Consider the following 55812-nt stretch of genomic DNA (forward strand, 5'->3'; position numbering starts at 1 on the left):
CCGCCCTGCTGGGGCGCTCCCCCCTCGGCCGACGCGGTGACGTCGAGCGTGAGGGACGGCCCGGGGTCGTTGCCCGGGGTGCAGGTGGTCGTCGTACCCAGGGCCTTGATGGTGAGGGTCCCCGCCGTGAAGGTGACCTTGCCGGTCTTCTTCGGGGTGTAGGTGCCCGACAGGTCGCTGATCTTGATGGGGGTGTCGGCGGGGATCGCGGCCTGGTTGGCGGGGCCGGTCACGGTCAGCGTGCCGCTGTCGGCGCCGCCCAGCGCGACGGTGGCGCTCGGGTTCATCGCGCCCTTGCCGAGTTCGACCGGGCTGGAGGAGACGCCCTTCTGCCAGGACATGGTGATCCGGTAGCCGGATCCGCTCCTGACGCCCTTGATGTCGATGGGCGAGACCGCGCTCTTGTCGCCGATCGGCGTCTTGCACTGGTAGTTGACGTCGACGACCTCGGCGTGGGCCGCCGGGGCGGCGAGCAGCACCGCGGAGCCGGCCAGGGCGGCGGCGGACGCGAGCGCCGCGGTTCGTTTCCGGTACGACACAGTGGACATCGTCGCCCCCTCATTTCCTGACGGCGCATCAGATCGGGCCGTCAAGGTACGCCCGGGGAGATGAGGAGGGAAGACGTGATGCGTGTCGGAAGTGTGGGGATGCGAAACGCCTACGCGGGCGCTCCCAGCTCCGCCCACACTCTCTTGCCGGCGACACCGGGGGCCCGTACGACACCCCAGTCCAGACAGAGGCGCTGCACGATGAACATCCCGTGCCCGCCCGGTCGTCCGGCCCGGTGCGGCGTCCGCGGCGCGGGCTGCCCCGTCCCGCGGTCGGAGACCTCGATCCGGATCACCTTGTTGTCGCAGGTGATGAACATCTCGTCCGGCCCCTCCGCGTGCAGGCACGCGTTGGTGACCAGCTCGGAGACGACGAGCAACACGTCCTCCGCTGCCGCCCGCTGATCCGCGGTCGCGGCCGGCAGCCAGCCCCACGCGTACAGCGCCTGACGGGCGAAGTCACGGGCCAGCGGCACGACGCCGCTCTCGCCGTCGAACCTCAGCCTGCGTACCTGACCTGCCCCCGGCGACACGGTCGCGCCCCCTGCGGACGCCCCGGTCCCTGGCACGCCCCCCTCGGACGCCCCGGAAGCGCCGCTGGGCTCCGGGCCGCGGTCGCCCGGCGGGTAGGGCCGGGTGGTGCTCATCAGCGCTTCACCTCACCGATTCACCAGTTCACGATTCAAGAGTTCAGTTACGAATAGGTCGGTGCTCAGTACTCACTGTCCGCACGCTCGATCACGATTGCCGCCGACATGTTCAGGATGTCTCCTGCCCGACCGATCCGGGGGAACACCCCCTACTTCGGGACGACCCAGGACGCTCAGTCGGCATCGCCCTCGCCGGACAGGGCCGCCTCGACCGTGTCGTGCACGGTGAAGACCGCGTCCGCTCCCGTGATCTCGAACACACGAGCCACCACGGGCTGCATGCCCGCCAGGTGCACTCCGCCCCCGGCGTCCTCCGCCTTGAGGCGGGCGCCGAGCAGCACGTTCAACCCCGTGGAGTCGCAGAACTCCAGCCGCGAACAGTCGACGACCAGACGACTGAAACCCTTGGCGAGGCATGCGTCCAGTGGTTCGCGCAACAGATCGGCGGTGTGGTGATCGAGCTCACCCGCCGGCGTCACGACGGCACTGGAGCCCTCCTCCCGCACCTCCACCAGAAGCCGGCCCGACTGCGCACTGCCGACCGTCCCGTGGTCCATGCCGTCTCTCTCTCCCGAGGTCGTGGCTGCTGACTGTCGCCCTCGAACACTACGCCTTCCCTACGTGCTTCGACAGCCGAACATCCGCCCAGAAACGGACATATGCCCACAGAACGCACTTGCGAAGGGTTCGGGAAAGCGGGTAGGGCTAGTAGAGACACGTAAACCAACACGGCCGGCTTTGGAGGCGCCGCACACCGCAGTGCACGTAATGGCTTCGGCAGCCTTATGCCGAGAACGATGGAGGACATCATGTCACCCCGGCTCGACGCATCGCATACCCGGACGGCGACGTCGACACCCACTTCGGAACATCTGGATCCCATCGCGCAGGACAGCGAGACGTTCGCCGTCCATGAGGACGCCCCCGGCGTCCAGGACGACGTACTGGCCGGACTTCCGGAGATCCCCCCGTACGACGAGGTCGGTCCCGTCGATGCGCGGGCCCTGTCCAAGACCCTCTTCGAGCGGCTCGAATCGCTCGAGGAAGGCACGCACGAGTACTCCTACGTGCGCAACACGCTCGTCGAACTCAACCTCGCGCTGGTCAAGTTCGCCGCCTCCCGGTTCCGCTCCCGCAGCGAGCCGATGGAGGACATCATCCAGGTCGGCACCATCGGCCTGATCAAGGCGATCGACCGCTTCGAACTCAGCCGTGGCGTCGAGTTCCCCACCTTCGCCATGCCAACCATCATCGGTGAGATCAAGCGCTTCTTCCGTGACACCTCGTGGTCCGTGCGCGTTCCGCGCCGGCTGCAGGAGCTCCGGCTCGACCTGGCCAAGGCCGGCGACGAGCTGGCCCAGCAGCTCGACCGCGCGCCCACGGTGGCGGAACTGGCGGAGCGGCTCGGGCTGTCGCACGACGAGGTCGTCGAGGGCATGGCCGCCTCGAACGCCTACACCGCCTCCTCGCTGGACGCGCAGCCCGAGGAGGACGACAGCGAGGGCGCCCTCGCGGACCGCATCGGGTACGAGGACCACGGGATCGAGGGCATCGAGTACGTCGAGTCCCTCAGGCCGCTGATCGCGGAACTCCCGCACCGGGACCGGAAGATCCTGTCCCTCCGCTTCGTCGCCAACATGACCCAGTCCGAGATCGGCGAGGAACTGGGCATCTCGCAGATGCACGTGTCGCGGCTGCTGTCCCGGACGCTGGGACGGCTGCGCAAGGGGCTGACGGTCGAGGAGTGACGCCGGCCCACCCACAGGCTTCCCGTCCGGCGCCCTCAGGCGCCGGACGCGCCGTTTCGGCCCCGCCGGGCCGGCCGCTTCATTACCCTCGGTAACCCCTTTCCCCACAAGCCTCCCTCCACCACTATGGTCAACCTCCAAACTGGCCGGTACGTCAGCGACTTGGCCGGGCTCCGGCGGGGACGCGAGGAGGTGGGTGGATGGCTCGGCCCGAGGGGACCGACAACGACGCGGCGGACGGCGGGCATTCCGGCGCGTCCGACGCACGGCTGACCGAACTGCTGCGCGCCGACAGCGCCGACGCCTACCCGGCGCTCCAGGAACTGCGCGCCCGTCACCAGGCGTCGGTCCTCACCTATGCCCGGCTGTGCACGACCGGGGACTCGGCGGCCCGTCAGCTGGCGGCGCAGGCGTTCACGCTGGCGGCCCGCAAGACGGCACGCGGCACCGACCCGGCCGCCCCGTGGCGGCACCAGCTCCTGCTGCTGACCGGACGGGTGGCCGCGACCTGGGCCGAGGGCGACCGCTCGGCGGCGCTCGACGCGGGGCTGCTGCTGGTCCTCAACACGGCCGGACCGAACGGGCCCCTCCCGCCCATGCTCGCCGCCTACCGGACGTTGCCCGACCGCTCCCGCGGCCTGATCTGGTACGGCCTCGTGGAGCAGGAGAGCGCCGAGCGGACCGCCGTACTGCTGGGCATCAACCCCGAGGACGTGACGTACGGCATCGAGCCCGCGCTGGGCGCGCTCGGCCGGTCCCTGCTGCGATCGCGGCTGGCCGCCTCCGACGACCCGAACTGCCAGGACTTCCGGCGGCTGATCGAGGAGTCGGTGCGGCCGCAGTCGCCCCGGCACAGTCCCGACCTGGCCGCCCACATGGCGCACTGCGCGCACTGCACCACCGCCTACGAGGAGCTGACCGCCCTGCGCGACGCGCCGCGCACCGCGCTGGCGGAGGGGCTGATGCCGTGGGCCGGCGCGGCCTACGCGGCGCGGATCGGCGGCGAACCGGGCGCCGGGTACGCGGCGCGGCTCACCGGCGCGCCGGGCACGGGCGGCCGTGGCGCGCGGGAGCGGGCCTGGCCGCCGTCCCGCCGGGTGGCGCTCGCCTCGGCGGGGCTGGGTGTGGCCCTCGCGCCGCTGCTGTTCTTCCTGCTGTCCCCGGGCGACTCCCCCACCGGGAACGCCGCGAACCGGATCGGCGCCACGCCGCCGCCCGCGGTGACGGTGACCGCGACCGTGCCGGCGCCCCCCGCTTCCCCCTCGCCCTCGGCCTCGGCCTCGAAGTCCGCCAAGCCCCCCTCCCCGACGACGAGTCCGTCCCCGTCGCGCACGACCCACCCACCCAAGCCGTCCACACCCCCGCCACCGCCTCCGCCGACGTACCCGCCGGGCAGCGCCTACGCGCAGGTCGTGAACGTCGCCTCGGGGCTGTGCCTGGACATCCGGGACGGCGACCTGGACAAGGGCGTGGACGTGATCACGGCTCCCTGTACGCAGGCCGCCACCCAGCGCTGGCGGGTCGACAGCGGGCGCGGGGTGCTCCAGTCGGCCGCCGACCAGGACTTCTGCCTGGACAGCCGGGGCTCGACGGACCGGGGCGTGGGCATCTGGACCTGCTCCTCCGTGGAAGGCAGGAACGCGCGCAACCTCACGTTCGTCGTGGACGACGCCGGGCTGGTCCGGCCCGCCGTCGACGGGGGGACGGCGATGACGCCGGACGGCGAGGGCGGGCTGGAGTTCCGGTCGCTGGACGACGCGAACGGGGACCCGGACCAGCGGTGGCGGGCGGGGGCGGCCTGACCGGACGTCAGCCGACGCGCAGGCCGCGCCGCCACACCTCGGTCACCAGGGGGACCCCCGGCCGGTAGGCCAGGTGCACATGGCTCGGGGCGTCGAGGAACGCCAGGTCGGCGTAGGCGCCGGGGCTCAGCCGGCCGATGTCGTCGCGGCGCAGGGCGCGGGCCCCGCCCGCCGTGGCGGACCAGAGCGCCTCGTCCGGGGTCATACGCATGTCCCGTACGGCGAGCGCGATACAGAACGGCACGGACGAGGTGAACGACGAGCCCGGGTTGCAGTCCGTCGACAGCGCCACGGTGACGCCCGCGTCGAGGAGCCGGCGGGCGTCGGGCCACTCGGCGCGCGTGGAGAACTCGGCGCCGGGGAGCAGGGTGGCGACGGTGGAGCCGCCGGCGAGCGCGTCGACGTCCGCGTCGGTGAGGTGGGTGCAGTGGTCGGCGCTCGCGGCGTCCAGCTCGACGGCGAGCTGGACGCCGGGGCCATAGGTCAGCTGGTTGGCGTGGACGCGCGGGTGCAGGCCCTTGGCCTTGCCGGCGAGGAGGATCGCGCGGGCCTGGTCGCCGTCGAAGGCGCCTTTCTCGCAGAAGACGTCGATCCACCGGGCGTGCGGGGCGCAGGCGTCGAGCATCTCGCCGGTGACCAGGGCGACGTACGCCGCCGGGTCCTCGGCGTAGTCGGGGGAGACGATGTGGGCGCCGAGGTAGGTGACCTCGTCGGTGTGGGCGGCGGCGATGCGCAGGGCCCGGGACTCGTCCTCGACGGTCAGGCCGTAGCCCGACTTGGTCTCGAAGGTGGTGGTGCCCTGGCGGAGGGCCTCGGCCAGGTGACGGGTGAGGTTGGCCTCCAGCTGGGCGTCCGTGGCGGCGCGGGTGGCGGCGACCGTGGTCCGGATGCCGCCCGCGCTGTACGCACGGCCCGACATACGGGCGTTGAACTCCTCGGTGCGGTCGCCCGCGAAGACCAGGTGCGAGTGGGAGTCCACGAAGCCCGGGATCACCGCCCGGCCACCGGCGTCGACCCGGTTGTCGGTGGCGGGTGCTTTGCTTGATTCACCGGTCCACGCGACGCGGTCGCCGTCGATGACGACGGCCGCGTCCCGGATCAGGCCCAGGGGGGAACCGTCACCGAGAGAGGGGTCGTTGGTGACCAGTGCGGCGATGTCGGTGATGGCGGTGGTGGTGCTGCTCATGGCGTCCTCGTGGGGGCTCGGGTCGGCCTCGTTCGGGCTCGGGTCGGCGGTCGTCAGGCGCGCAGGGCGTCGACGGCTTGCGCGAGTGCCTGCGGCACATCGGGTACGAGGGTGTGCGCCCCGTCGCGTACGACGTGCCGCCCGCCCACGACCGTATGGCGCACATCCGCTGCCGTCGCGGCGAATACGGCCGTCTCGGCGCCGAGCCGGGGCAGCGGACCCGCGGTTCTGACCGAGTCGAGCGCGACCGTCGTGAAGTCGGCGAGCGCGCCGGGCTCCAGGGTGCCCGCGTCCGCCCAGCCGAGCGCGGCGTGCCCGTCCGCCGAGGCGGCCCGCAGCAGGGCGGCTGCCGTCCAGTGGCCGCGGGTGCGGGTGCGCAGCCGCTCGTTCAGCTCCATCGCGCGCGCCTCTTCGAGCAGGTCGACGACGGCGTGGCTGTCGGAGCCGAGGCTGAGGGGGGAGCCCGCCTTATGGAGGGCCGCGGCAGGGCCGATGCCGTCGGCGAGGTCGCGCTCGGTGGTGGGGCACATGCAGGTGCCGGTGCCGCTGCCACCGATCAGGGCGATGTCCCCGCCGGTGAGGTGCGTGTTGTGGACGCCGGTGGTGCGGGGGCCGAGCACGCCGTGGTCGGCGAGGAGCTGGGTGGGGGTGCGGCCGTGCGCGTTCAGGCAGGCGTCGTTCTCGGCGGTCTGCTCGGACAGGTGCACATGCAGCGGGGCCCGCCGCTCCTCGGCCCACCGGGCCACGGTCGCCAACTGGTCGGCGGGCACGGCCCGTACGGAGTGGATCGCCGCGCCGATCCGTGCGTGATCCCGTTCCTTGAGAACTGAACAGCGTTCGGCCCACTCCTGCGCCGTCCGGTCCGAGAAGCGGCGCTGGTGCGCGTCGGGCGGCTGCCCGAAGCCGGAGGAGAGGTAGCAGGTGTCGAGGAGGGTGATGCGGATCCCGGCCTCGGCGGCCGCCGCGACGAGCGCCTCGCCCATGGCGTTGGGGTCGGCGTAGGGGGTGCCGCCGTGGGCGTGGTGGACGTAGTGGAACTCGCCGACGGCCGTGATCCCGGCGAGGGCCATCTCGGCGTAGACCGCCCTGGCCAGCGCGTGGTACGTGTCCGGGGTGAGCCGGTCCGCGGTGGCGTACATGATCTCGCGCCAGGTCCAGAAGGTGCCCGAGCCGACCTGCACGGTGCCGCGCAGGGCGCGGTGGAAGGCGTGGCTGTGGGCGTTGGCGAGGCCGGGGAGGGTGAGGCCGCGCAGGACCTCGGCACCGGGGGGCGGCGCCCCGGTGTCCTGGTGGACGGCGGTGATCCGGCCGCCCTCGGTGTCGACGGCGACTCCCGGCTCGACATGGGTGCCGAGCCAGGCGTGCTCCAGCCAGTACGTCCGTGTCACGCGCGGGTCAGCCCTTCCAGTACGTCGGCGAGTGCCCCCACCGCGGCCACGCAGTCGTCCTCGGCGGCGAACTCGGCCGGGGAGTGCGAGACGCCGGTGGGGTTGCGCACGAACAGCATGGCGGTCGGGATCGTCCCGGACAGGATTCCGGCGTCGTGTCCGGCGCCGGTGCCCAGGACGGGGACCTTGAGGTCGGTGTCCTTGCCGAGGATGCGGGCGAGTTCGTCGCGCAGGGCGTGGTCGAACTCGACGACCGGTGTGAACGACTCGCGTACGACGTCCAGGTCGACGCCGTGCGCGTCGGCGTACTCGCGGGCCGCCCGCTGGATCCCGGTGACGACGGTGTCGAGGGCCTGCTGGTCGGCGGCGCGGGAGTCGAGCCAGCCACGCACCAGGGAGGGGATGGCGTTGACGCCGTTGGGCTCGACGGCGATCTTGCCGAAGGTGGCGACGGCCTGCGCGAGGTGCGCCTCGCGGCGGGCGGCGAGGACGGTCTCGGCGTACGGCAGCATCGGGTCGCGCCGGTCCACGAGCCGGGTGGTGCCGGCGTGGTTGGCCTCGCCCCGGAAGTCGAACCGCCAGCGGCCGTGCGGCCAGATGGCGCTGGCGATGCCCACCCGGTCGCCTGACAGGTCCAGGGCGCGACCCTGTTCGACGTGCAGTTCGACGAAGGCACCGATGCGGGTGAGTCGCTCCGGGTCGGGTCCGATGGCGTCGGGGTCGTACCCGGCGGCCTCCATGGCCTGCGGCAGCGTCGTCCCGTCGCCGTCGGTCAGGCGGTGCGCCTGTTCGACGGTGAGCTGCCCGGTGGCGAGCCGGGACCCGACGCAGGCCAGCCCGAAGCGGGCGCCCTCCTCGTCGCCGAAGTTGACGACGGCGAGGGGCTTGCCGAAGCGCACGCCGCGACCGCGGAGTTCGTCCAGCGCGGCGAACGCCGAGACCACCCCGAGGGGCCCGTCGAAGGCCCCGCCGTCGGGCACGGAGTCGAGATGCGACCCGGTGACGACGGCGTCGCCCTGGGCGGGGTCCCCGAGCCAGGCCCACTGGTTGCCGTTGCGGTCCAGCTCGTAGAGCAGTCCCCGCGCCTCGGCCTGCGCCCGGAACCAGTCCCGGCACTCGGCGTCGGCCCCGGTCCAGGCGAAGCGGCGGTAGCCACGGGTGCCGGGGTGCCGTCCGACGGGGAGCAGTTCGCGCCACATCTCCTGGAAGGAGGCGCCGTGGGGGAGGGCGGCTGCCGGGGCCGCGTCCGGCGCGGTCCCGCCCGTGGCCGTGCCGTCGGCCCGGCCGTCCTCGGTGCGCGTCACGCCTGGTCACCCTCACGCATCGGTACCCGCACGCCGCGGTCCGACGCCACCGACTCGGCGATGTCGTAGCCCGCGTCGACGTGCCGGATGACGCCCATCCCGGGGTCGTTGGTGAGGACCCGCCGGATCTTCTCGCCGGCCAGCGCCGTGCCGTCGGCCACCGTCACCTGGCCGGCGTGGATCGAGCGGCCCATGCCGACGCCGCCACCGTGGTGGAGGGAGACCCAGGACGCGCCCGACGCCACGTTCACCATCGCGTTCAGCAGCGGCCAGTCGGCGATCGCGTCGGAGCCGTCGAGCATGGCCTCGGTCTCGCGGTACGGGGAGGCCACGGAGCCGCAGTCGAGGTGGTCGCGCCCGATGACGATCGGCGCGGCCAGCTCCCCGCTCGCGACCATGTCGTTGAACCGCTCTCCGGCCTTGTCCCGCTCGCCGTACCCGAGCCAGCAGATCCGGGCGGGCAGGCCCTGGAAGTGGACACGCTCGCCGGCCATCTTGATCCAGCGGGCCAGGGACTCGTTCTCGGGGAAGAGGTCGAGGATCGCCTTGTCGGTCTTGGCGATGTCGGCCGGGTCGCCGGACAGGGCCGCCCAGCGGAAGGGGCCCTTGCCCTCGCAGAACAGCGGGCGGATGTAGGCGGGGACGAAGCCGGGGAAGGCGAAGGCCCGGTCGTACCCGGCCAGTCGGGCCTCGCCGCGGATGGAGTTGCCGTAGTCGAACACCTCGGCGCCGGCGTCCATGAAGCCCACCATCGCCTCGACGTGCCGGGCCATGGACTCGCGGGCCCGCGTCGTGAAGCCCGCCGGGTCCTTCGCCGCGTAGGCCGCCATCTCGTCGAAGCCGACGCCGAGCGGCAGGTACGCCAACGGGTCGTGCGCCGAGGTCTGGTCGGTGACGATGTCGATGGGGGCGCCCATGGCGAGAAGCTGCGGGACGAGCTCGGCGGCGTTGCCGAGGACGCCGATGGACAGCGGGCGCCGGGCGTCGCGGGCCTCGGTGGCGAGTTGGAGGGCGTGGTCGAGGGAGTCGGCCTTGACGTCGAGGTAGCGGTGCTCGATGCGCCGCTCGATGGCCCGCGGGTCGCAGTCGATGCAGATCGCGACGCCGTCGTTCATCGTCACGGCGAGCGGCTGGGCGCCACCCATGCCGCCGAGTCCGGCGGTGAGGGTGATCGTCCCGGCGAGCGTGCCGTCGAACTTCTTCGCGGCGACCGCGGCGAAGGTCTCGTAGGTGCCCTGGAGGATGCCCTGGGTGCCGATGTAGATCCAGGAACCGGCGGTCATCTGCCCGTACATGGTCAGGCCGAGGGCCTCCAGGCGGCGGAACTCCTCCCAGTTGGCCCAGTCGCCGACGAGGTTGGAGTTGGCGATCAGGACCCGCGGCGCCCACTCGTGGGTCTGCATGACGCCGACGGGGCGGCCGGACTGGACGAGCATCGTCTCGTCCTGCTTCAGCCCCTGGAGCGTGCGCACCATCGCGTCGAAGGACCGCCAGTCCCGCGCCGCCTTGCCCGTGCCGCCGTAGACGACGAGCTTGTCGGGGTGTTCGGCGACCTCGGGGTCGAGGTTGTTCTGCAGCATCCGCAGGGCGGCTTCCTGCTGCCAGCCCAGGGCGCTCGGCTGCGTACCGCGCGGCGCTCGTACGGGGCGGGGTCCTGACATGGTCTGCCTCCTGGTGGCTGCTCTCGCGGAGCTCCCTGCGGAATGTTGCTGGGGTTATTCACATCCTGGCTATATGAATAGAGCTAGTCAATAGGGGTGCGGCCCGACACGGCGTCGGCCCGGATGTTTGGCTGGACGTATGGACCATGCGCAGCGAAGCGGCAGAGCGACCTACACGACGGGGGACCACATGGACGACGTTCATGAAGGACGGGCGGGCGCGGCACGCGCGGCGCGACGCGACGAGGCCGTGCGGGCAGCCGTGGAACAGGGGCTGCTGGGGCCCGACGCCCCTCTCGCCGGGCTGCTCGACGTCACCGGCATCCGGGAGTCGGCGGCGGAGCTGCGCGCGGCGTTCGACGCGGTGGTGGCACCCGGCACGCCCGTGCTGCACGCCTTCGCGGTGAAGGCCTCCCCGCTGGTCCCGGTGCTGCGGCTGCTGCGTGACGAGGGCATCGGCGCGGAGGTGGCGAGCCCGGGTGAGCTGGCGCTGTCCCGGGCGGCCGGGGTGGCGCCGGAGCGGACGGTGCTGGACTCGCCCGCGAAGACCCCGGCGGAGCTGCGCGAGGCGCTGGCGCTGGGCATCGCCGTCAACGCGGACAACCCGCAGGAACTGGACCGCCTCGACGCCCTCATGCGCTCCGCCCCCAGCCGTTCCCCCCTCGGACTCCGGGTGAATCCGCAGGTCGGCGGCGGTTCCATCGAGGCTCTCTCCACCGCCACGGCGACCTCGAAGTTCGGCGTCGCGCTGCGGGACGAGGGGGCGCGCGAGTGGGTGATACGGGCGTACGCCGAGCGTCCCTGGCTGACCCGGCTGCACGCGCACACCGGGTCGCAGGGCATCCCGCTGTCCCGGATGACCGAGGGTGTGGCGGCGACGTACGCGCTGGCGGAGGAGATCAACCGGAGGATCGGGCGGCCACAGGTCGACACGCTCGACATCGGTGGCGGGCTGCCGGTGAACTTCGCCTCGGAGGCGACGACACCGACGTACGCGCAGTACGCGCGGATGCTCAAAGAGGCGGTGCCGGGGCTGTTCGACGGGCGGTACGGGCTGGTCACCGAGTTCGGGCGGTCGCTGCTGGCCAAGCACGGGACGGTGGTGGCGCGGGTGGAGTACGCCAAGAGCGCGGGCGGCCGGCCCGTGGCGGTGACGCACGCGGGCGTGCAGGTGGCGGCGCGGACGGTGTACGCGCCGGGGTCGTGGCCGCTGCGGATCGCCGCGTACGACGGCAAGGGGCGGGCGAAGGAGGGGCCGGCCGTGGTGCAGGACGTGGCGGGACCGGCGTGCTTCGCGGGCGACCTGCTGGCCGAGGGCCGCGAGCTGCCGCTGCTGGAGCAGGGGGACTACGCGGCGGCGCTGGACACGGGCGCGTACTACTTCGCCCACCACTACGCGTACAACTCCCTGGCCCGGCCGGGCGTCTACGGTTTCGTGCCGGACGGCGCGGGGGGCGTGGCCTTCGCGACCGTGCGCACCCCGCAGCCGATCGAGGAGATCGTGGCCGAGTCCGGCGGGGCGCACGCGGGCACGCTGAGCGCGCTTCCCGCGCCCGCGAAGGGGTGATCAACTTGCCGGGAAACGAAGCCAGTTGACCCACATTAGCCACTCGTCGCATGTTCCACCGGAAAATGCCAGAACGCTCACCTGCCGCACACACGTTGCGTAGTCTCTGGGTCACTCAGCCGAACCCAGGCAGGAGGGGAGTCCAGGGTGCCCGGAATCGACGAGTGCTTACTCGAAGCCATGCGGCTGCCCGGCGCCCGGGGGGCCGCGCTGGTCGACTGGACGAGCGGACTGGCACTGGGCACCGTCGGCGAGGCGCCGGGCGGTGACCACGAGACGGCGGCCGCCGAGGCCGCGGAGCTGGCCCGGCTGGCCGCCGAGCAGCGGGCGTTCGCGCCCGTCGGCGGCCCGGACGGCGAGGACGCGCCGGACGCCGCCGACCCACCGGTCGAGGACCTGATCCTCAGCAACCGGGACAGCTATCACGTGCTGCGGTTCGTGCGGACGTCGTTCGACAGCAGCGTCTTCCTGCATCTGTGGCTGGGCCGGGCGGACGGCAACCTCGCGCTGGCCCGGATCCGGCTGGGCGAGATGGCCGGACGGCTGGTGCTGGGATGACGATGGTCGACACGACACCGCCTCCCGGACTGCCGATACGGGACAAGGCGGCCCGGCACCGGACCGGGGGTGTCTCCCCGATGCTGACCCGCCTGGCCGCCGAGCGCGCCACCGGCGTCCTGGTCCGCGCGAGCGGCACCCTGTACCTCGCCGAGGGCCGGGTGGTGCACGCCGAGAGCCCGCTCGCGCCCGGCCTCGACATCCTTCTCACGGCGCACGGCACCCTCGACGCCCGGGACTGGCAGGACGCCCTCGAGCGGGCCGACGAGCCGGAGGGCGCCGACCGCGCCCTCCTGGACGGCGGCCGGCTCGCGCCAGGCGCACTGGAGTTGTGCCACCTGAGCGCGCTGTACGACGCCGCGTACTTCGCCCTCGCGCCCAGCAGCACCCCGGGGCGCTTCCGGTACGGCCCCACGCACTGGCTCGGTTCCGTGCACCCGGTGCCGGTCGGCTCCGTCGAACAGGAGACGCTGCGCCGCCGCGCCCTGCTGCACCGCATCTGGCCGGACCCGGCGACCGACAGCGCACCCCTGGAGCGCCTCGACACCGCCGCCGCCCCGGCGGTCCCGCCCCGGCAGAGCGCGGTGCTGGCGCGCGTGGACGGTCTGCGCACGGCCACGGACATCGCCCGCGACCTGGGCAGACCGGCCTTCCACACCCTGGTGTCCATACGCCGGCTGGCAGCGGCCGGCCTGGTGGCACCCCGCCCGGCACACCCGGGCACGGACGGCGATCCCTGGGCCGAGCACACGGCCCCGGGCGACCCCACCGCCCTCGGCGACCCCGCCGCATTGGGACACCCGGCCCCCGGCAATCCCGCCGCCTTCATAGACAGGCCCCCAGGCGACTCCGCCACCTTCGGACAACCGGCCCCCGTCGACTTCGCAGACAGGGCCCCAGGCGACTCCGCCGTCGTCGGGCACCCGGCCCCCGGCAACTCCGCCGTCGTCAGGCACCCGGCCCCCGGCGGCCCCACCACCTTCAGTCACCCGGCCCCCGGCAACCCCGCCACCTCCGGACACCCGGCCCCCGGCGGCCCCACCACCTTCAGTCACCCGGCCCCCGGCGGACCCGCCCCCCTCGGACACGCGGCCGCCGACGGCCTTGAGCACCCGCCGCCGACCGCCGCAGGCCACCCTCCCCCCGCCGGCCCCGCACCCGCCGACCCGCTCACGCCCCGCACCCCCGGCCGCACGCTGCCCGGCACCCCGCTCGGGCCGGGCTCCCTCGAACACCCCGACATCGCACTGCTGAAGAGGGTCAGGGATGCGCTGGAGGCCCTTTGAACGGCAGCAACCGCGACAGTCCGCGCAGGGACAGCCGGCGCCGGGACAGCTCGCGCCACGACAAGCGACGCCGCGGCAACCGCCTCGCCCGCCCGCCGAGAGGAGAGCCCTGATGGCGGTGGAACCCCCGATCCTCGACGAACTGCACCGGCTGAGAGCCCGTGTGCCCCAGCTGACCGGCGCCCTCGCCGCCAGCGTGGACGGCCTGGTCATCGCTCACGACACCCCCGGCGTCGAGCCGGAGGGGCTCGCCGCGCTGACCGCCGCCGCGCTCGGCGTCGCGGTGCGGGTCACGGACGCGACCGGCCGGGGCGAGCTGCGCGAACTGCTGGTGCGCGGCATGCGCGGCTATGTGGCGACGTACGCCGCGGGTGACACCGCCGTACTGACCCTGCTCGCCGAGGACCGCGTCAACGTCGGCCGGCTGCACCTGGAGGGCCGCCGCACCGGCGCCCGCATCGGCGAGCTGGTCGACGCCCTGCCGCCGACGCCGCCGCCCCTGCTCCCCGCGAAACCCGAGACGGCCCCCACGACGCGCCAGAAGCCCGTCCGCCGCACTCCCCGCACCCCCACGAACACATCCACCACCACGGAAAGTTGAGAGGAAACACCACCACCATGGCGAACACCGAGACCACCCTGAAGGAAGCCCTCGCCTCGATCGAGGGCGCCACCGGAGTCGCCCTCGTCGACTACACCACCGGCATGGCGCTGGGCACGATGGGCGGCAGCAAGACCTTCGACCTGAACGTCGCGGCGGCCGGCAACACCGACGTGGTCCGCGCCAAGATGCGCACGATGGAGCACCTCGGGCTCAAGGGCCAGATCGAGGACATCCTGATCACGCTGTCGGACCAGTACCACCTGATCCGTCTGCTCAGCGGCCGCAGCGGCAACGGGCTCTTCCTCTACCTCGTGCTGGACGCCAAGCGGTCCAACCTCGCGATGGCCCGTCACCAGCTGCGGCGGATCGAGGAGGACCTCGAAGTCTGAGGCCGCGGCTCAGACCGGTGCGGCGGTACGGCGACGCGCGCCACCAGGCGCCGCGTCGCCCGCCGCGACACCCGTAGCGCGGTACGCCCCGACCGCCTTGCCGGCCGGGCGGCCGCCGCGCAGCCAGTCGACGCGTACCCACAGCAGCGTCTCCTCGGCCCGCTCGCGCCGCCCGAGCCACCCCGCCTTCAGCCACAGCCCCGCACCGCATCCGGCGAGCAGCATGCCGCCGGCGGCGGGCGCGGCGAACGAGCCGCCCAGCGCGGCCAGGAAGGCCAGCAGCAGCCACCAGCGGTGCCCGCGCCGCCAGTTGCGCACGGTCACGGCGCGGTCCTGGAGCACGTCGTGCTTGGCGGCGCGGGCGGCGCCGCGGGCGAGGGCGGCGTACCGCTTGCGGCGCGTGCCGGCCACGAGGGCCGCCGCCAGGATGAACAGCACGGCCCCCGCCAGGACGCCGATCCGGCGCCCCGTCAGCCCCGGCACCAGCACACCGATGCCGGCCGCGACCACCCCGAGCCACCACAGGGGCGCTGCCCCCGCCCGCACGACGCAGGCCACCCGGGCCAGTCCTTGACCTCCGCGCACCATGTTCGGCCTCCTGTCCCACCTGTCCCACGCCGTCTCAGTTCTTGGAACAGGCAGGCTAGCGAGGGAAGGTGAGACGAGTCTGAGAAGCCGCGGGCCGCGGCGGACGCGGGCGCCCGCTCACTCCACGAACAGCCCTCGCGCCGCCGCCCGCGCGTCGAACTCCTCCAGCCGCGCCTGCGCGTCCGGGAGGTCGTCGCACATCGCCTCCAGCAGCACCCGCCCCAGCAGCATCGGCGCGCACGCCGTGTCGAAGGCGAGCCCGGTGCCGACGGCGGCGGGCAGCAGCAGGTCGGACACCTTGGCGACCGGTGCGAAGGCCGAGTCGGCGACGGTCACCACGGTCAGCCCGGCCTCCTTGGCGTACGCCAGCGTGTCCACGACCTCCCGTGGATGCCGGGGCAGCGCGAAGCAGAGCAGCGCCGAGGCGCCCGCCCGTACGGTCCCGTCGATCCGGTCGTGGATCATAGTGCCGCCCTCGTGGAGCAGCCGGACGTCCGGATGGACCTTGGCGGCGAAGTAGGCGAAGCCGTAGGCCTGGGAGGCCGCCGCGCGCAGTCCCAGCACCGGCAGCGGGCGGGAGGCGGCCAGCAGCCGCCCGGCCTCGTGCACGGGCCGGGGATCGGCGAGCAGTTCGGCGAGGTGCCGGAGGTTCTCGATCTCGGCCTCGACGGCCTGCTGGTACTCGTTGTACGACGCCGCGTCCGCCGGCTGCTCGGCGGGCGCGACCTCGCGCAGGTGCCGGCGCAGCGCGGGGTAGCCGTCGAAGCCGAGGGCGACCGCGAAGCGCGTCACGGACGGCTGGCTGACCCCGGCGAGTTCGGCCAGCTCGACGCTGGACAGGAACGGCACGTCGGCGGCGCGCCGGACCATGCTGTGCGCGATGCGCCGCTGGGTCGGCGTCAGCCGGTGCCCCTCGAACAGCGCCTGCAGCCGTGCGGCCGGGCTGTCCGGCACACCCGTGTTCATGTCCCCGGTCATGACGTGCTCCCCCTCCAGATGTCCGTGAACCGGTCGAGCAGTCCGGCCGCCGCCGTCACGTCGTGCGTGAGCGGCCGGTCGGCCGGGTCCGCGTCCAGCACCGACTCGGCGAGCTCCAGCGCCCGGCCGGCCGGCAGGTCCGGTTCGGGGCGCAGGCCGCGCTGGCGCAACGCCCGTACGGCGGCGACGAGTTCGCAGCCGACGACCAGACGGTACGCGTCGCACAGGCGCAGTGTCTGACGTGCGGCGAGCGAGGCGAAGCTGGCCTGTTCCTCGACGCCTCGGGAGAGTACAGCGTGGCCGAGCGACGCGGGCGCGGAGAAGGCCCGCAGATCGCCGAGGGCGGCCCCGGCGGCGTACTCCAGGATCATCACGCCGGAGGAGGCGGCCTCGTGGTCGGCGAGGAAGGGGCGCAGCCGGGTGTAGGCGGGCTCGTTCAGCGTCGACAGCCGGGACGTGGACAGGCGCGCCACCTGCGTTATGGCCAGCCGGAAGTGGTCCAGGGCAAGGGCGAGCTGGGCCTGGTAGAAGCCGCCGTGGTGGTAGGCGGCCATGTCCTCGGGGGAGATCAGCGGGTTCTCCGCGGCCGCGTTGATCTCGACGGTGAGGACGTCCTCCAGGGCGTCGGCGGCGTCCTGGGCGGGGCCGTGGATCTGGGGCAGGCAGCGGAAGCCGTACGGGTCCTGGAGCCGGCCGAGCGGCGGGTGCGGCCGGTCGGCGGCGCCGATCAGCTGCCGCATCCGGCGGGCGACGTCGGCCGTGCCGCGGTGCGGGCGGGCGGTGTGCACGGGGGCGGCGTACGCCTCGTGCGAGCCGTCGACGGCCAGCAGGGACAGCGCGGCGACGACCTGGGTGGCGGCGAGCAGTCCGCGCAGCTCGTGCAGGGCGAGCGCGGACTGGCCGAGGGTGAGGGCGTTGCTGCTGATCAGCGCCAGGGCGTCGTTGTTGTCCAGCGGCTGCGCCTCGGGGGCGCCCGCGCCCCGCCACGGATGTTCCCCGGCCAGCGCGAGCCCCATCTGGGCCAGCGCGGCGATGTCGCCGGTGCCGACCGAGCCGAACTCGTTGACCTGTGGGTAGGCCCCGGCGTCCAGCGCCTCGCACAGTGCGGTGACGACGGACGGCCGCAGGCCGGCGCCGCCCGCCAGCAGCTGGTTGGCCCGGACGGCGAGCATCGCCCGCACCTGCCGCGCGGGCAGCTCCTCGCCGATGGCTCCGGCGTGACTGCGCAGCAGCCGCAGCCCGTGCGCCGCGGCGGCCTCGGTGGGCACGTCCTCGTTCCGGTTGGCGCCGACTCCGGTGGAGCGGCCGTACACGCGCCCGGTCGCGGCGATCATGCGGGCGGCGTCCCAGGACTCCTCCGCGCGCTTCATCGCCTCGGTCCCCGGCACCGGCCGCGCGGCCCCGTCGGCGAGCCGGACGACGTCGGTGACGCCCATCCCGCGTCCGTCCAGCACCACGAGGGCGCTCACTGCCCCCTTTGGGGCGTCCACGATGCGAGACGACATCACGCGCAAACCCTCCTCGAACCGGACACCCGATCTTGCCTATCGGCCATCCATCACCGCGGATTACCGCTGGAGCATTGACAACCTATTCAGACACCAAGAACTCTGCATGACGTTATACAGGCCGGGCAAGGGACATCTCATGATCCAGTTCGACGCGGTCCACAAGCGCTTCCCCAACGGCACCACCGCAGTCCACGACCTCACCCTCCGGATGCCGGAAGGCGGCGTGACCGTCCTCGTCGGATCCTCCGGTTGCGGCAAGACGACCACCCTCCGGATGATCAACCGGATGGTCGAACCGACCTCCGGCACCATCCGGGTCGGCGGCAAGGACGTCCAGCAGCAGGACGCCGCCGAGCTGCGCCGCTCCATCGGCTACGTCATCCAGCAGTCGGGCCTCTTCCCGCACCGCACGGTGCTGGACAACATCGCCACCGTCCCGCTGCTGCTCGGCTGGGGCCGGCGCAAGGCCCGCGCGAGGGCGGCCGAGCTGCTGGAGACCGTCGGCCTGTCCGCCGACACCGGCCGCCGCTACCCCCACCAGCTCTCCGGCGGACAGCAGCAGCGCGTCGGCGTCGCCCGCGCGCTCGCCGCCGACCCGCCGGTGCTGCTGATGGACGAGCCGTTCGGCGCGGTCGACCCGGTGGTCCGCAACCAGCTCCAGCAGGAACTGCTGCGCCTTCAGAAGGAACTGAACAAGACCATCGTCTTCGTCACCCACGACGTCGACGAGGCCGTCCGCCTGGGCGACCGGATCGCGATCTTCCGCACCGGCGGCCATCTCGTCCAGTGCGCCCCGCCCGCCGAACTCCTCGCCCGCCCCGCCGACGACTTCGTGGCGGACTTCCTCGGCGCCGAGCGCGGCCTGAAGCTGCTCTCGCTCAGGACCCTCGCGGCCGTACCGCAGGGCCCGGCACCGGAGGGCGGCACCTGGACCCTCGCCCTCGACGGGGCGCGCAGGCCGCTGCACTGGGCCGCGGGCGACACCATGGTCCCCGTACGGCCGCTCCAGGACGGCGACTCGCTGCTGTCCGCGCTCAACGAGTCGGTCGCCTCCCCCACCGGCCTCGTCGCCCGCGTCGGCGCGGACGGCGTCCTCACCGGCGTCTCGTCCCGCGACGACATCCACGAGCACGCGAACCGGGCCCACGGGGAGGTACTGGCCGCATGACCATCGACTGGTCGTGGATATCCGACCACACCGACGACCTCACCGCCCTGACCGTCTCCCACCTCCAGGCGGCCCTCTCGGCGGTCCTGTTCGGCCTGCTGATCTCGCTTCCGCTGGCCGTCGTGGCCCACCGGATCCGGCCCCTGCGCGGCGTTCTGCTCGGCATGTCGAACGTCCTTTTCACCATCCCCTCGATCGCGGTCTTCGTGCTGCTGCTCCCGGTCAGCGGCCTCACCCGCACCACCACCGTCATCGGCCTGACGATCTACACCCTGGTCGTGCTGCTCCGGAACACGGTCGAGGGCCTGGACTCGGTCCCGACCAGGACCAAGGAGGCGGCGCAGGCGATGGGCACCCGCCCGCTGCGCACCCTCCTCACGGTCGAGCTCCCGCTGGCCCTGCCCGTGATCATGGCGGGCGTCCGCATCGCCACGGTCATGTCGATCTCCCTGGTCTCGGTCGCCACCTACATCGGCGACGGCGGCCTCGGCCAGCTCTTCACCGACGGCTTCCAGCGCAACTTCCCGACCCCCGTGATCGCGGGCGTGGTCCTCACGCTGCTGCTCGCGGTGGTCGCGGACGCGCTGCTGGTCGCCGTCCAGTACGTACTCACCCCGTGGACGAGGCGGCGAGCCTGAGATGTACGAACTCTTCACGAACCTCGGCTCCTGGCTGACCAGCGGCGAGCAGTGGTCCGGTCCGGACGGCATCGCCCACCGCCTGGCCGAGCACCTCCAGTACTCGCTCCTGGCCACCCTCGTCGCCGCCGCGATCGGCCTCCCGCTGGGCCTGCTCATCGGCCACACCGGCCGGGGCGCCTTCCTCGCCATCAACCTGGCGTCCTTCGGCCGCGCCCTGCCCACCGTCGGCCTGGTCGTGCTGGTCTTCCTGGCCAGCGGCCTGTCCATGTGGCCGGTCTACGTCGCGCTGGTCGCCCTCGCGGTCCCGGCGATCGTCACCAACACCCACGCCGGCATGACGGCGGTGGATCCGGACGTCCGCGACGCGGCCCGCGGCCAGGGCATGCGCGGTCACCAGGTGCTGCTCCAGGTCGAACTGCCGCTGGCCCTGCCCCTCATCATGACCGGCCTGCGCCTGGCCCTCATCCAGGTCGTGGCCACGGCGACGATCGCCGCGTACGTCTCCTTCGGCGGCCTCGGCCGGTACGTCTTCGACGGCCTCGCCCAGCGCGACCTCGTGCAGGTGCTCGGCGGCGCCGTGCTGGTCGCCGTGGTCGCCGTCGCCCTCGACCTCGCCCTGTCCGCCCTCCAGCGCGCCCTCTTCCGCCACCGCACCGCGTAGGGAACCCCTGACATGAACCGTCGTAAGCTCCTCGGCGGCCTGTTCGCCGCAGGCTCCGTCACCGCCCTCTCCGCCTGTTCCAGCGGCATCACCAGCCTCGACAGCCAAGGCACGACGACCTCGGGCGGCGGCTCCAGCAAGGGCGGCGTCACCATCGGCACGGCCAACTTCACCGAGAACCAGGTGCTCGGGTACCTGTACGCGGCGGTGCTCACCGCGGCCGGCGTCCCGGTCACCGTGCGCCCCAACCTGGGCACCCGCGAGATCCTCATCCCCGCCCTGCGCGGCGGGGACATCGACCTGCTGCCCGAGTACCAGGGCGCCCTCCTGCACTACGTCGACCCCAAGGCCACGGCGACGGAGGAGGGCGCGATGCAGAACGCCCTCACCATGGCCCTCCCGGCCGGCCTCCAAGTGCTGCCGTACGGCATGGCGGAGGACTCCGACGCCTTCGCGGTGACCCGGGAGACGGCCGAGAAGTACGGGCTGGCCTCGCTGGCCGACCTGAAGAAGCAGAACGGCGAGCTGGTCATCGGCGCGGCACCGGAGGTGAAGAAGCGACAGGTCGGGGCCGTCGGCCTCAAGGACGTGTACGGCGTCGAGTTCAAGGAGTTCAAGTCGCTCGACTCCTCCGGACCGCTCGTCAAGGGCGCCCTGAAGAAGGGCGACGTCGACGTGGCCAACCTCTTCACCACCGACACCGACATCCAGGAGAACGGCTGGGTGGTCCTGACCGACCCCAGGAACCTGATACCCGGCCAGCACGTCGTCCCCCTCATCGCCGACCGCAAGGCCGACGCCACGGTCCGCAAGGCGCTCGCCGAACTCGGCAACGTCCTCACCACGGCCGACCTCACCGAACTCAACCGCCTGGTCGACAAGGACAAGAAGGACCCCCAGGACGTGGCCGACGACTACGCCGCGCGCAAGGGCCTGGCGGCCACCGGCTGACCCCGCCGGCGACAGGGGGGCTAACCCCAGTGCGGCCGGCGTCCGCGCTCCCTACCGTGAAGCGCATGAGCGGAATGGACGCGCGGGACACCGAGCTGAAGAAGGAACTCGACGCCACCTTGCAGGCCCGCAGGGAACTGGGCGAGGAGTACGACTCCGCGCTGGTCGACTCGTTCCTGGAGAAGGTCGAGCAGCGCATCGACGGGGCCGTGGACCGCCGGGTGCGTCGCCACCTGGCCGAGCAGCAGATGGTGGTGGCCCGGGACTCGCGGTCACCGAGGCCGACGGACTCCTGGGGCGAGCGCTTCGGCTTCGGCATCGTCTCGCTGGTGCTGGCGGTGCCGCTGTCGGCGATCGGCGGGGGCGTGGCCAACCTGCCCGGTCTGCTGGTCGCCTGGGCCGGCATCGTCGGCGTCAACGTCTTCCAGGCGAGCCGGGTCAACCCGGGGCTGTTCGGCGGGCGGCGCCGCAGGTCCGGGCAGGACGGCGACTGGGAGGACTGACCTCCGGGCACGAGTGTGCGCGGGGACCGCCGCACCCCCGTTGCCGGGGGGCGGGACGACGGCGGTCCCCGCGAAGGACGCGGGCCGGTCAGGGCCGGGCTCGCGCGTCCGTGGCGTCCATGGAGGTCCGGGAGCCGCTCCGGAGGTTCCCTGGCGCCGTACGGGCCGGCCTGGGCGGGGAGCCGCTCCCGCCCTGCCGACACCCACCAATGTGCCGGATCCGTGTTAAGCCGGTGCTGCGCGCACGTGACGCGCTCGTACCACTTCCGAGAAGACCACAAACGCGCACGTCACCGCGAGTTCGCCGCCGACACGGCCCGTTCACCGCCGGTTGGCCGCTACTTCGCGCTCCTGGCGAGGAAGGCGAGCAGGTCCTGCCGGCTGATCACACCGGTCGGCTTGCCCTCGACGAGGACGATCGCCGCGTCCGCCGAACCGAGCACGGACATCAGGTCCGCGACCGGCTCGCCGGAGCCGACCTGCGGCAGCGGCGACGACATGTGCTTCTCCAGCGGGTCGTCGAGCGAGGCGCTCTTGGTGAACAGCGCGTCCAGCAGCTCCCGTTCCACGACGGAGCCCACGACCTCGGCGGCCATCACGTCCGGGTGCCCGGCGCCCGGCTTGACGATCGGCATCTGCGAGACGCCGTACTCGCGCAGCACGTCGATGGCCTGACCGACCGTCTCGTCCGGGTGCATGTGGACGAGGGTGGGGATGGCGTCGCCCTCCTTGTCGTTCAGCACGTCGCCGACGCGGGCGCTGGGGCCGGCGTCCTCCAGGAAGCCGTAGTCGGCCATCCACTCGTCGTTGAAGATCTTGCTGAGGTAGCCGCGGCCGCTGTCCGGGAGCAGCACGACCACCACGTCGTCCTCGCCGAGCCGCTCGGCCACCCGCAGCGCCGCGACGACGGCCATGCCGCAGGAGCCGCCCACCAGCAGGCCCTCCTCCTTGGCCAGGCGCCGGGTCATCTGGAAGGAGTCCTTGTCGGACACGGCGACGATCTCGTCGGCGACGGTCCGGTCGTACGCCGTCGGCCAGAAGTCCTCACCGACGCCCTCGACGAGGTACGGCCGCCCGGACCCGCCCGAGTACACGGAGCCCTCGGGGTCGGCGCCGACGACCTTGACCGCGCCGTCGCTGATCTCCTTGAGGTAGCGGCCGGTCCCGGAGATGGTGCCGCCGGTGCCGACGCCGGCCACGAAGTGGGTGATCCGCCCGTCGGTCTGCTCCCACAGCTCGGGGCCGGTCGAGTGGTAGTGGGAGAGCGGGTTGTTGGGGTTGGAGTACTGGTCCGGCTTCCAGGCGTTCGGCGTCTCACGCACCAGCCGGTCGGAGACGTTGTAGTACGAGTCGGGGTGCTCGGGGTCGACGGCCGTCGGGCAGACGACGACCTCGGCGCCGTACGCCCGCAGCACGTTGATCTTGTCCGTGGACACCTTGTCCGGGCACACGAAGATGCACTGGTACCCCTTCTGCTGCGCCACGATCGCCAGCCCCACCCCGGTGTTGCCGCTGGTCGGCTCGACGATCGTGCCGCCGGGCTTGAGCGCGCCGCTCTCCTCGGCCGCCTCGATCATGCGCAGCGCGATGCGGTCCTTCACGGAACCGCCGGGGTTGAAGTACTCGACCTTGGCCAGGACGGTCGCCCTGATGCCCTTGGTCACGTTGTTGAGCCTCACCAGCGGGGTGTTGCCGACGAGACTGATCATCGAGTCGTGGAACTGCACCGTTGTCTCCGGATGCCGCAGAAGTAGTGGTCTGGGTGATGCGGCCAGCCTATGGCCTGCCCGGCGGATCGGACCTCAGGACAGCCACAGCGGGTGATCACCTCGACGCCCGTCACCGGCGTTCACTCGTCGTTGAGATTGGCGGGGGCTCGCTTCGGGGCAAGGAGTGGATGTACGGGTGCGAGGAGGTGGCGTCGACGGATGACCAGGATGTCGAGGGCGAGGGTGGCCCGGCGCATCGCAGCCGGTGCGGCATACGGCGGTGGTGGCATCGGCCTGGCCGGTGCGGCGGTCGTCGGCCTGGTGCTGGCGGAGGTGCAGCTGGCCCGGCGCCAGGTGGGCAACGGCTCCACGCCGTACGTGCCGAACGCGGAGGGGCGGTACGGACAGACGTACGACAACCCGGGCGCGCCCCTGCGGCTGACCATACTGGGCGACTCCACAGCCGCCGGACAGGGCGTCCACCGGGCCGGCCAGACCCCGGGCGCGCTGCTCGCCTCGGGCCTCGCGGCGGTCGCCGAACGCCCGGTCGACCTGCGCAACGTCGCCCTGCCCGGCGCGATGTCCGACGATCTGGACCGCCAGGTGACGCTGGCCCTCGCGGACCAGCACCGGATCCCCGACATCTGCGTGATCATGGTCGGCGCGAACGACGTCACCAACCGCATCCCGGCCACCCGCTCGGTGCGCCACCTCGCGTCGGCGGTACGGCGACTGCGCACGGCCGGCGCCGAGGTGGTCGTCGGCACCTGTCCCGACCTGGGCACGATCGAGCCGGTGCAGCAGCCGCTGCGCTGGCTGGCCAGACGCGCCTCCCGTCAGCTGGCGGCCGCCCAGACGATCGGAGTCGTCGAGCAGGGCGGCCGCACCGTGTCGCTGGGCGACCTGCTGGGCCCCGAGTTCGCGGCGAACCCGCGCGAGCTGTTCGGCCCCGACAACTACCACCCCTCCGCCGAGGGCTACGCGACCGCCGCGATGGCCGTATTGCCCACGCTCTGTGCGGCGCTCGGCCTGTGGCCGGAGGAGGAGCGCCCGGACGTCTCGCGCCGCGAAGGCTTCCTCCCCGTCGCCCGCGCCGCCGCCGAGGCGGCCTCCGAGGCGGGCACGGAGGTCACGGCCGCCCTGCCGACGGGGCCCCGGGGACCGTGGGCCCTGCTGAAGCGCCGCCGCCGGCGCCGGGTGCAGGAACCGGAGACGGCCGCGACGGAACCGACGAGCCACACGTCGCAGCCCTGACCGCGCCGGACGCGGCCCGCCGCCAGGGCCGCGTCCCGGCCCGCGTCCCCTTCCGTACACGCAGCGTTCACCACACGAGTCGCCTGATGTAACCCCAGCACTTCCGGACGCGGCGAAGGTGACGTCTTCACTCCCCCCACATCCCTTCACTGTCATGCGTCTGTCAGGAGCATCACGCCGCGATGGAAAAGCCGCTTCCGAGACCCGCCGGCGCCCAGAGCCGGAGCCGGGACCCCTGGTGGGACAACACCCGCTTCGTCTCCGCCGCCCTGATCGTGGTCCTGCACACCATCGGCAGCATCATGAGCCGCCATGACTCGCTGCACGTTTTCAACGTCGCGACATGGGCCTTCCGCGTCCCGATGTTCGTCGTGCTGGCGGGCGTCTTCAGCAGTGCGGGCCCGCTCGGCTCGCGCCACCTGCGCACGCTCCTGCGCAACATCGCGATACCCGCCCTCCTGTGCAGCCTGCTGTTCTCCCTGGAGGTGTACGCGCTCGGCAGCCCCTTCAAGCTGCACATCGCCCAGCTGCCGTGGACGCTGTGGTTCCTGATGTCGCTCTTCTTCTGGCGGCTGCTCCTGCCGCTGGTCGTCCAGCTGCGCCACCCGCTGCTGATCACCACGATCGTGTCGCTGAGCGTGGGGTACCTGGAGGAGTTCGGCCTGATGTACTCGGCCAGCCGGACCCTCGTGTACCTGCCGCTGTTCTACATCGGCTGGCGACTGGGCCAGGGGGCGCTGCGGGAGTGGTTCGAGAGCCGCTGGAGCCTGCCGGTGGCCATCGCGGGAATCCTCGCCTGGGGCGTGGTGTCCTGGCTGTGGCACGCCGACGTCAAGGGCAACTGGACGTCGATGCGCCACTCGTACGTCGCCGACACCCGGCTGGGTCTCGAAGGCGCCTGGCTGATCCGGCTGGCCATCCTGGCCACGGCCGTGGGCCTGGCCCTGTGCCTGCTGCGCGTCATGCCGCGGAAGCGGCTCCCGGTGATCTCCGCGCTCGGCGCCGGCGGCTTCACCATCTACCTGCTGCATCCGCTGGTCATCCTGCCGGTGCGGGAGATGGGCTGGATCCAGCGCGCCGACACCCGCCTGGAACTGCTCGGCCTGATGCTGGCCGGCGTGCTGCTCGCGGCCCTGCTCGGCTCCCCGTTCGTACGGCGGCTGGCCCAGCCGCTGACCCGGCCGCCGGTGAACTGGCTCTTCGCCCGGCCGCCCGCCCAGCAGACGACCACGGACTCGTCCGATACGCTAAGCAAGCGCTTGGAAAAGAGTCCCGCATCACATGAGGATGCCGGTGACCGGCAGCCTACGTACGGGTAACTTCCCCCGTACACCCTTCCCACGTCGTCTGGAGCCGTGATGCCCGAAGCCGTGATCGTCTCTGCCGCCCGCTCCCCCATCGGCCGTGCCTTCAAGGGCTCCCTGAAGGACCTGCGCCCCGACGACCTCACCGCCACGATCATCCAGGCCGCCCTCGCCAAGGTTCCCGAGCTGGACCCGAAGGACATCGACGACCTGATGCTCGGCTGCGGTCTGCCCGGCGGCGAGCAGGGCAACAACCTCGGCCGGATCGTCGCCGTGCAGATGGGCATGGACCATCTGCCCGGCTGCACGATCACCCGCTACTGCTCCTCGTCGCTGCAGACCTCCCGCATGGCCCTGCACGCCATCAAGGCCGGCGAGGGCGACGTCTTCATCTCGGCCGGCGTCGAGACCGTCTCCCGCTTCACCAAGGGCAACTCCGACAGCCTGCCCGACACGCGCAACCCGATCTTCGCCGAAGCCGAGGCCCGCACCGCCGCGGTCGCCGAGAGCGAGGGCTCGACCTGGCACGACCCGCGCGAGGACGGCCTGGTCCCCGACCCGTACATCGCGATGGGCCAGACCGCCGAGAACCTCGCCCGGCAGTGGGGCGTGACCCGCCAGGACATGGACGAGTTCGGCGTCCGCTCGCAGAACCTCGCCGAGGAAGCGATCAAGAACGGCTTCTGGGAGCGCGAGATCACCCCGGTGACGCTCCCCGACGGCACGGTCGTCAGCAAGGACGACGGCCCGCGCGCCGGCGTCACCATGGAGGGCGTCGCGGGCCTGAAGCCGGTCTTCCGCCCCGACGGCATGATCACCGCCGGCAACTGCTGCCCGCTCAACGACGGCGCCGCGGCCCTGATCATCATGTCGGACACCAAGGCCCGCGAGCTCGGCCTGACCCCGCTCGCCCGGATCGTCTCCACCGGCGTCTCGGGCCTGTCGCCCGAGATCATGGGCTACGGCCCCGTGGCGGCGTCCCAGCAGGCCCTGTCCCGCGCCGGACTGACGATCGGCGACATCGACCTGGTCGAGATCAACGAGGCGTTCGCCGCGCAGGTGATCCCCTCCTACCGCGACCTGGGCATCCCGCTGGAGAAGCTGAACGTCAACGGCGGCGCCATCGCCGTCGGCCACCCCTTCGGCATGACCGGCGCCCGGATCACCGGCACGCTCATCAACTCCCTGCAATGGCACGACAAGCAGTTCGGCCTGGAGACGATGTGCGTCGGCGGCGGCCAGGGCATGGCGATGGTCATCGAGCGCCTCAGCTGATTCCCGACCCCTGCGTGACGGGCGCACCACCAGGCGTCATGCATTGGCCCAGAACCCCGCGACAACCGGGGTTCTGGGCCGTTTTGTGATCCAATCTCCCCCAGGATGTGACCTATCTCCCTCGCCACAGGGATCCCCGCAGGTCAGAGCAGTTCCACACTAAACATCCGACCCAAAGACCTGTCCGTTTCGTGACGTTACGCACTGACAGCTGGTTAGTTCACCCATCAAGCTGATGTAGGAAGTCGGGGGTCGACCTTGAACCGGGAGTACGTCAGTGAGCGCCATGCCGATCGCCCTGCTGGTCACCACGGTCGCCACAGGCGCCGTGGGCGTAGCCGTCCTGCGCACCCTGATGCAGTTGCGCCGCCAGATCGCGGCCCTGCACCACGAGCTCGCCGCAGGCCGCAACCCCGCCCATGCGCTGGTCCCGGCGGCCCGCACCGCGGCCGACGCCGAGGAGATACGGGCCGCCGTCGCCGAGGCGCTGGCCGAGGAACGGGAGCGGGAGCTGGCCGAGGCGCGCGCCTTCTGGGCCGCCCAGGAGGCCCGTGACGTGTCCGACGCGCCCTCGCTGCTGGGCCTGACCGAGAACGACCTGTTCCTCCCCCGGCAAGCCGATTTCGCGGGCCTGGAGCCGCTGGAGCCGGTGTCCGAGCCCGGCCCGGAGTCCGAGGAGTTCGCCGGCGACTCGCCCGAACTGGCCGCCGCCCGCCGCCGCCACCCCTCCCACCCGGACTTCACACCGGCCCCGTCACCAGTCGTCAACGACCACGAACGCACGGTGTCCATCCTGGAGGAACTGGCCTCGGCCCACGTCGAACTGACCGACGTCCGCCCCGGCCCGCTTGGCACCCTCGACGTCTACGTCTTCGCCGACGGTACGACCCTCTGCATGACCCCCGGCCACCGCGAGACCGCCGAGCGGCTCGCCGCCGCCCTGCGCTCCGGCGAGACCCCCACCCTCCTCGGCGGCTCGGGCATCTCGGGCGCGTACACGCTGACGTTCACCTGCGGTGAGGAGACGGTGTACATCCTGGCGGACAGGGTCATCGCGTCGCTCTAGGCGGAAGGGTGACCTCGCTCCGGGCGGACGGTGACCCGGCTCCGGACGGACGCTGCCGCCAGGGCGGCCTGCTTCCGCCGGCGGGTCACACCCCGGCCCGTTTCTGGGCCTCCCCCACCACCCGTACGGCCTCCTCGACCTCGGCCTCGGTCGTCAGTACGACGGCCAGATCACGCCCCGCGACACTGATCTGATCCGCCGCCGCGAACATCCCCGCGTCCGGCATCTCACGAGGCTCGCTGCCCGGCTCCTCCATCGACTGCGTCCATCGGGCCAGCTCCCTGGCCAGCGCCAACGCCTCCGCCGAGGCTCCCCGCTGCAACCGGCTCTGCGGTGCCGCCCTCAACCGATCGGCAAATTGATCAATCGCACTGATCAGACGCGTCGTATCCACCACGGCGGCAGGCTACCCGCACTGTTGCCAACAGACGAACGCTCAGGCACGGTGACCTGAAGGACCGGCTTACACCCGATTGCATCCGGAGGCGCCGATGTCCCAAGTCTTCTCCGAGGAGACCCACCGCAATCTGCTCGCCCGTATCCCCCATTGCACCGGTCGTGAAGTCGCCGACTGGCTGCGGACCGTAGAAGAAGGCCCCGCTCTCCGCTTCGAGGACAAGGTCAGCTGGCTGCGTCACGAATACGACCTCGCGTACGGCCACGCCAAAGCGATCATCCACGAGTACGACCTGAGGAGGGCCGCGCGCAAACTGCTCTGAGCGCGCACGACGACGAGAACAGCGAAAGGGCCCCGGGAGAACCCGGGGCCCCTTCACGCATCGTCACGCGTCGGCGTCAGCCGCGCGGTGCCACTCAGTCGTCGCCGCTGAAGATGGCGACCAGACGCAGCATCTCGACGTAGATCCACACGAGCGTCATGGTCAGGCCGAACGCGGCCAGCCAGGACTCCTCGCGCGGCGCGCCGTAGGCGATGCCGTCCTGGATCTGCTTGAAGTCGAGCGTCAGGAAGAACGCGCCGAGCACGATCGCGATGATGCCGACGATCGCACCGAGCGGGCCCATGCTGCGCAGACCGCCGTTCTCGGCGACGCCGAAGACGACCAGCAGCAGGTTGACCGCCGTGACCAGGATGAAGGCGATGGCGATCGCCATGCCGATCCGGGCGTAGCGGGCCGTGACACGGATCCAGCCGGCCTTGTAGATGAGCAGCGTGGCGCCGGCGACCGCCATCGTGCCGAGCACCGCCTGGAAGGGCGCGCCGGACCACCGGGCGTTGAACATCTCGCTGAAGACGCCGAGGAAGACACCCTCGAACGCGGCGTAGGACAGGATCAGCGCGGGCGAGGCCTTGCGCTTGAACGACTGGACCATCGCCAGGACGAAGGCGATGAGGGCCGCGCCGATCGCCAGGCCGTAGCTGCTGGACGACACCGGCAGCAGCGCCCAGGCGAGGACGGCACCGACGACGACCGTGCCGAGCGTCATCGCCGAACGCATGACGACGTCGTCCATCGTCATCCGGCCGGTGCCGGCGGGGGCCTGCGGCGGCGCGCCGTACTGCAGGTCCTGCTGCGCGTAAGGGTTCTGGGCGTAAGGGTTGCCGGCGCCGGGCTGGGCGTACGGGTTGCCCTGGGTGCCTACAGCTGCGCCCCCGGCCTGCGGCGCGGTGTTGAAGCCCGCGTAGCCGTTGTCGCGGCTGAACCCCCGTCGCGAGAAGACCGGGTTGCTGCTCCTCATTTCACTCCTCCATGGCCACCCTGCGTAGCCTTGGCTCAAGAGTAATAGACAGGCAAAGGAATGACCCTAGTGCTTGGGGAGGATCTTTCCCCCCTCGTGCTGCGCAACACGCTAGCCGGGTGCGTGATTCCCGCCAGTGGAGGGCGTCATTCCTGACGAACTCGGTACATGGCCGGAACCGGCCGGTGATCAACCCGGACGGCCGGTGCGCAAGGTCACTGGAACGGGAGACCCGTGTACGCCTCGGCGAGGTCGGTCTCCGCGGACCGCGAGGAGGCGATCCGCTCCAGCCGGGCCAGCTGGAGCCGGTCCTCGAAGGGCGTGGCGCCGGGGGCCCGGTGCAGGAGCGTCGTCATGTCGTACGAGAACCGCTCGGCCTGCCAGACGCGGCGCAGGCAGGACTCCGAGTAGGCGTCGAGAAGGCGGGCGGAACCCGTCTCGCGCCGGTGCACGAGGGCCCGCGCGAAGGTGACGACGTCGCCGACAGCGAGATTGAGGCCCTTGGCGCCGGTCGGCGGCACGATGTGCGCTGCGTCACCGGCGAGGAAGAGCCGTCCGTGCCGCATCGGCTCGTGCACGAAGGACCGCATCGGCGTCACCGACTTCTGGGTGATGGGGCCGCGCCGCAGCCGCCAGCCGTCGGCGGTCTCGAAGCGGCGTTCCAGCTCCGCCCAGATCTCCTCGTCGTCCCACTCCCCGGCGTCCGTGCCGTCCGGCACCTGGAGGTAGAGGCGCGACACCGACGGCGACCGCATGGACAGCAGGGCGAAGCCGCGGTCGTGCCGGGCGTAGACCAGTTCGTCGTGCGAGGGCGGTACGTCGGCGAGGATGCCGAGCCACCCGAACGGGTACGTCCGCTCGAACGCACGGGAGAGTGACGCCGGCACCGCCTTGCGGGCGACGCCCCAGTAGCCGTCGCAGCCGACGACGTAGTCGCACTCCAGTACGCCCTCGCGGCGGCTCCCGTCCCCGTCGGCCCCCGCGTACCGGAAGCGCACGCGGGGCCGCTCACTCTCCGCGTCCTCGACCGCGAGCGCCTCCGCCTCGAACAGCAGCGGACCGCCCTCCTTCAACTGGAGGGCGATGAGGTCCTTGCACACCTCGGTCTGCGCGTACACCATCACGGAGCGGCCGCCGGTCAGGGCGGGGAAGTCCACGCGGTGGCGGCGTCGGTCGAAGCGCAGTTCGACGCCGTCGTGCCGCAGGCCTTCCCGGTCCATGCGCTCCCCGGCCCCGGCCGCGCGCAGCACGTCCACCGTCCCCTGCTCCAGGATCCCGGCCCGCTGCCGCCGTTCGACGTAGGCCCGGTCGCGGCTCTCCAGGACGACCGAGTCGATGCCGGCGTTGTGCAGCAGCCGCGCGAGCAGCAGGCCGGCGGGGCCGGCGCCGATGATGCCGACAGTGGTACGCATCGGGCGTCCCTTCGGGTGGACGTGGTGCACGGTTGCGGTCCGAGACGTTCGCTGGGTGAAATTTTCTTCACGAAAAAGTCTGCGTCGGTAGACCGTCCGTGTCAACGGCCGTGCATGCAAGCCCCACACACGGGACGAGCCCCCCACCACCTTTCGGTGGTGGGGGGCTCGCAGGGTTCGCATCTCTGCCTCACTTACTCACTCACCGTCCCCCGTGTCGCCGCCGCCCGTGTCGCCACCGCCGTCCGAGCCGCCCATGTCGTCCGCACCGCCGCCGTCGGAGCCGCCCATGTCGACCGCGCCGCCGGAACCGGTGTCGCTGCTGTCATCCGTACCGGTGTCAGTGCCGTCGTCCGTACCGGCGTCGCTGCCGTCGTCCGTACCGGCGTCGCTGCCGTCATCCGTACCGGCGTCAGTGCCGTCATCCGTACCGGCGTCGCTGCCGTCATCCGTACCGGCGTCGCTGCCGTCATCGGAGCCGGCGTCGCTGCCGTCATCCGTACCGGCGTCGCTGCCGTCATCCGTACCGGCGTCAGCGCCGTCATCCGTACCGGCGTCAGTGCCGTCATCCGTACCGGCGTCGCTGCCGTCATCCGTACCGGCGTCGCTGCCGTCATCCGTACCGGCGTCGCTGCCGTCATCCGTACCGGCGTCAGTGCCGTCATCCGTACCGGCGTCAGCGCCGTCATCCGTACCGGTGTCACTGCCGTCATCCGTACCGGCGCCGGTGCCGTCATCCGTACCAGCGTCACTGCCGTCATCGGAGCCGGCGTCACTGCCGTCGTCCGTACCGGCGTCACTGCCGTCATCCGGATGCTTGTCGTCATGCTTGCCGTCGTCCGGATGCTTGTCGTCATGCTTGCCGTCGTCCGGATGCTTGTCGTCATGCTTGCCGTCGTCCGGGTGCTTGTCGTCATGCTTGCCGTCGTCCGGATGCTTGTCGTCATGCTTGCCGTCGTCCGGATGCTTGTCGTCATGCTTGCCCTCGTCCGGATGCTTCGGATGGTCCGGGCGTTCCGGCCAGTCATGCTTGCCCGGCTTCCAGATGTCGTGATTCTTGACATCCCAGTACTTGTAGCTGACGCGGTGACTCTCCCAGTAGTAGTAGTCGTTCCGCGACTCCCAGCAGTAGTACCGCTCAGGGCCCTTCCAGATGTAATAGACCTCGAAGTGCTCGTCCCAATAGAACTTGTGGTTGTACTTGCCCCAGCAGTACCACTGCTTGTGCTTGTTGTCCCACGAGCGCTTGCTCTTCTTCTTCCAGCAGTACTTCTTCCCCTTTCCCTTACCCTTGCTCTTGCCCTTCTTCTTGTGCTTGTCCTTGTGATCGCCGTCGACCAGGGTCGTGGCCGAGGTCTCCTGCATCGGAGCGGCCGACGCAGCCGCGGTCGGCAGGAGGACGCCTCCGGCGACTGCCACGGCGGACGCCACCGTGGTACCGATAATTGTCCGGCGCTTGCGACTGACGTTTTCGCGGGTGCTGATGTTCCGAGCCATTTCTCTACTCCTAAGAAGTGTGGAATTTCAGTTCCGTGATTTCCCTGGCCGGCGCCTCGTTTTCCTTCCGGTGATCCCGGCGAGGCCCGCACTTCAAGTAGGCGGGAACAGCGCGAGCCGGTCACGTTCCGGGAACTCGGGACTTGACGGGCAGCGTGAAAGAGGGGTAGGCGCGAGAACGACGACCACAAGGGGTCACGTGTGATGGCCGGAGCGACACCGACTGCCATGCCGCCGTGGGACCACGCCGGCCGCCGGCCGTCCGGCGACACCGGAGACGAACGGACCCCCGGCTCCCCAGCAGAGGGGACGGGGGTCGGCCAGACGGGGTGGTGCCCGGAACCGGACTCGAACCGGTACGCCCGCGAGGGGCAGCGAGGTTTAAGCTCGCCGTGTCTGCATTCCACCATCCGGGCAGGCCATGGGTTCCGCGTCGAGGTCCCGAGCCTATCGGGACGCGTCCCCCGAACAGCGGAAGGACGGCCCCATGTTGTCTTATTTTATTGACGCCTGAGGGTGCATCAGCACTCGGAGCAAGCCGTCCGCACTTGGCCGACAGCCTTGCGTGCGGCTCTCGGCCGCGCATGCGGAATGACGGAATTTCACCGCCCGAACGAGGGGGCTCCACCCGTTCTCGACAGATGGTCCGCACGACGGATCCCGTAGGGCCCGCCCGTCATCCCCAGGTATGACACGGGCACCCGCAGTGCGACTGGAGACTGCCCCAGGAACCGGAACAACGGCTGACTACACGGCGCCGACCGGCCGAGACGATGGAGCACGTCCCAAGAACCACCCCCGTCGTCCCTACAGGAGCGCCACCCCGTGACCACCACACCCGTCGCCGGCCGGACCACCGCCGTGGCCGCGCGCGCCACGGATCTGTCGAAGATCTACGGACAGGGCGAGACCCAGGTGGTCGCCCTGGACCGGGTCTCCGTCGAGTTCCGGCAGGCCGAGTTCACCGCGATCATGGGCCCCTCCGGCTCCGGCAAGTCCACCCTGATGCACTGCGTCGCCGGCCTGGACACCTTCTCCTCCGGTTCGGTGCGCATCGGCGACACCGAGCTGGGCTCGCTGAAGGACAAGCAGCTCACCAAGTTGCGCCGCGACAAGATCGGCTTCATCTTCCAGGCGTTCAACCTGCTGCCGACGCTGACCGCCCTGGAGAACATCACCCTCCCGATGGACATCGCGGGCCGCAAGGCCGACAAGCAGTGGGTGGATTCGGTCATCCGGATGGTCGGCCTCGCCGACCGGCTCGGCCACCGCCCCGCCCAGCTCTCCGGCGGCCAGCAGCAGCGCGTCGCCGTGGCCCGCGCGCTGGCCTCCAAGCCCGAGATCATCTTCGGCGACGAGCCGACCGGAAACCTCGACTCGCGCTCCGGCGCCGAGGTGCTGGGCTTCCTGCGCAACTCCGTACGGGAGTTGGGGCAGACCGTGGTGATGGTGACCCACGACCCGGTGGCCGCGGCCCACGCGGACCGCGTGGTGTTCCTGGCGGACGGCCGGATCGTCGACGAGATGTACGGCCCGACCGCGGACAACGTGCTCGACTTCATGAAGCAGTTCGACGCGAAGGGCCGCACCAGCTGATGTTCCGCACCGCCCTGCGCAACGTACTCGCGCACAAGGCCCGGCTGCTGATGACCGTGCTCGCCGTGATGCTCGGCGTCGCGTTCGTCTCCGGCACCCTGGTCTTCGCCGACACCCTCTCCAACGCCTTCCGCAACCAGTCGGCGAAGAGCTACGACGACGTCGCCGTCTCGGTCACCTCCTACGCCGACCCGGACGACCCGAAGGAGGAGCCCGGTCTCACCGGGAAGACCCTCGACAAGATCTCCGCGGTGGACGGCGTCGCCGCCACCTACGGCCGCGTCGACGGCTTCGCCGGGGTCGCCGACCCCGACGGGAAGCTGATCGGCGTCGGCTGGTCCAACAAGGGCTCCAACTTCGCCCCCGGCAAGGACGGCAAGGACCCCGCCTACACGTTCACCGACGGCACCGGCCCGCTGAAGGACGATCAGATCGCCCTGGACGAGGAGTCCGCGGCCAAGGGCGAGTACCGGGTCGGCGACCGGGTCCGGGTCGCGACCAACGGGCCGGTGAAGGAGTTCACCCTCAGCGGCGTCTTCACCACCGAGGACGGCGCCGTCAACGCCGGCGGCAGCCTCGTCCTCTTCGACACCGCGGTCGCCCAGAAGCAGTACCTCAAGCCGGGCTACTTCGAAAGCGCCACCGTCACCGCCGCCTCCGGCGCGGACGACGCGAAGATCCTGGACGCGGTCAAGCCGCTGCTGCCGAAGTCCGCGGAGGCCCAGACGGGCAAGGCGCTCGCGGACGAGCAGGCCCAGCAGATCGAGCAGGGCATGGGCAACCTCAAGCAGGTCCTGCTCGGCTTCGCGGGCATCGCGCTGTTCGTCGGCATCTTCCTGATCTCCAACACCTTCACCATGCTGGTCGCCCAGCGCACCAAGGAGATCGCCCTGATGCGGGCCGTCGGTGCGTCGCGCAAGCAGATCACCCGCTCGGTGCTCGCCGAGGCCGCGGTGGTGGGCCTGGTCGCCTCGGTGATCGGCTTCGTCCTCGGCATCGGTCTCGCGGTCGGACTGCGCTCCGGCATGGCCGCGTTCGAGATGAAGATCCCGGACGGCCCGCTGGTCCTGTCCGCCACCCCGGCACTCGCCGCGGTCGGCGTGGGTGTGCTGATCACGATGTTCGCCGCCTGGCTGCCCGGCCGCCGGGCCGCGAAGATCCCGCCGGTGGCCGCCATGAACAGCGTCCACGCGGCGGCGACCACCAAGTCGCTGGTGGTACGCAACTCCGTCGGCGCGGCCATCACCGCCATCGGCGCGGCCGGCATCGTGGCGGGTGCCTCGACCGGCGGCGACGACGGCCGGATGTACATCGGGGCGGGCGCGTTCTTCGCGCTGATCGGCGTGATCATTCTGATCCCGCTGCTGTCCCGGCCGGTGATCGCGCTCGTCCGTCCGCTGCTCGTCGGCCCGTTCGGGGTGGCCGGCAAGCTGGCCGGCCAGAACGCGGTCCGCAACCCGCGCCGTACCGGAGCGACCGCCTCGGCACTGGCCATCGGACTGACGCTGGTGACCGGCCTGTCGGTGCTCGGCATCACGGTCGGCACGGCCATCGACAAGATGACCACGGACAACATCAAGGCCGACTACATGGTCTCCATGGCGAACGGCGGGGATCTCGACCAGTCCGCGCTGACCGCGCTGGAGAAGGCCAAGGGCGTGTCGGCCGTCTCCCCGCAGCAGGACGCCTACTTCATGACCGGCAAGGACGACTACGTGTCGGCCTCGGCGGTCACCCCGGGCGACATCGAGAAGGTCCTCGACGTCGACGTCGTCAGCGGCGACATCGGCTCGCTCGCCCAGGGCCGGATCGCGGTCGCCGACAAGACGGCCAAGAGCAAGGGCTGGAAGCCCGGTGACACCGTCCCGGTCACCTTCGGCGACGAGAAGAAGGCCACGCTGACGGTCGGCGCGGTCTACAAGGACAGCGAGTTCCTCTCGCCCGTCCTCGTCGACAAGAAGATCATCGACGCGCACGAGGTGAATCCGTCCATCCGGCAGATCTTCGTGAAGGTGGACGGCGGCCAGTCCCCGGCGAACGAGAAGGTCCTCATCGACGCGCTCGGCGACAACCCCGCCATCACCGTCATGGACCGGCAGGACATCCGCGACGAGTTCGGCGGCGCCATCAACACCCTGCTGAACATCATGTACGGCCTGCTGGCGATGGCCCTGATCATCGCGGTGCTGGGCGTCGTCAACACCCTCGCGATGTCGGTCTTCGAGCGGCAGCAGGAGATCGGCATGCTACGGGCGATCGGTCTCGACCGGCGCCGGGTGAAGCGGATGGTCCGGCTGGAGGCCGTGGTCATCTCGGTGTTCGGCGCGGTGGTCGGCATCGGCCTCGGCTCGTTCCTCGGCTGGGCGATCGGCGAGACCATCGCGGAGCAGATCCCGGGCTACGTGCTGGTCATCCCCTGGGACCGGATCGGCATCTTCCTGGTGCTGGCCGGACTGGTGGGCGTGCTGGCCGCGCTGTGGCCGGCCCGCAACGCCGCGAGGCTGAACATGCTGAACGCGATCAAGGCGGAATAGCCGTACGAGCGGATGGGCCCCTTCCCGGGAGGGAGCGGGGCCCGTCGTGTTGCGGCGGCGCGGCCTCTCAGCCCCAGGTGCGGGCGCGCAGCGGCACTCCGGAGGCACCGGACTCGGGGGTCCGGACAGCCAGGACCTGGTTGACGCCGATGCGGTTGCGCTCGAAGGCCAGCGCCGAGGCGGCCATGTACAGCTGCCAGACGCGGGCCCGGCCGGGACTGGTCAGCTTGACCGCCTCGGCCCAGCCGGCCTCCAGGTTGGCGACCCAGCGGCGCAGCGTGAGGGCGTAGTGCTCACGGATCGACTCGACGTCCCGCACCTCGAAGCCGGCGCGCTCCAGCTGGGTGACGGTGGTGCCGACGGGGGCGAGCTCGCCGTCCGGGAAGACGTAGGCGTCGATGAAGTCGTCCGCCTGGTAGGAGGACTCGTCCCGCTGGGGTCGCCGGGCGATCTGGTGGTTGAGCAGCCGCCCGCCCGGCCGCAGCAGGGCGTGCAGGTCCTCGGCGTACTCCAGGTAGCGCTCGGCGCCCACGTGCTCGGCCATCCCGATGGACGAGATCGCGTCGTACGGCCCGTCGGTGACGTCCCGGTAGTCCTGCACCCGGATCTCCACCCGGTCGGTCAGGCCCTCGTCCGCGACGCGTTTACGGGCGTACGCGGCCTGCTCCTGGGACAGCGTGATGCCCACGACGCTCACGCCGTGCTCGCGGGCGGCGTGGATGGCCATGGAGCCCCAGCCGCAGCCGACGTCCAGGAGGCGCTGACCGAGAGTCAGGGCGAGCTTTCGGCAGATGAGTTCGAGTTTGTCGTGCTGGGCGGTCTCCAGGGTGCTGTCCGGGGTGGGCCAGTAGGCGCAGGAGTACACCATGGACGGCCCGAGGACGAGCTCGTAGAAGTCGTTGCCGACGTCGTAGTGGTGGCTGATGGCGCGTTTGTCGCTGCGCCTGGTGTGAAGGTTGCGGCGGGGCCTGCGCACCTCCTCTGGGGGCGGGGCGGGCGGCAGCGCGGGTCCGGCGAGCCGCACCAGACCGCGGACGCCGGCGCGCACCTCGGGGTCGCGCAGGGCCTCGGCGAGGCCACGGGCGTCCTCTCCGCGCTCCCAGATCAGGCCGGCGAGCAGACCGAGGACCGTGTACAGATCGCCCTCGATCTCCAGGTCCCCGGCCACCCAGGCGCGGGCGAGGCCCAGTTCGCCGGGCTTCCACAGCAGCCGGCGCAGGGCGCGCCGGTTGCGTACGACGATGACCGGCGTGTCCGGCGGACCCGCCTGCGAACCGTCCCAGGCGCGGATACGCACCGGGAGCGGAGTTCCCCCCACCTGCTCGAGCAGCCCCTTCAGCCGCGACGCGGCGTCAGCCATGGCGCACACCTCCGTGACGGTGATCCAACACTACGTAAACACCTAAGGGCCCCGAACGCAGTCCCCTGTTCGCGTTATGTCTGGGCAAAACCCTCCGCCGGCCCCGTCGAACGGGAACGACGAAGGACCCCCTGCACCACGGATGGCAGGGGGTCCTTCGGGGGTTCAGCCGGGGACGGGCGTCAGGAAGCCTTGGCCTTTTCCTCGGTCTTGGGAGCCGCGGCGACCGGCGCGGGCTTCGCGGCCTCGTAGAACTCCTCGCGCGGGGACTCCAGCGCGCCGAGGGCGACGACCTCGCGCTTGAGGAACATGCCGAGCGTCCAGTCGGCGAAAACGCGGATCTTGCGGTTCCACGTCGGCATCGCCATGCCGTGGTAGCCACGGTGCATGTACCAGGCGAGACGGCCCTTGACCTTGATCTTCATCTTGCCCATGACGATCATGGCCACACCCTTGTGCAGGCCGAGACCCGCCACCGCGCCCTTGTTGGCGTGGCTGTAGTCCTTCTGCGGGAAGCCCCGCATACCGGATACCACGTTGTCGCCGAGCACCTTGGCCTGGCGCAGCGCGTGCTGGGCGTTCGGCGGGCACCAGGCGTTCTCCACGCCGGCCTTGCGGGCGGCGAGGTCCGGCACCTGGGCGTTGTCGCCCGCGGCCCAGATGTAGTCCGTGCCCTTGACCTGAAGCGAGGGCTCGCAGTCGATGTGACCGCGCGGGCCGAGCGGGAGGCCGTAGCGGGACAGGGCCGGGTTCGGCTTGACACCCGCCGTCCAGACGATGGTGTTGGCGTCGACCTCGAGGCCGTTCTTCAGCACCACGTGACCGTCGACGCAGGAGTCCATGGACGTCGAGAGGTAGACCTCCACGCCCCGGCTCTCCAGGTGCTCCCTGCCGTACTTGCCGAGCTTGGGGCCGACCTCGGGAAGGATCTTGTCGGCGGCGTCGACGAGGATGAAGCGCATGTCCTCACGGGACACGTTGTTGTAGTACTTGGCCGCGTCCCGGGCCATGTCCTCGACCTCACCGATGGTCTCCGCGCCGGCGAAGCCGCCGCCGACGAAGACGAAGGTGAGCGCCTTGCGGCGGATCTCCTCGTCGGTGGTGGAGTCGGCCTTGTCGAGCTGCTCCAGGACGTGGTTGCGCAGACCGATGGCCTCCTCGACGCCCTTCATGCCGATGCCCTGCTCGGCGAGGCCGGGGATCGGGAAGGTGCGGGAGACCGCGCCGAGCGCGACGATCAGGTAGTCGAAGGGCAGCTCGTACGCCTCGCCGACCAGCGGCGCGATCGTGGCGACCTTGCGGTCCTGGTCGATGGTGGTGACCCGGCCGGTGAGGACCTCCGCCTTGGGCAGCACGCGTCGCAGCGGGACGACGACGTGGCGCGGGGAGATGTTGCCGGCGGCGGTTTCGGGGAGGAAGGGCTGGTAGGTCATGTACGACCGGGGGTCGACGACCGTGACGGTCGCCTCGCCGTAGCGCATCTTCTTGAGAATGCGCCGAGCTGCGTACAGGCCTACGTACCCACCGCCTACTACGAGGATCCTGGGACGCTCCGTGGTGCTCATGCCATCGAGTATCCACCCACTCACGAGGGGGAGCTCGTGCGCCCCTTCACAAGCACTTCCGGGGCCTGTGCTACACTCCCCGGCCCACGTGAGCCAGATCATGGTCACGATCGGGAACCGCGGCGCGATACGCCCCGTTGTCAATGCCGCGTGAGCTGCCTCTCTGCCCCTCGGGCCCCCCTGTGAGCGGACGGGAGATCCCCGCGCGGGAAGCCTTCGCGCCCCCTCCATACACGGTCCATCTGAACATGTTCAAGACCCTGTTCACGCCTCGGAAGGGTCAACCGACCCCTCTCCGTGCCCCCACCGGGCCGATTTCCTTGTGAAGAACTTCACGAACTTTCCCCGGCGGGTGCCTCGAAGGTGTCGGCAGGGGGCCGGAAGCCCCATCCCGCAGCGCTCATACGCCGGTCGACCTGCTCAGTCGACAGCTACCGGGCGGTAGTGCGCCGCCCCCTCACCACCCCGCGAAAGCGCCCCGCACCGACGGCCGAACGCCCCGTCACCCGGACGGCCACACTCCATGCGAAATCAGTCGGAACTGCACATAGCGTGCAGACATGATCACCTCACAGAGGGCCCTCATGCGGGCCACTTCGCGCATAGTCTCGGTCGGCGCTGCCCTGGGTATCGCCCTTGGTGCGGGGGCGGTGACGGCCGCCTCCGCCGCGGCCGCCACGCCCGACCACCACGTCGCCACGAAGGCCACGGCCGTCCAGTCGGTCTCGGCCCACCACCGCTACGGCGGCGGCGACGAGGAGTGCAGCGGAGTCATCGTCCTCCTCTGCAACTGACGGTCGGCCCCGCACGGGCCGACACGAACGGCCCCGGTTCCTGTCCAAGAGGAACCGGGGCCGTTCCGCGTCGCCCGCCGCCTAGGCCGACGGCTCGGCCGCCGCGTGGAAGGCGATGCCGTCGAGGATGTCGTGCTCGCTGACGACGACCTCCTCGGCGCCGATCCGCTCCATGATCGACAACAGTACGAGGGCCCCCGCGGCGATCACGTCGACACGCCCGGGGTGCATGGACGCGACGGCGGCGCGCTCGGCGTGGGTGGAGTGCAGCAGCCACTCGGTGATCTCGCGGACCCGGTCCCGGCCGATCCGGGAGTGGTGGATGCGGGCCGAGTCGTACTCGGCCAGGTCCAGGGCGATCGCCGCCACCGTGGTGACCGAACCCGCCAGCCCCACCAGCGTCCTGGCCTCACGCAGCGGCACCGTCTTCTCGGCCAGGTCGAGGGCGGCCTCGATGTCCGCGCGCATCGCCGCGATCTGCTCCTCGGCCGGCGGGTCGGACACCACGCCGTCCCGGACCAGATGGCGCTCGGTCATCCGGACACAGCCGACGTCGACCGAGCGGGCCGCGCGGACATGGTCCTCGCCGACGACGAACTCGGTCGAGCCGCCGCCGATGTCCACCACGAGATAGGGCCGGTGCACATCCGCGCGCCCCGTCAGCTCCTTGGTCGCGCCGACGAAGGAGAGCTCGGCCTCCTCGTCGCCGGTGACGACCTCGGGCTCGACGCCGAGGATCTCCACCACCCCGCGCACGAACTCGTCCCGGTTCTCGGCGTCCCGGGAGGCGGAGGTGGCGACGAAGCGGACCCGCTCGGCGCCGTGCTCCTTGATGACCCCGGCGTACTCACGGCAGGCCGCGAAGGTCCGCTCGAGCGCCTCGGGGGCCAGCCGTCCGGTGCGGTCGACGCCCTGGCCGAGCCGCACGATGGTCATCCGGCGGTCCAGGTCGGCCAGTTCACCGGTCGCCGGATCCACGTCGGCGACCAGGAGCCGGATGGAGTTCGTACCGCAGTCGATGGCGGCCACGCGCGTCACTTGCCGTCCTCCTCGTCGGCCATGGTCACGCACGCGCCCTTGCGCCACCACTCCGGCAGCATCGCCAGGGCCTCGTCGCCGAGCGGGTTGACGCCCGGTCCGGCGGCCAGGCTGTGCGCGACGAGCACGTGCAGGCACTTCACCCGGTCCGGCATGCCGCCCGCACTCGGGAAGTTCTTCAGCTCCTCGATCTCGTCCCGGCGCCGGACGTAGTCCTCGTGCGCGGCGCGGTACGCGGAGGCCAGCTCCGGGTCGGTCTCCAGCCGGGCCGTCATCTCCTTCATGACGCCCTCGGCCTCCAGCGTGCCGATGGCCGACGAGGCCCGCGGGCACGTCAGGTAGTAGAGCGTCGGGAAGGGTGTGCCGTCGGGCAGCCGGGGGGCCGTCTCCACGACGTCCGGCTGCCCGCACGGGCATCGGTGCGCGATCGCGCGCAGTCCGCGCGGCGGCCGCCCGAGCTGCTGCTTGAAGGCCTCGACGTCGGCGTCGGTGGGCTCGGTGCGCGGGGTGGGCGGCGGGGGCGTTTCCATACCTGTCTCTCTGTACGTTCACCGGCCGGAGGCGTCCGGCTCAATGGTGGGCGGCGTCGGACTTGTCGACCCCGTCCCAGACGTTCGCGTACCAGGGGCGGTCGGTCGTGCCCTGGTCGGTGCGCGACTGCCGGGCCGCGTCCGGGTCGATCACGACGTAGCCGGTCTCGCCCGGCATCACGTAGTGCAGCCGCTGCCGGATCTGCTGCTCCGCGTACGCGTCGTCCTGCCAGCGTGCCTTGAGGTCGCGCAGTTCCTCGACCCGCGCCTCGGCCCGCTGCTTCTGCTCCCGCAGGTCGGCGATCTCGGCGCGCTGGGCGACGTACTGCCTTATCGGATAGGCGAGCGCGACGACCAGTGAGCAGACGACGAGGGCGAGCAGGGCCGCGCGGCCGGTCAGCCGGGAGCGGCGGGCCTGGCGGCGGGTCTGGGAGCGGTAGACACGGGCCGCGGTCTGCTCGCCCAGCAGCCTGAGCCTGGTCGCGGTGGAGAAACGGTCCCGTTCCTTCACGGCCATCTGGCTCTCGCCTCCCCATGCCTGCGTGATGCACACGCGCGTACGTCCCCGCACACGGTACGGGACCGGGTGCGGGGACGTACGTACGACGCTTCCTACGAGGGCGTCGCTCAGCCCTTGAAGCGGGGGAAGGCGCTGCGGCCGGCGTACACCGCGGCGTCGTCGAGGATCTCCTCGATGCGCAGCAGCTGGTTGTACTTGGCGACGCGCTCGGAGCGGGCCGGGGCGCCGGTCTTGATCTGGCCGCAGTTGGTGGCGACGGCGAGGTCGGCGATGGTGACGTCCTCGGTCTCGCCGGAGCGGTGGGACATCATGCACTTGAAGCCGCTGCGCTGGGCCAGCTCGACGGCGTCCAGGGTCTCGGTCAGGGAGCCGATCTGGTTGACCTTGACCAGCAGGGCGTTGGCGGCGCCTTCCTCGATGCCGCGGGCCAGGCGCTCCGGGTTGGTGACGAACAGGTCGTCGCCGACGAGCTGGACCTTGTCACCGAGCTTCTCGGTGATGGTCTTCCAGCCCTCCCAGTCGTCCTCGAACAGCGGGTCCTCGATGGAGACGAGCGGGTACGCGTCGACGAGCTCCGCGTAGTACTCGGTCATCTCGGCGGCCGTGCGGTCCTTGCCCTCGAAGGTGTAGACGCCGTCCTTGTAGAACTCGGACGCGGCCACGTCGAGGGCGAGGGCGATCTGCTCGCCGGGGGTGTAGCCGGCCTCGTTGATGGCCTCCAGGATGAGGTCGAGGGCCTCGCGGTTGGAGCCGAGGTTCGGGGCGAAGCCGCCCTCGTCGCCGAGGCCGGTGGCCAGGCCCTTGCCCTTCAGCACCTTCTTGAGGGTGTGGTAGACCTCGGTGCCCCAGCGCAGGGCCTCGGAGAAGGACTCCGCGCCGATCGGGGCGATCATGAACTCCTGGATGTCCACGTTGGAGTCGGCGTGCGAGCCGCCGTTCAGGATGTTCATCATCGGCACCGGCAGCAGGTGCGCGTTGGGGCCGCCCAGGTAGCGGAACAGCGGCAGGTCGCTGGCCTCGGAGGCGGCGTGCGCGACGGCGAGCGAGACGCCGAGGATGGCGTTGGCGCCGAGGGAGCCCTTGTTGTCGGTGGCGTCCAGGTCGAACATCGCCTGGTCGATCAGGCGCTGCTCGGTGGCGTCGTAGCCGACGAGCTCCGGGCCGATCTGCTCGATGACGGCCAGGACGGCCTTCTCGACGCCCTTGCCGAGGTAGCGGTTGGGGTCGCCGTCGCGGAGCTCGATGGCCTCGAAGGCGCCGGTGGAAGCGCCGGACGGAACGGCGGCACGACCCGTGCTGCCGTCGTCGAGGCCGACCTCGACCTCGACCGTGGGGTTGCCTCGGGAGTCCAGGATTTCCCGGGCTACGACGACGTCGATGGACGGCACGAGCATCTCCTTCGTGGATGTGACGCTATTGAGCAGGACCGCGGCGGCTCTGCGAGACGAGCCTAACCGGCTCCGTGCGATCGGCCAGCCGGTCGCCCATCTCGTGGACGGAACCGAGAGTAAATTGTTTCCGAACGAAACAAAGACGGGGGTGCACCGCGCGGGAAGCGGGACACGAAAAGCCCCGCCCCGGTGCGTACGGGGGAGGACGCACCGGGGCGGGGAGCCCGTGGGGACGGGGGTGACCCTCACGGGAGCCTCTGGGGCCTCCGGCGGGTCGGCGGCGAACCGTTCTACTTCAGGTGCAGCTGCTGACCCGGGAAGATGAGGTCGGCGTCCTCGACGATGTCCTTGTTCAGCTGGAACAGCTTCTCCCAGCCGCCCTTGACGTCGTGCTCGGCGGCGATGGTGCTGAGGGTGTCACCCTCGACGACCTTGTACTCGCCGTCGCCCTTCTTCACCTTGTCGCCGGTCGGCGTGGTGACCGTCTCCTTCGCGGCCGGACGCTCCGCGGAACGCGAAGCCGGCTGCTCCTCGGTCGCACGCGTGCCGGTGTCGGTGCTCTGCGACTCGTTCGCGGCGGAGCCGCCGCCGGCGTAGGCGGCGTTCGACAGGCCCGTGCCGCAGACCGGCCAGGCGCCCTTGCCCTGACCCGCGAGCACCTTCTCGGCGATCTGGATCTGCTGCTCCTTGGAGGCCTGGTCGGCCGTGCCGGCGAACTGCGTGCCGCCGTACGCGGCCCAGGTCGAGGCGGAGAACTGCAGACCGCCGTAGTAACCGTTGCCGGTGTTGATGGACCAGTTGCCACCGGACTCGCACTGGGCGACGGCGTCCCACTCGGAGGCCGTGGCGGCGGATGCGCTGCCGGCCGCCATCAGCGGGGCGGCGACGGCGGCGGCACCGGTGACGCCGACCGCGGCGATGGCGCGAACGGTCCTGGACGGACGACGGTGCTTGCCCTTGCTGGAAAACAGCATGGTTGATCCCCTCACCGACGCCTGCGAGGTGAGCTGTCGGGTTCGGGCCGGTTGAGTTGCCCGGCCACACCTCCCTGGGAGGCGTGGCTTCACCCCAAGCCGGTTCCGGCGCTGAGTCTCCTCAACTGCCGGGCCCGGCACTTACCTTGGGTCCCCCGCTCCTGCCTACGGCGCTTTACGCGACGACTGTTCCCGGGCGGCCGCTGGCAGGATTCGGCGTTGCGGCAACCGGGGCTCGTGTTGGCGAGCGGTGATGACCGTAGACAGGCGATCGACGGAATTTCAAAGACGATCAGGGCTTCTGAGACTCATCCCACACTTTCGCCAAATCGGACATTCGACTCGAAGTGTGACGCGAACTCCCGCTGTTCCCGGGCCGTTTCCCGCCTACCTGCCAGCCGGCTCCGCGCCTACGTCCAGCGTCTGACCGGGGAAGATGTGGTGGGGGTCGCCGCCGAGGGCTTCCTTGTTGACGACATACAGCGCGGCCCATCCGCCTTGCACGCCATGGGAGTCGGCGATGCTCCAGAGCGTGTCGCCGTCCCGGACCGTGTAGGCCTCGTCGCCGGCCGCACGGGCGGTGGCACCGTCCCGCGAGGCGTGGCGCCCGGCGGACCCGCCGGCGCGGTCGCCGCCCTCCTCGGCGCTGCTTCCCCGGTGCTTGCCGGAGCCGAGGAGGCCCACATCCGTGAGGCTCGAGGTGCTCGGCGCACTCGAAGGCACGCCGGAGGACGGGGAACTTGAGGAGGATTCGCCCGATTCGGGGGATTCGCTGGAGCCGGGCGAGGTCGAGTCACCGACACCCGGCGAGCTGGAGTCGCCGGACGGGGTGGATTCACCTGATTCCGTGGGATTCCCGGAGTTCGTGGGACTGGTGGAACCCGTGGACGCGCCGGACCCCTTGGACCCGTCGGTGCCCTTGGAGCTGCTGGACCCGTTCGCGTCGCCATCGCGGCCGGAGTCGCCGGCGTGGGCGCCGCCGGACGAGTTGGACAATCCGAGCGAGCGGGACATACTGCCCGAATCGCTGGATCTCGTATGCGACGGCGTACTGGACGCGTCACCGACCACACCCGTGTCGACCGCGGCCGACTCGGAGTCCACGTCGAGCCCCACCAGCGGGCCGCAGGTCGCCCACGCGCCGACGCCCTGGTCCGCCAGAACCTTCTCGGCGACGGCGATCTGCTGCGAACGGCTGGCCTGGTCCGCGCTCGCGGCGTAGGTGAGGCCGCCGTGCTTCTCCCAGTCCTGCTGGGAGAGTTGCAGCCCGCCGTAGTAGCCGTTGCCCGTGTCGGCGCTCCAGGAGCCGCCGGTCTCGCACTCCGCGACGCGGTCCCAGGTCGTCCCGCTTGCCGCGCTCGCACCGGAGGCGGCAAGGAGGGGGATGGCGATGGCGGAGCCGGTCACACCGGCGGCGACGACGAGTGCGGGCGCCTGGCGGGGGCGACGGTGACGACCGTTCCCGGAGAGCATACGGGGACCTTTCGCGTGACAGCGGGGACCTGCGCGGCCGGTGAAGCCGGGAGGCCGCGCTGATGGGTGAACGTATAGGCAGACGATCACTTGTCACAAGTTAATGCCGCACAGATCACGTGAAGATCACATAGTTGAAAGTGCGTCACGTTTTCCGCACGGGCGTGAACTCCACCGGCAGCGTCCGCAGTCCCCGCATGATGAGCCCGCCCCGCCACCGAAGTTCGCCCGGATCCACCGCGAGCCGCAGGTCCGGGAGCCGGGTGAGGAGCGTGGCGAGCGCGGTCCGGCCCTCCAGGCGGGCCAGGGGCGCGCCGAGGCAGTAGTGGAGGCCGTGGCCGTACCCGAGGTGCTGGTTGTCGCGGCGGGCGAGGTCGAGGGCGTCCGGGTCCGCGAACCGCTCCGGATCCCGGTCCGCGGCGGCGAGTACGACGAGGACGGGGTCGCCGGGTGCGATGTCCTGACCGCCGATGGTGAGCGGCTCGGTGGCGAAGCGCCAGGTGGCGAGCTCGACGGGACCGTCGTAGCGCAGGAGTTCCTCGACGCCGGTTTCCAGCAGGGCGCGTTCGCCGCGCGCCAAGGACCCTTGGAGAAGGGCGCGTTGGCCGGGGTGGGTGAGAAGGGCGAAGGTGCCGTTGCCGATGAGGTTCACGGTCGTCTCGAAACCGGCGAACAGGAGGATGAACGCCATCGCCGCCGCCTCGTTCTCGGTGAGGTGCTCGCCGTGGTCGGAGGCGCGGATGAGGCCGGAGATGAGGTCCTCGGCCGGGCCGGGCTCGGCGGGGAGGGACTCGCGCTTGCGGTGGATGAGGTCCGCGAGATAGCCCCGCATCTTCTTCACGGACCGCGCGACCCCGCCCCGCGGTCCTCCGCCGTGCCGGATCATCATGCCCGCCCAGTCCCGGAAGTCGTCCTGGTCCTCGCGGGGGACGCCGAGCAGGTCGCAGATGGCGTAGATGGGGAGCGGGAAGGCGAAGTCGTGGATGAGGTCGGCGGAGCCGTCGCGGGCGAACCGGGCGATGAGGTCGTCGGTGAGCTCCTGCACGCGCGGGGCGAACTCGGCGACGCGGCGCGGGGTGAACGCCTTCGAGACCAGCCGCCGCAGCCGGGTGTGGTCCGGCGGATCGATGTTGAGCAGATGCGTCATCAACTCGGCCTTGCGCTCGCCGGGAATACCGGTCTTCCCCTTGGCGTGCGCGGGCTCGTCGTGGTGTGCCGGGTTCTTGGACAGCCGCTGGTCGGCGAGGGCCTGCTTGGCGTCGGCGTAACGGGTGACCAGCCAGGCCTCCACCCCGCTGGGCAGCCTGGTCCGGTGCACGGGCGCGTGCTCACGCAGCCAGGCGTAGGCGGGGTAGGGGTCGGTCGCGAACTCCCAGGTGAAGAGTTCGGGCGCCGGGGTGGAGGCGGGCGCGTGCGGGTCGGGGTGGTGCTGGTCGGTCACTCCCTGACGTTATCCGGCGGCGTGGTCCTCGTGCCGCGCAGGCGCCGGCCGCCCGCAGCAGCGCCTCCTTGAGCAGCTCCAACTCCCCCGCCGCACCGGCCCCCACACCTCGGGCCCGCCCGTTCGGGCAACGGCCCCTAGGCTTCGGCCCCCTCGGCCGCGCGCACCGCGTCCCGGTAGGCGCGGGCCGCCGCGCGCAGGGCCGCCTCCGGGTCCGCGCCCTCCGCCTCGGCGCGTATCGCCAGCGTCAGCAGCTCGTACCCGACGCCCTCGCCCGCCGGCAGGGGCACGTCCAGGCCCGCCGTGCGTACCCGGGACGCCAGCTTCGCCGCGAGGGCCAGGCCGGGCTGATGCAGCGGGATGCCCTCGGTCACCGAGGTCCGCCGCTTCTCCTCGGCCTTGGTGCGCAGCCAGTGCTCCTTGACCTCCTCGGGGGTGGCGGCGCTCTCCTCGCCGAAGACGTGCGGGTGGCGGTGGACGAGCTTGGCGACGATGGTGCCCGCGACGTCGTCGATGGAGAACGGGGCGTCGGGGTCCTCCTCCGCGATCCGGGCGTGGAAGACCACCTGGAGCAGCACGTCGCCCAGCTCCTCCCGGAGCTCGTCGCGGTCGCCCTCCTCGATCGCCTCGACGAGTTCGTACGCCTCCTCGATGCCGTACTTCACCAGGCCCTGGTGGGTCTGCCGGGACGACCAGGGGCACTCGGCGCGGATGCGGTCCATGACCTGGACGAGGTCGAGGAGGCGGGCGCCGGGCAGGTCGTAGGAGGCGGGGAGCAGCTCCAGATCCGGCATGTGGAAGCGCCCGCTGCCGGCGAGCCGCGCCAGGCCGTCCGTGAGGGCCGGCTCGCCCTCGCCGGTGGCGACTACCACCACCGTCCGCCCGCCGGCGCACGCGTCGACCAGTTCCTCGGCGGTCGGGGCGGCCTCCTCCACCGATATGGCCGCCTCCCGCAGATAGGGCAGCTGCGGGTGCGCCCCGTCGGCGCACAGCACGCGGTCGGCGGCGTGCAGCGCCTGCCACGCGGGCCAGGAGAGAAGGCCGGGGGCCACACGGTGGCTGGTGGTGAGCAGGACGATGCGGCCGGTCTCCGGGGGCGTGGGGGCACTGCGCCCGGCGTCGGGAGCGCTGTCGAAGCTGGTTGCGTTCACGATCCGAACGTAACCCACGTCGCCGCCGAGCCCGTCAGTCCACAGGCGGCCGTCGGCCCTAGGCCGGCTGCTGCCCCGCTGTGATCTCCCGCACCCACGGCGTCTTCGCGTCCACGCGGCTGCTCTTCTGGACGTCCCAGCTGCCGTAGCGCGGGTTGAGGTCGACGTTCAGCTTCTCGGAGGCCTCGGAGAGGGCCTTCCAGAAGGCGGGCTGGCTGGTGTCGGTGCCGAGCTTCGCGGCGAGCTTCTGGGCCTCCAGCTGGAGGCGGAGGTTCTCCTCCAGGCGCCGCGGCGCCACCCCGTACTGCTGCAGCCAGGTCGTCTCCAGCGCCTTCGCGCCGCCGACCTGCTCCTGCAGCCCGCCGCGCATCTCCTGGACCTCCTTGCGGCTGACGGCGATGCCGGCGTCCTGGGCGGCGCGGTGCAGCACCCGGTCGAGGACCATGCCGTGCAGGGTGTCGCGGGTCAGGGTGCCGGTCTTGGCGATCACCTGCGCGTACTGCGTCTCGTCACCCACCGCCGCCCGCTGCGCCTCGCGCACCTCGTTGACCCGGGTCTCCAGCTGCGACACGGTGATCCGCTGGCCGCCGACGACGGCCGCCGCGCCGGGATGCGCGTCGTTCCCACAGGCGGTGAGGGCGGGCGCCGAGGCGATCGCGACGGAAAGGAGAAGCGCGGTGCGGCGACGACGGCGGTGCAAGAAAACCTCCCGAGGAGATTGCAATAACAGGTGCGGCGCACAGCGCCCCACCAGGTGTGGTGGTCGGGCGACGGGCGGGCGCACAAAGTCTTGCGGTGATCGATGTTAGGCAGCAGTCCGGCTTTGGCCAACCCATTCGACCAACGATTCACCAGGACTTCGGGCACCGCCGCGCCATCCGGCTGCCGGGGGACTATCCGCGCACCTGTCCCAGCCATTGCAGCGTCCGCCGTACCTCCACCGCCAGCGGGTGCCCGATACCGCTCGTCCGTTCGACGTCGTGCAGCAGCCGCGCCAGCGTGTCGTGCGCGGCGGCGCGGTCCCCGAGGGCCAGCAGGAGGTGGCCCATGCGGCGGCGGACGTCGTGGGCGAGCTGGGGGTCGCCGGAGACGTACTGGTTCTCGTAGTACGGCAGCAGCGCCCGGTACGCGGCGAGCGCGGCCGCCGGTTCGCCGAGCTGTTCGAGGCACTGGGCGGCCTCGTAGCGGAACCGCAGGGACTGCGGGTCGGCCTGGCCGGCCTCGGCGGCACGTTCGTCGGCGAGGCGGCGCAGCTCGGGCAGCGCGCGCCGGTACTGGCCGTCGTCCATGAGCGTCGCGGCGTACTGCTTGCGCAGCGTGCGCACGACCGGGGAGTGCTCGCCGTGCTGCTCGGCCGCGGTCGGCAGGATCGCACCCAGGATGTCGACGGCCTGGGTGATCCGGCCCTCGCCGAGGAGCCGCTTGACCTCGTCGACGGCGCGCGCGACGTCCGGTCTCCCGGTGGCCGGCGGGACGGGGGCGGGCTGGGGCGCGGGCGTGCGGGCGCGGTCCGGCCAGGGGGCGTGCGGGCGTACGAAGGGGCGCGTCGGGTCGAGTGCCGCCCCACTGGGGGTGCCGCGCGCGGGCAGCAGCGGCGACAGGTCCTCGTACACCTCCTGCGCGGAGCCCGGCCGGTGCTGCGGGTCCTTGGCGAGCAGGCGCAGGACCAGGGCTTCGAGGGCCTCGGGGACCTCGGGGCGGAGCCTGCGCACGGGCACCGGGGGCTCGTAGAGGTGGCGGTGCAGCACCCCGAGCGCCGTCGAGCCCGCGAAGGGCACCTCGCCGCTGAGGAGTTCGTGCAGGACCACGCCGAGCGCGTACAGGTCCGTGTACGGGCCGACCGCGCCGCTCATCGCCTGCTCGGGCGCCATGTAGGCGGGCGAGCCGATCGGCGAGCCGGTGTGCGTCAGGCGGGTGGTGTCGGTGTCCATGACCGAGGCGACGCCCAGGTCGAGGACCGTGACCGTGCCGTCCTGCTTCACCATCACGTTGCGCGGCTTGAGGTCGCGGTGCACGATCGGCACGGCGTGCACGGCGCTCAGCACGGCACACAGTTGCGCGGCGACCGCCACCGCCCACTGCCACGGGTACGGGTCGCGCCCGGCGAGATGGCCGGAGAGGTCGACGCCGTCGACGTACTGCATGACGAGGAACAGCTCCTCGGCCTCACTGCCCGCGTCGTGCACCGTGACCAGGCCGGGGTGGTCGACCTGCGCGGTCACCCGGCACTCGCGCACGAAGCGCCGGCGCAGCTCGTCGGCCTCCTGTCCGGCCACCTTGTCGGGGCGCAGCAGCTTCACCGCCACGCGCCGGTCCAGCCGCCGGTCGTACGCCGTCCAGACCTGGCCCATGCCGCCCTGCCCGATGAGCGTGGCCAGTTCGTAGCGGTCGGCGACGACACGTCCTGTCGTCACGGTCACCTTCCGCCCTCGTGCTCGCCGTCGCGTCGGCCGTCCTGCTTGCGGAGGTAGTCGCTGAGCTCGTCCAGTTCGGCCCGGACCTGGTCGATGCGGGCGGGGGCCGGGCGTTGCGGGGGCTGGGCGGGTATCGGGGGCCGGGCGGATATCGGGGGCCGGGGGTGCGGGGTGTGCGGGCCGAGCGGGGGGTGGGGCGGCGAGGTCCGGACCGACGTCTGCGGCACCGTCGTCGCGTCGGTGTACGGCGGCTGCGGGTAGCCGTACGCCCGCGCCGGCCCGGGTGCGTGTCCGCCGCCGTGGCGGAGCTGGTGGAAGTGGCGTACCTCCGCGGCGAGGTAGTACGCCAGCACCGCCACCAGCGTGCCCAGGAGCAGCGCGAGGCCGGTCCAGCCGCCCGGGGTGTGGATCTCGTCGCCGGGTTCGGTGCCGAGGAGGATCACGGCGAGGATGTCGATGGCCAGCACGGCCACGAACAGCCCCCAGTCCAGCGACCTGCGGGTGACGATGGCCAGGCGCAGCAGCATCGTCCAGGTCAGGAAGCCGAGACTGAGGACGGAGATCGCCACGAACAGCACACGCACGAGCACCAGCCACGCCGTCGGGGGCGGCTGCTTCACCGGCTGCGTGTAGCCGTGGCCATGCATGGCTGCTCCTGGTGCCTGAAGTGCGGTGACGAAGTCGGCCGGTGTCGGGCGACGCCGGTCGTGGGAGGGTCGCTTCGAGCGTATAGCCCGACACCGACAACCCGTCACGGGTTGTACCGAACCGTTGTCACACTGATCACTTCGCGCGCGGAGCGTGCCCCCTCCGGGCGCGCCCGTGGCTCAAAGCGAGTGCCGCATCCACACGTTGGGCTCGACGTACCCCGCGTAGCCGCGCTCCGGCTCGCACCGCACCGGTTCCAGTGCCCCGGGCACCTCGACGTCACCCGCCGCGTCGAAGGGCAGCCCGGTCCAGCGGCGCCAGTCCTCCAGCGGGGCCGCCACGGTCATCGAGGCAGGTGCCACGGAGTGGAACGTGGCGCCCGCGCGGGCGTGCACGCGCAGCCAGGGGTCGTGCGGAAGCCCGTCGGGGCGGACCCGGCGCGCGTACTCCTGCATGGGCGTGCGGGGGTCGAGGTGCTCGGCGCTGGGGCGGACGGGAGCGACGACCTCGCGGAAGCCGAGGGCGCCGGCGTCGGCGCGCATCGCCGCGAGCATCAGGCCGGACAGGCCGTGCCCCTGGGCGCGCGGGGCGACGACGACTGCACGTACTGCGGCAGTTCGGCGGCGGTCCGCGGGTAGTGGGCGTTGCCGACCAGGTCGTGGACGACGAACTCGGGCCAGCTGTCGGCCATGTCGAGCACCCGGCCCACCATGTCGGGCCGCTCGGCGAGGCTGGACGTCTTCAGCTCCATACGGCAACGCCAGGCGGCGGGGCCGGGCCGGCGGAACGGGTTTTTCCCGGCCCCCGGTTCCGCGTGCGTCAGTCCGCGTGGAAACGGGGCGGCGCCTGGGTGGGATTGCCGCCGGTGGGCAGCCGTTGCCCGGGGCAGTCGGCGAGGACCCCCGTCATCGCCGACTTCTCGGCGGACGTCACCCACAGCCCGTACTTCTTCTTCACGGCGACCTGCGCGGCGACATACGTGCAGCGGTACGACCGGTTGGGCGGCAGCCACGTCGCGGTGTCGCCGTCGCCCTTGGCGCGGTTGGTGCCCGCGTCGACGGCGACGAGGTTGAGGGGGTCGTTGGCGAAGGCTATGCGCTTGCCGGGGTCCCACTGCCGGGCGCCCTTCTGCCAGGCGTCGGAGAGGGCGACCACATGGTCGATGTCCACCTGGCTGCGGCCGCGGACGAAGGCGACGTCCTTGCCGCTGTACGGGTCGGGGTCCAGGGCGCCGGAGGCCACCTCGCAGTCGCCGTCGGCGAACTCCACGTCGTCGAGGTCCCGTTTGAGGATGTCGTCGCGGGTCCCGCAACTGTTGGAGTCGGTGTCGGCCCAGGGCGAGCCGAACCGGTCCCGGTCGTACCCCGTCCTGGGCGCCCGCCCCTTCACGGGCAGCGACTGCGCGGCCGTGAGGGCCGCACCTCCACCTCCCGCCGTCCCCCGGGGGCCGTCGGTGCCGGTGGTCTGCTCCGTGCAGCCGGCCACGGCGAACATCACCACGGCGGTGGCCGTGGCCCCACCCCTCAGACGCATCACGGCGCGCCCTCCCCCTCGCCTGCTCCGTCCGCCCGGGCACGGGCGGTTGTGCCTGCCGCAACGGTAGCGCCCGAGAGGTCCAGACCATACAGTGCCCAACTCTGCGTACCTCACAAGTCGGGCGTATCGTCGGTTCTGAGTCACTCCGGAAGGAGCTCTGGATGGGCATCTTCGACAGGTTCAAGAACAAGGCGGCACAGGACAAGGCGAAGAACATGTCCGACACCGCGGAGAAGAAGGCCAACGAACGCACGGGCAACAAGTACGAGGACCAGGTCGACTCCGCCCAGCAGAACATCGAGGGCAGGTTCGGCACGGACCGCGACAGGCCCGACCGTCCGTAGGCCCGAAGTGCTACGGAGGCGACCGGGCCGAGCGAGGGGCGCGGGCCCCGCCGGCCGGCCGCTGAACCACCTGGACGCACAGCCGTCCGCGGATCACCACGACCGCGGACGGCTTCAGGTGCCCGGGTACGGGCACCGCGGGACCGGCGCGCCCGGCGCCCCTACGAGCCGAGGACCCGCGCGCCGAGGACCTAAGAGCCGAGGACCGACGCCAGGAACTCGCCGACCCAGCCCAGCAACTCCCGCCCGACCAACGGCTTCCCGCCCACCTTCGCCGTCTTCGGACGCGGCACCAGCACCTGGTGCACCGCCGGCTTGATGACCGTCCCCGGGTAGAGCCGCTTGACCCGCAGCTCCTGGGACTCGCGCAACTCCACCGGCGCGAACCGGACGTTGTTCCCCTGGAGCACGATCTCGCCCACGCCGCACGCGCGCGCGAGCATGCGCAGACCGGCCACCAGGAGCAGGTTCTCCACCGGCTCGGGCAACTTGCCGTACCGGTCGGTGAGTTCCTCCCGTACGGCCTTGACGTCCTCCTCGGAGTTGGCGGAGGCGATCGCGCGGTAGGCCTGGAGACGCAGCCGCTCGCCCGGCGCGTAGTCGTGCGGGACGTGGGCGTCGACCGGCAGCTCGATCTTGACCTCGAGCGGCGGCTCCTCCTCGATCCCGCCGGTCTCCAGCTGCCGCCGGTAGTCCGCGACGGCCTCGCCGACCATCCGGACGTACAGGTCGAAGCCGACGCCCGCGATGTGGCCCGACTGCTCGCCGCCGAGGAGGTTTCCGGCGCCGCGGATCTCCAGGTCCTTCATGGCCACGTACATGCCCGCGCCCATCTCGGTGTGCTGGGCGATGGTGGCGAGCCGCTCGTGGGCGGTCTCGGTCAGCGGCTTCTCCGGCGGGTACAGGAAGTACGCGTACCCGCGCTCGCGTCCACGCCCCACCCGCCCGCGCAGCTGGTGCAGCTGCGACAGGCCGAAAGTGTCCCCTCGTTCGACGATCAGCGTGTTCGCGTTGGAGATGTCGATGCCGGACTCGACGATCGTCGTCGACACCAGCACGTCGAACTTCTTCTCCCAGAAGTCGACGACGACCTGCTCCAGCGCCGTCTCCGACATCTGCCCGTGCGCGGTGGCGATCCGCGCCTCCGGGACGATCTCGCGCAGCCGGGACGCCGCGCGGTCGATGGACTCGACCCGGTTGTGGATGTAGAAGACCTGGCCCTCACGCAGCAGTTCACGGCGGATGGCCGCGCCGATCTGCCGCTCCTCGTAGGGGCCGACGAAGGTCAGCACCGGGTGCCGTTCCTCCGGCGGGGTGGTGATCGTCGACATCTCGCGGATGCCGGTGACCGCCATCTCCAGGGTGCGTGGGATCGGGGTGGCGGACATCGTCAGCACGTCGACGTTGGCGCGCAGCTTCTTGAGCTGCTCCTTGTGCTCGACGCCGAACCGCTGCTCCTCGTCGACGATGACGAGCCCCAGGTCCTTGAACTTCGTCTCCGAGGAGAACAGGCGGTGCGTGCCGATGACGACGTCCACCGCGCCCTCCCGCAGTCCCTCCAGGACCGCCTTGGCCTCGGTGTCCGTCTGGAACCGG

51 protein-coding genes, 1 tRNA gene, 1 pseudogene and 1 riboswitch (2 of these 54 only partly in view) are annotated in these 55812 nt (G+C 71.6%); of the genes and pseudogenes, 21 read left to right on the forward strand and 32 right to left on the reverse strand.

Features of this window, described 5'->3' with window-relative positions; translation table 11 throughout:
- The 3 genes from ACFV6X_RS23150 to ACFV6X_RS23160 all read right to left on the reverse strand — a co-directional run.
- Positions 1–539: the 5' portion of an LPXTG cell wall anchor domain-containing protein gene (locus ACFV6X_RS23150; protein ID WP_385386394.1), read on the reverse strand. It extends 148 nt beyond the left edge of the window; only the first 539 of its 687 coding nucleotides appear in the window; the start codon lies at positions 537–539; its stop codon lies off the left edge, out of view.
- 119 nt (positions 540–658) lie between these two features.
- The gene (locus ACFV6X_RS23155) at positions 659–1195 is read right to left on the reverse strand and encodes an ATP-binding protein (RefSeq protein ID WP_385386307.1); all 537 of its coding nucleotides are present in this window, start codon (positions 1193–1195) and stop codon (positions 659–661) included.
- Between the two features lie 176 nt (positions 1196–1371).
- Positions 1372–1755, reverse strand: a complete 384-nt coding sequence (locus ACFV6X_RS23160) for an STAS domain-containing protein (protein WP_365447275.1) — start codon at positions 1753–1755, stop codon at positions 1372–1374.
- A 252-nt stretch (positions 1756–2007) separates the two neighbouring features.
- Between ACFV6X_RS23160 and ACFV6X_RS23165 the strand changes: the two genes are divergently transcribed.
- Together ACFV6X_RS23165 and ACFV6X_RS23170 are read left to right on the forward strand one after the other, a co-directional pair.
- A complete protein-coding gene (locus ACFV6X_RS23165) occupies positions 2008–2946 on the forward strand; it encodes an RNA polymerase sigma factor SigF (protein WP_365447273.1) in 939 nt (312 codons plus the stop codon).
- A gap of 200 nt (positions 2947–3146) precedes the next feature.
- Complete coding sequence (locus ACFV6X_RS23170; protein WP_385386310.1) at positions 3147–4748, forward strand: ricin-type beta-trefoil lectin domain protein; 1602 nt, start codon at positions 3147–3149, stop codon at positions 4746–4748.
- A gap of 7 nt (positions 4749–4755) precedes the next feature.
- On the opposite strand, the gene hutI is transcribed toward ACFV6X_RS23170, so the two are convergent.
- The 4 genes from hutI to hutU are packed head-to-tail and all read right to left on the reverse strand — an operon-like array spanning position 4756 to position 10287.
- Positions 4756–5934 carry an imidazolonepropionase gene (hutI, locus tag ACFV6X_RS23175; protein WP_385386312.1) on the reverse strand — a complete coding sequence of 393 codons (1179 nt, stop codon included), beginning with the start codon at positions 5932–5934 and terminating at the stop codon, positions 4756–4758.
- Positions 5935–5987: 53 nt separating this feature from the next.
- Positions 5988–7322 (reverse strand): formimidoylglutamate deiminase, encoded by a 1335-nt coding sequence (locus ACFV6X_RS23180; RefSeq protein ID WP_385386314.1) that lies wholly within the window; start codon positions 7320–7322, stop codon positions 5988–5990.
- Positions 7319–8626: an allantoate amidohydrolase gene (locus tag ACFV6X_RS23185; protein WP_385386316.1), complete on the reverse strand. Its 1308-nt coding sequence runs from the start codon at positions 8624–8626 to the stop codon at positions 7319–7321. Before ACFV6X_RS23185 ends, ACFV6X_RS23180 begins: the two co-directional genes overlap by 4 nt.
- Entirely contained in the window at positions 8623–10287 is a 1665-nt protein-coding gene (hutU, locus tag ACFV6X_RS23190) for a urocanate hydratase (protein WP_385386318.1), read from the reverse strand. The genes ACFV6X_RS23185 and hutU overlap by 4 nt, the downstream gene beginning before the upstream one ends.
- A 190-nt stretch (positions 10288–10477) precedes the next feature.
- Between hutU and ACFV6X_RS23195 the strand changes: the two genes are divergently transcribed.
- The 5 genes from ACFV6X_RS23195 to ACFV6X_RS23215 all read left to right on the forward strand — a co-directional run bounded on the left by ACFV6X_RS23195 (position 10478) and on the right by ACFV6X_RS23215 (position 14691).
- Positions 10478–11854, forward strand: a complete 1377-nt coding sequence (locus ACFV6X_RS23195) for a diaminopimelate decarboxylase (protein ID WP_385386320.1) — start codon at positions 10478–10480, stop codon at positions 11852–11854.
- 147 nt (positions 11855–12001) lie between these two features.
- The gene (locus tag ACFV6X_RS23200; RefSeq protein WP_385386322.1) at positions 12002–12412 is read left to right on the forward strand and encodes a hypothetical protein; all 411 of its coding nucleotides are present in this window, start codon (positions 12002–12004) and stop codon (positions 12410–12412) included.
- Complete coding sequence (locus ACFV6X_RS23205; protein WP_385386323.1) at positions 12409–13698, forward strand: hypothetical protein; 1290 nt, start codon at positions 12409–12411, stop codon at positions 13696–13698. Before ACFV6X_RS23200 ends, ACFV6X_RS23205 begins: the two co-directional genes overlap by 4 nt.
- A 112-nt stretch (positions 13699–13810) precedes the next feature.
- The gene (locus tag ACFV6X_RS23210; RefSeq protein ID WP_385386325.1) at positions 13811–14299 is read left to right on the forward strand and encodes a roadblock/LC7 domain-containing protein; all 489 of its coding nucleotides are present in this window, start codon (positions 13811–13813) and stop codon (positions 14297–14299) included.
- Positions 14300–14316: 17 nt separating this feature from the next.
- Positions 14317–14691 carry a hypothetical protein gene (locus ACFV6X_RS23215; RefSeq protein WP_365450446.1) on the forward strand — a complete coding sequence of 125 codons (375 nt, stop codon included), beginning with the start codon at positions 14317–14319 and terminating at the stop codon, positions 14689–14691.
- Between the two features lie 9 nt (positions 14692–14700).
- Here ACFV6X_RS23215 and ACFV6X_RS23220 read toward each other — a convergent pair whose 3' ends face one another.
- The 3 genes from ACFV6X_RS23220 to ACFV6X_RS23230 form a co-directional block, all read right to left on the reverse strand.
- Positions 14701–15279, reverse strand: a complete 579-nt coding sequence (locus tag ACFV6X_RS23220) for a hypothetical protein (RefSeq protein ID WP_385386327.1) — start codon at positions 15277–15279, stop codon at positions 14701–14703.
- Positions 15280–15396: 117 nt separating this feature from the next.
- The gene (locus tag ACFV6X_RS23225; protein ID WP_385386329.1) at positions 15397–16257 is read right to left on the reverse strand and encodes a MurR/RpiR family transcriptional regulator; all 861 of its coding nucleotides are present in this window, start codon (positions 16255–16257) and stop codon (positions 15397–15399) included.
- Positions 16254–17762, reverse strand: a complete 1509-nt coding sequence (locus ACFV6X_RS23230) for an aromatic amino acid ammonia-lyase (RefSeq protein ID WP_385386331.1) — start codon at positions 17760–17762, stop codon at positions 16254–16256. Before ACFV6X_RS23230 ends, ACFV6X_RS23225 begins: the two co-directional genes overlap by 4 nt.
- 142 nt (positions 17763–17904) lie before the next feature.
- On the opposite strand from ACFV6X_RS23230, the gene ACFV6X_RS23235 reads away from it, so the two are divergent.
- The 5 genes from ACFV6X_RS23235 (at position 17905) to ACFV6X_RS23255 (ending at position 21692) form a co-directional block, all read left to right on the forward strand.
- Entirely contained in the window at positions 17905–18936 is a 1032-nt protein-coding gene (locus tag ACFV6X_RS23235; RefSeq protein WP_385386333.1) for an ABC transporter ATP-binding protein, read from the forward strand.
- Positions 18933–19574: an ABC transporter permease gene (locus ACFV6X_RS23240; protein ID WP_385386335.1), complete on the forward strand. Its 642-nt coding sequence runs from the start codon at positions 18933–18935 to the stop codon at positions 19572–19574. Before ACFV6X_RS23235 ends, ACFV6X_RS23240 begins: the two co-directional genes overlap by 4 nt.
- A 1-nt stretch (position 19575) precedes the next feature.
- Positions 19576–20238 carry an ABC transporter permease gene (locus ACFV6X_RS23245; RefSeq protein ID WP_385386337.1) on the forward strand — a complete coding sequence of 221 codons (663 nt, stop codon included), beginning with the start codon at positions 19576–19578 and terminating at the stop codon, positions 20236–20238.
- Positions 20239–20250: 12 nt separating this feature from the next.
- A complete protein-coding gene (locus ACFV6X_RS23250; RefSeq protein WP_385386339.1) occupies positions 20251–21189 on the forward strand; it encodes an ABC transporter substrate-binding protein in 939 nt (312 codons plus the stop codon).
- 74 nt (positions 21190–21263) lie between these two features.
- Complete coding sequence (locus tag ACFV6X_RS23255; protein ID WP_385386396.1) at positions 21264–21692, forward strand: hypothetical protein; 429 nt, start codon at positions 21264–21266, stop codon at positions 21690–21692.
- A gap of 338 nt (positions 21693–22030) precedes the next feature.
- Here ACFV6X_RS23255 and ACFV6X_RS23260 read toward each other — a convergent pair whose 3' ends face one another.
- Positions 22031–23419, reverse strand: a complete 1389-nt coding sequence (locus ACFV6X_RS23260) for a cystathionine beta-synthase (protein ID WP_385386341.1) — start codon at positions 23417–23419, stop codon at positions 22031–22033.
- 201 nt (positions 23420–23620) lie between these two features.
- Between ACFV6X_RS23260 and ACFV6X_RS23265 the strand changes: the two genes are divergently transcribed.
- The 4 genes from ACFV6X_RS23265 to ACFV6X_RS23280 all read left to right on the forward strand — a co-directional run bounded on the left by ACFV6X_RS23265 (position 23621) and on the right by ACFV6X_RS23280 (position 28300).
- Positions 23621–24655 (forward strand): SGNH/GDSL hydrolase family protein, encoded by a 1035-nt coding sequence (locus ACFV6X_RS23265; protein WP_385386343.1) that lies wholly within the window; start codon positions 23621–23623, stop codon positions 24653–24655.
- Positions 24656–24837: 182 nt separating this feature from the next.
- Complete coding sequence (locus tag ACFV6X_RS23270; RefSeq protein WP_385386345.1) at positions 24838–25974, forward strand: acyltransferase family protein; 1137 nt, start codon at positions 24838–24840, stop codon at positions 25972–25974.
- A gap of 39 nt (positions 25975–26013) precedes the next feature.
- Positions 26014–27234 (forward strand): acetyl-CoA C-acetyltransferase, encoded by a 1221-nt coding sequence (locus tag ACFV6X_RS23275; RefSeq protein ID WP_385386346.1) that lies wholly within the window; start codon positions 26014–26016, stop codon positions 27232–27234.
- Positions 27235–27511: 277 nt separating this feature from the next.
- Positions 27512–28300, forward strand: coding sequence for a hypothetical protein (locus ACFV6X_RS23280; RefSeq protein WP_385386348.1), 789 nt, complete (start codon positions 27512–27514; stop codon positions 28298–28300).
- Between the two features lie 85 nt (positions 28301–28385).
- Here ACFV6X_RS23280 and ACFV6X_RS23285 read toward each other — a convergent pair whose 3' ends face one another.
- Complete coding sequence (locus ACFV6X_RS23285; RefSeq protein ID WP_385386350.1) at positions 28386–28697, reverse strand: hypothetical protein; 312 nt, start codon at positions 28695–28697, stop codon at positions 28386–28388.
- 94 nt (positions 28698–28791) lie between these two features.
- Between ACFV6X_RS23285 and ACFV6X_RS23290 the strand changes: the two genes are divergently transcribed.
- Positions 28792–29019, forward strand: a complete 228-nt coding sequence (locus tag ACFV6X_RS23290; RefSeq protein WP_365450476.1) for a DUF4287 domain-containing protein — start codon at positions 28792–28794, stop codon at positions 29017–29019.
- A gap of 94 nt (positions 29020–29113) precedes the next feature.
- On the opposite strand, the gene ACFV6X_RS23295 is transcribed toward ACFV6X_RS23290, so the two are convergent.
- The 4 genes from ACFV6X_RS23295 to ACFV6X_RS23310 form a co-directional block, all read right to left on the reverse strand.
- On the reverse strand, positions 29114–29998 hold the full coding sequence (locus tag ACFV6X_RS23295) for a Bax inhibitor-1/YccA family protein (RefSeq protein WP_365450478.1): 885 nt from the start codon (positions 29996–29998) through the stop codon (positions 29114–29116).
- Between the two features lie 215 nt (positions 29999–30213).
- Positions 30214–31410: a 4-hydroxybenzoate 3-monooxygenase gene (locus tag ACFV6X_RS23300; protein WP_385386352.1), complete on the reverse strand. Its 1197-nt coding sequence runs from the start codon at positions 31408–31410 to the stop codon at positions 30214–30216.
- Between the two features lie 198 nt (positions 31411–31608).
- On the reverse strand, positions 31609–32907 hold the full coding sequence (locus tag ACFV6X_RS23305) for a hypothetical protein (protein ID WP_385386354.1): 1299 nt from the start codon (positions 32905–32907) through the stop codon (positions 31609–31611).
- Between the two features lie 330 nt (positions 32908–33237).
- Positions 33238–33323: transfer RNA gene (locus ACFV6X_RS23310), tRNA-Leu, on the reverse strand.
- Positions 33324–33732: 409 nt separating this feature from the next.
- Here ACFV6X_RS23310 and ACFV6X_RS23315 point away from each other — a divergent pair.
- Both ACFV6X_RS23315 and ACFV6X_RS23320 read left to right on the forward strand, forming a co-directional pair.
- Complete coding sequence (locus tag ACFV6X_RS23315) at positions 33733–34503, forward strand: ABC transporter ATP-binding protein (RefSeq protein ID WP_385386356.1); 771 nt, start codon at positions 33733–33735, stop codon at positions 34501–34503.
- Positions 34503–37037: an ABC transporter permease gene (locus ACFV6X_RS23320; protein ID WP_385386358.1), complete on the forward strand. Its 2535-nt coding sequence runs from the start codon at positions 34503–34505 to the stop codon at positions 37035–37037. The genes ACFV6X_RS23315 and ACFV6X_RS23320 overlap by 1 nt, the downstream gene beginning before the upstream one ends.
- Positions 37038–37104: 67 nt before the next feature.
- Here the strand turns inward: ACFV6X_RS23320 and ACFV6X_RS23325 are convergent, their stop codons facing one another.
- Together ACFV6X_RS23325 and ACFV6X_RS23330 are read right to left on the reverse strand one after the other, a co-directional pair.
- The gene (locus tag ACFV6X_RS23325; protein ID WP_385386360.1) at positions 37105–38397 is read right to left on the reverse strand and encodes a class I SAM-dependent methyltransferase; all 1293 of its coding nucleotides are present in this window, start codon (positions 38395–38397) and stop codon (positions 37105–37107) included.
- 182 nt (positions 38398–38579) lie between these two features.
- Positions 38580–39962, reverse strand: coding sequence for an NAD(P)/FAD-dependent oxidoreductase (locus tag ACFV6X_RS23330; protein ID WP_385386362.1), 1383 nt, complete (start codon positions 39960–39962; stop codon positions 38580–38582).
- A 560-nt stretch (positions 39963–40522) separates the two neighbouring features.
- Here ACFV6X_RS23330 and ACFV6X_RS23335 point away from each other — a divergent pair.
- The gene (locus tag ACFV6X_RS23335; protein ID WP_385386364.1) at positions 40523–40756 is read left to right on the forward strand and encodes a hypothetical protein; all 234 of its coding nucleotides are present in this window, start codon (positions 40523–40525) and stop codon (positions 40754–40756) included.
- A gap of 81 nt (positions 40757–40837) precedes the next feature.
- Here ACFV6X_RS23335 and ACFV6X_RS23340 read toward each other — a convergent pair whose 3' ends face one another.
- The 13 genes and pseudogenes from ACFV6X_RS23340 to ACFV6X_RS23400 form a co-directional block, all read right to left on the reverse strand.
- Positions 40838–41794: an exopolyphosphatase gene (locus ACFV6X_RS23340; protein WP_385386365.1), complete on the reverse strand. Its 957-nt coding sequence runs from the start codon at positions 41792–41794 to the stop codon at positions 40838–40840.
- On the reverse strand, positions 41791–42324 hold the full coding sequence (locus ACFV6X_RS23345; protein WP_385386367.1) for a DUF501 domain-containing protein: 534 nt from the start codon (positions 42322–42324) through the stop codon (positions 41791–41793). Before ACFV6X_RS23345 ends, ACFV6X_RS23340 begins: the two co-directional genes overlap by 4 nt.
- 40 nt (positions 42325–42364) lie before the next feature.
- Positions 42365–42841 carry a septum formation initiator family protein gene (locus tag ACFV6X_RS23350; protein ID WP_365450500.1) on the reverse strand — a complete coding sequence of 159 codons (477 nt, stop codon included), beginning with the start codon at positions 42839–42841 and terminating at the stop codon, positions 42365–42367.
- A gap of 110 nt (positions 42842–42951) precedes the next feature.
- Positions 42952–44232, reverse strand: coding sequence for a phosphopyruvate hydratase (gene eno, locus ACFV6X_RS23355; RefSeq protein ID WP_365450502.1), 1281 nt, complete (start codon positions 44230–44232; stop codon positions 42952–42954).
- A 293-nt stretch (positions 44233–44525) separates the two neighbouring features.
- Entirely contained in the window at positions 44526–45209 is a 684-nt protein-coding gene (locus tag ACFV6X_RS23360) for a transglycosylase family protein (RefSeq protein WP_385386369.1), read from the reverse strand.
- A gap of 3 nt (positions 45210–45212) precedes the next feature.
- A riboswitch (cyclic di-AMP (ydaO/yuaA leader) is annotated at positions 45213–45392 on the reverse strand.
- A 204-nt stretch (positions 45393–45596) separates the two neighbouring features.
- Positions 45597–46682 carry a transglycosylase family protein gene (locus ACFV6X_RS23365; RefSeq protein WP_385386371.1) on the reverse strand — a complete coding sequence of 362 codons (1086 nt, stop codon included), beginning with the start codon at positions 46680–46682 and terminating at the stop codon, positions 45597–45599.
- Between the two features lie 145 nt (positions 46683–46827).
- On the reverse strand, positions 46828–48123 hold the full coding sequence (locus tag ACFV6X_RS23370; RefSeq protein ID WP_385386373.1) for a cytochrome P450: 1296 nt from the start codon (positions 48121–48123) through the stop codon (positions 46828–46830).
- 137 nt (positions 48124–48260) lie between these two features.
- On the reverse strand, positions 48261–49274 hold the full coding sequence (locus tag ACFV6X_RS23375; protein WP_385386375.1) for a nucleoside triphosphate pyrophosphohydrolase: 1014 nt from the start codon (positions 49272–49274) through the stop codon (positions 48261–48263).
- A gap of 58 nt (positions 49275–49332) precedes the next feature.
- Positions 49333–49974: a SurA N-terminal domain-containing protein gene (locus ACFV6X_RS23380; protein ID WP_385386377.1), complete on the reverse strand. Its 642-nt coding sequence runs from the start codon at positions 49972–49974 to the stop codon at positions 49333–49335.
- A 193-nt stretch (positions 49975–50167) separates the two neighbouring features.
- Positions 50168–51652 (reverse strand): serine/threonine-protein kinase, encoded by a 1485-nt coding sequence (locus tag ACFV6X_RS23385; RefSeq protein WP_385386398.1) that lies wholly within the window; start codon positions 51650–51652, stop codon positions 50168–50170.
- Between the two features lie 38 nt (positions 51653–51690).
- Positions 51691–52335 carry a hypothetical protein gene (locus tag ACFV6X_RS23390; protein ID WP_385386379.1) on the reverse strand — a complete coding sequence of 215 codons (645 nt, stop codon included), beginning with the start codon at positions 52333–52335 and terminating at the stop codon, positions 51691–51693.
- Positions 52336–52515: 180 nt separating this feature from the next.
- A pseudogene (locus ACFV6X_RS23395) lies at positions 52516–53087 on the reverse strand (N-acetyltransferase).
- 68 nt (positions 53088–53155) lie between these two features.
- Complete coding sequence (locus ACFV6X_RS23400) at positions 53156–53872, reverse strand: HNH endonuclease family protein (protein WP_385386381.1); 717 nt, start codon at positions 53870–53872, stop codon at positions 53156–53158.
- 161 nt (positions 53873–54033) lie between these two features.
- On the opposite strand from ACFV6X_RS23400, the gene ACFV6X_RS23405 reads away from it, so the two are divergent.
- Positions 54034–54216 (forward strand): antitoxin, encoded by a 183-nt coding sequence (locus ACFV6X_RS23405; protein ID WP_385386383.1) that lies wholly within the window; start codon positions 54034–54036, stop codon positions 54214–54216.
- Between the two features lie 191 nt (positions 54217–54407).
- On the opposite strand, the gene mfd is transcribed toward ACFV6X_RS23405, so the two are convergent.
- Positions 54408–55812, reverse strand: partial view of a transcription-repair coupling factor gene (mfd, locus tag ACFV6X_RS23410; RefSeq protein ID WP_385386384.1) — the end only. The gene runs 2129 nt beyond the window's last position; the window shows 1405 of its 3534 coding nt (coding positions 2130–3534); its start codon lies off the right edge, out of view; its stop codon occupies positions 54408–54410.

Origin of the sequence: Streptomyces sp. NPDC059861, assembly GCF_042731435.1 — a bacterium.
In the GTDB taxonomy this organism is placed as follows: Bacteria; Actinomycetota; Actinomycetes; order Streptomycetales; family Streptomycetaceae; genus Streptomyces.

What these genes read in the sequence shown, in the direction of transcription:
- ACFV6X_RS23350 (WP_365450500.1), bottom strand. Translation starts at nt 42,841, where the DNA reads ATGGCCGTGAAGGAACGGGACCGTTTCTCCACCGCGACCAGGCTCAGG.
- ACFV6X_RS23295 (WP_365450478.1), bottom strand. Translation starts at nt 29,998, where the DNA reads ATGAGGAGCAGCAACCCGGTCTTCTCGCGACGGGGGTTCAGCCGCGAC.
- ACFV6X_RS23335 (WP_385386364.1), top strand. Translation starts at nt 40,523, where the DNA reads ATGATCACCTCACAGAGGGCCCTCATGCGGGCCACTTCGCGCATAGTC.
- ACFV6X_RS23160 (WP_365447275.1), bottom strand. Translation starts at nt 1,755, where the DNA reads ATGGACCACGGGACGGTCGGCAGTGCGCAGTCGGGCCGGCTTCTGGTG.
- ACFV6X_RS23330 (WP_385386362.1), bottom strand. Translation starts at nt 39,962, where the DNA reads ATGAGCACCACGGAGCGTCCCAGGATCCTCGTAGTAGGCGGTGGGTAC.
- ACFV6X_RS23170 (WP_385386310.1), top strand. Translation starts at nt 3,147, where the DNA reads ATGGCTCGGCCCGAGGGGACCGACAACGACGCGGCGGACGGCGGGCAT.
- ACFV6X_RS23300 (WP_385386352.1), bottom strand. Translation starts at nt 31,410, where the DNA reads ATGCGTACCACTGTCGGCATCATCGGCGCCGGCCCCGCCGGCCTGCTG.
- hutU (WP_385386318.1), bottom strand. Translation starts at nt 10,287, where the DNA reads ATGTCAGGACCCCGCCCCGTACGAGCGCCGCGCGGTACGCAGCCGAGC.
- ACFV6X_RS23365 (WP_385386371.1), bottom strand. Translation starts at nt 46,682, where the DNA reads ATGCTCTCCGGGAACGGTCGTCACCGTCGCCCCCGCCAGGCGCCCGCA.
- ACFV6X_RS23320 (WP_385386358.1), top strand. Translation starts at nt 34,503, where the DNA reads ATGTTCCGCACCGCCCTGCGCAACGTACTCGCGCACAAGGCCCGGCTG.
- ACFV6X_RS23265 (WP_385386343.1), top strand. Translation starts at nt 23,621, where the DNA reads ATGACCAGGATGTCGAGGGCGAGGGTGGCCCGGCGCATCGCAGCCGGT.
- ACFV6X_RS23270 (WP_385386345.1), top strand. Translation starts at nt 24,838, where the DNA reads ATGGAAAAGCCGCTTCCGAGACCCGCCGGCGCCCAGAGCCGGAGCCGG.
- ACFV6X_RS23345 (WP_385386367.1), bottom strand. Translation starts at nt 42,324, where the DNA reads ATGGAAACGCCCCCGCCGCCCACCCCGCGCACCGAGCCCACCGACGCC.
- ACFV6X_RS23205 (WP_385386323.1), top strand. Translation starts at nt 12,409, where the DNA reads ATGACGATGGTCGACACGACACCGCCTCCCGGACTGCCGATACGGGAC.
- ACFV6X_RS23390 (WP_385386379.1), bottom strand. Translation starts at nt 52,335, where the DNA reads ATGCATGGCCACGGCTACACGCAGCCGGTGAAGCAGCCGCCCCCGACG.
- ACFV6X_RS23255 (WP_385386396.1), top strand. Translation starts at nt 21,264, where the DNA reads ATGGACGCGCGGGACACCGAGCTGAAGAAGGAACTCGACGCCACCTTG.
- ACFV6X_RS23325 (WP_385386360.1), bottom strand. Translation starts at nt 38,397, where the DNA reads ATGGCTGACGCCGCGTCGCGGCTGAAGGGGCTGCTCGAGCAGGTGGGG.
- ACFV6X_RS23220 (WP_385386327.1), bottom strand. Translation starts at nt 15,279, where the DNA reads ATGGTGCGCGGAGGTCAAGGACTGGCCCGGGTGGCCTGCGTCGTGCGG.
- ACFV6X_RS23290 (WP_365450476.1), top strand. Translation starts at nt 28,792, where the DNA reads ATGTCCCAAGTCTTCTCCGAGGAGACCCACCGCAATCTGCTCGCCCGT.
- ACFV6X_RS23250 (WP_385386339.1), top strand. Translation starts at nt 20,251, where the DNA reads ATGAACCGTCGTAAGCTCCTCGGCGGCCTGTTCGCCGCAGGCTCCGTC.
- ACFV6X_RS23235 (WP_385386333.1), top strand. Translation starts at nt 17,905, where the DNA reads ATGATCCAGTTCGACGCGGTCCACAAGCGCTTCCCCAACGGCACCACC.
- ACFV6X_RS23240 (WP_385386335.1), top strand. Translation starts at nt 18,933, where the DNA reads ATGACCATCGACTGGTCGTGGATATCCGACCACACCGACGACCTCACC.
- ACFV6X_RS23405 (WP_385386383.1), top strand. Translation starts at nt 54,034, where the DNA reads ATGGGCATCTTCGACAGGTTCAAGAACAAGGCGGCACAGGACAAGGCG.
- ACFV6X_RS23305 (WP_385386354.1), bottom strand. Translation starts at nt 32,907, where the DNA reads ATGGCTCGGAACATCAGCACCCGCGAAAACGTCAGTCGCAAGCGCCGG.
- ACFV6X_RS23275 (WP_385386346.1), top strand. Translation starts at nt 26,014, where the DNA reads ATGCCCGAAGCCGTGATCGTCTCTGCCGCCCGCTCCCCCATCGGCCGT.
- ACFV6X_RS23360 (WP_385386369.1), bottom strand. Translation starts at nt 45,209, where the DNA reads ATGCTGTTTTCCAGCAAGGGCAAGCACCGTCGTCCGTCCAGGACCGTT.
- hutI (WP_385386312.1), bottom strand. Translation starts at nt 5,934, where the DNA reads ATGAGCAGCACCACCACCGCCATCACCGACATCGCCGCACTGGTCACC.
- ACFV6X_RS23245 (WP_385386337.1), top strand. Translation starts at nt 19,576, where the DNA reads ATGTACGAACTCTTCACGAACCTCGGCTCCTGGCTGACCAGCGGCGAG.
- ACFV6X_RS23230 (WP_385386331.1), bottom strand. Translation starts at nt 17,762, where the DNA reads ATGTCGTCTCGCATCGTGGACGCCCCAAAGGGGGCAGTGAGCGCCCTC.
- ACFV6X_RS23210 (WP_385386325.1), top strand. Translation starts at nt 13,811, where the DNA reads ATGGCGGTGGAACCCCCGATCCTCGACGAACTGCACCGGCTGAGAGCC.
- ACFV6X_RS23215 (WP_365450446.1), top strand. Translation starts at nt 14,317, where the DNA reads ATGGCGAACACCGAGACCACCCTGAAGGAAGCCCTCGCCTCGATCGAG.
- ACFV6X_RS23155 (WP_385386307.1), bottom strand. Translation starts at nt 1,195, where the DNA reads ATGAGCACCACCCGGCCCTACCCGCCGGGCGACCGCGGCCCGGAGCCC.
- ACFV6X_RS23225 (WP_385386329.1), bottom strand. Translation starts at nt 16,257, where the DNA reads ATGACCGGGGACATGAACACGGGTGTGCCGGACAGCCCGGCCGCACGG.
- ACFV6X_RS23195 (WP_385386320.1), top strand. Translation starts at nt 10,478, where the DNA reads ATGGACGACGTTCATGAAGGACGGGCGGGCGCGGCACGCGCGGCGCGA.
- ACFV6X_RS23165 (WP_365447273.1), top strand. Translation starts at nt 2,008, where the DNA reads ATGTCACCCCGGCTCGACGCATCGCATACCCGGACGGCGACGTCGACA.